Source organism: Stenotrophomonas sp. YJH_SMC_69 (genome assembly GCF_059370495.1).
The window spans coordinates 166,577-223,402 of sequence record NZ_JCAFTS010000007.1 but is presented as its reverse complement, the minus strand read 5'-3'; the positions used below and the strand labels follow the sequence as shown (position 1 = coordinate 223,402).

At 67.1% G+C, this 56,826-nt stretch carries 50 protein-coding genes (2 of these 50 only partly in view); 21 read left to right on the top strand and 29 right to left on the bottom strand.

The genetic code is table 11. The annotated features are described in order from the left end of the window. Window positions 1-1,285 carry the 5' portion of an EAL domain-containing protein gene (locus tag AC5P8F_RS14270; protein WP_014647070.1) on the bottom strand. The gene continues 488 nt to the left of window position 1, outside the view, so only the first 1,285 of its 1,773 coding nucleotides appear in the window; the start codon lies at window positions 1,283-1,285; the stop codon falls past the left edge of the window. A 4-nt stretch (window positions 1,286-1,289) separates the two neighbouring features. Beyond that, window positions 1,290-3,392, bottom strand: a complete 2,103-nt coding sequence (locus AC5P8F_RS14265; RefSeq protein WP_032961901.1) for a sensor histidine kinase — start codon at window positions 3,390-3,392, stop codon at window positions 1,290-1,292. Between the two features lie 130 nt (window positions 3,393-3,522). On the opposite strand from AC5P8F_RS14265, the gene AC5P8F_RS14260 reads away from it, so the two are divergent. Next, window positions 3,523-6,282, top strand: coding sequence for a bifunctional diguanylate cyclase/phosphodiesterase (locus tag AC5P8F_RS14260; protein ID WP_134808847.1), 2,760 nt, complete (start codon window positions 3,523-3,525; stop codon window positions 6,280-6,282). 124 nt (window positions 6,283-6,406) lie between these two features. Here the strand turns inward: AC5P8F_RS14260 and AC5P8F_RS14255 are convergent, their stop codons facing one another. The 7 genes from AC5P8F_RS14255 to AC5P8F_RS14225 all read right to left on the bottom strand — a co-directional run bounded on the left by AC5P8F_RS14255 (window position 6,407) and on the right by AC5P8F_RS14225 (window position 11,390). After that, window positions 6,407-6,913, bottom strand: coding sequence for a hypothetical protein (locus tag AC5P8F_RS14255; RefSeq protein WP_495228424.1), 507 nt, complete (start codon window positions 6,911-6,913; stop codon window positions 6,407-6,409). A gap of 67 nt (window positions 6,914-6,980) precedes the next feature. Beyond that, the gene (locus AC5P8F_RS14250) at window positions 6,981-7,196 is read right to left on the bottom strand and encodes a hypothetical protein (RefSeq protein WP_495228422.1); all 216 of its coding nucleotides are present in this window, start codon (window positions 7,194-7,196) and stop codon (window positions 6,981-6,983) included. Window positions 7,197-7,294: 98 nt separating this feature from the next. Beyond that, entirely contained in the window at window positions 7,295-8,485 is a 1,191-nt protein-coding gene (locus AC5P8F_RS14245) for a methyl-accepting chemotaxis protein (RefSeq protein WP_014647075.1), read from the bottom strand. A 218-nt stretch (window positions 8,486-8,703) separates the two neighbouring features. Then, window positions 8,704-9,318 (bottom strand): high frequency lysogenization protein HflD, encoded by a 615-nt coding sequence (gene hflD / locus AC5P8F_RS14240; protein ID WP_032961893.1) that lies wholly within the window; start codon window positions 9,316-9,318, stop codon window positions 8,704-8,706. Continuing rightward, a complete protein-coding gene (gene mnmA, locus AC5P8F_RS14235) occupies window positions 9,315-10,457 on the bottom strand; it encodes a tRNA 2-thiouridine(34) synthase MnmA (RefSeq protein WP_032961890.1) in 1,143 nt (380 codons plus the stop codon). Before mnmA ends, hflD begins: the two co-directional genes overlap by 4 nt. Beyond that, a complete protein-coding gene (locus tag AC5P8F_RS14230) occupies window positions 10,454-10,915 on the bottom strand; it encodes an NUDIX hydrolase (protein ID WP_495228421.1) in 462 nt (153 codons plus the stop codon). The genes mnmA and AC5P8F_RS14230 overlap by 4 nt, the downstream gene beginning before the upstream one ends. A 1-nt stretch (window position 10,916) precedes the next feature. Continuing rightward, the gene (locus AC5P8F_RS14225; protein ID WP_014647079.1) at window positions 10,917-11,390 is read right to left on the bottom strand and encodes a hypothetical protein; all 474 of its coding nucleotides are present in this window, start codon (window positions 11,388-11,390) and stop codon (window positions 10,917-10,919) included. 112 nt (window positions 11,391-11,502) lie between these two features. On the opposite strand from AC5P8F_RS14225, the gene clpS reads away from it, so the two are divergent. Next, window positions 11,503-11,829 carry an ATP-dependent Clp protease adapter ClpS gene (gene clpS / locus AC5P8F_RS14220; protein WP_006444529.1) on the top strand — a complete coding sequence of 109 codons (327 nt, stop codon included), beginning with the start codon at window positions 11,503-11,505 and terminating at the stop codon, window positions 11,827-11,829. Between the two features lie 160 nt (window positions 11,830-11,989). Here clpS and AC5P8F_RS14215 read toward each other — a convergent pair whose 3' ends face one another. Then, entirely contained in the window at window positions 11,990-12,802 is an 813-nt protein-coding gene (locus tag AC5P8F_RS14215) for an APH(6) family putative aminoglycoside O-phosphotransferase (protein WP_495228420.1), read from the bottom strand. Between the two features lie 138 nt (window positions 12,803-12,940). Between AC5P8F_RS14215 and clpA the strand changes: the two genes are divergently transcribed. Beyond that, window positions 12,941-15,226: an ATP-dependent Clp protease ATP-binding subunit ClpA gene (clpA, locus tag AC5P8F_RS14210; RefSeq protein WP_032961881.1), complete on the top strand. Its 2,286-nt coding sequence runs from the start codon at window positions 12,941-12,943 to the stop codon at window positions 15,224-15,226. A 72-nt stretch (window positions 15,227-15,298) separates the two neighbouring features. Here clpA and AC5P8F_RS14205 read toward each other — a convergent pair whose 3' ends face one another. From AC5P8F_RS14205 to AC5P8F_RS14190, 4 genes are all read right to left on the bottom strand, one after another. Continuing rightward, complete coding sequence (locus AC5P8F_RS14205) at window positions 15,299-15,673, bottom strand: hypothetical protein (RefSeq protein WP_495228430.1); 375 nt, start codon at window positions 15,671-15,673, stop codon at window positions 15,299-15,301. 209 nt (window positions 15,674-15,882) lie between these two features. Further along, window positions 15,883-16,101: a translation initiation factor IF-1 gene (gene infA / locus AC5P8F_RS14200; RefSeq protein WP_005409596.1), complete on the bottom strand. Its 219-nt coding sequence runs from the start codon at window positions 16,099-16,101 to the stop codon at window positions 15,883-15,885. Between the two features lie 86 nt (window positions 16,102-16,187). Continuing rightward, a complete protein-coding gene (aat, locus tag AC5P8F_RS14195; RefSeq protein WP_014647084.1) occupies window positions 16,188-16,928 on the bottom strand; it encodes a leucyl/phenylalanyl-tRNA--protein transferase in 741 nt (246 codons plus the stop codon). A gap of 65 nt (window positions 16,929-16,993) precedes the next feature. Then, entirely contained in the window at window positions 16,994-18,118 is a 1,125-nt protein-coding gene (locus AC5P8F_RS14190) for a GNAT family N-acetyltransferase (RefSeq protein WP_495228419.1), read from the bottom strand. Window positions 18,119-18,310: 192 nt separating this feature from the next. On the opposite strand from AC5P8F_RS14190, the gene AC5P8F_RS14185 reads away from it, so the two are divergent. Then, window positions 18,311-19,843, top strand: a complete 1,533-nt coding sequence (locus AC5P8F_RS14185) for an N-acetylmuramoyl-L-alanine amidase family protein (protein WP_495228417.1) — start codon at window positions 18,311-18,313, stop codon at window positions 19,841-19,843. Between the two features lie 78 nt (window positions 19,844-19,921). Here AC5P8F_RS14185 and trxB read toward each other — a convergent pair whose 3' ends face one another. Then, entirely contained in the window at window positions 19,922-20,893 is a 972-nt protein-coding gene (gene trxB / locus AC5P8F_RS14180) for a thioredoxin-disulfide reductase (RefSeq protein ID WP_014647087.1), read from the bottom strand. 233 nt (window positions 20,894-21,126) lie between these two features. Between trxB and AC5P8F_RS14175 the strand changes: the two genes are divergently transcribed. From AC5P8F_RS14175 to AC5P8F_RS14155, 5 genes are all read left to right on the top strand, one after another. Continuing rightward, a complete protein-coding gene (locus tag AC5P8F_RS14175) occupies window positions 21,127-23,487 on the top strand; it encodes a DNA translocase FtsK (protein WP_032961873.1) in 2,361 nt (786 codons plus the stop codon). A gap of 39 nt (window positions 23,488-23,526) precedes the next feature. After that, window positions 23,527-25,470 (top strand): DUF3857 domain-containing protein, encoded by a 1,944-nt coding sequence (locus AC5P8F_RS14170; protein ID WP_197574273.1) that lies wholly within the window; start codon window positions 23,527-23,529, stop codon window positions 25,468-25,470. 111 nt (window positions 25,471-25,581) lie between these two features. Further along, a complete protein-coding gene (lolA, locus tag AC5P8F_RS14165) occupies window positions 25,582-26,220 on the top strand; it encodes an outer membrane lipoprotein periplasmic chaperone LolA (protein ID WP_005413289.1) in 639 nt (212 codons plus the stop codon). Window positions 26,221-26,710: 490 nt separating this feature from the next. Next, window positions 26,711-27,988, top strand: coding sequence for a replication-associated recombination protein A (locus AC5P8F_RS14160; RefSeq protein WP_329767776.1), 1,278 nt, complete (start codon window positions 26,711-26,713; stop codon window positions 27,986-27,988). A 189-nt stretch (window positions 27,989-28,177) separates the two neighbouring features. Then, the gene (locus AC5P8F_RS14155) at window positions 28,178-28,549 is read left to right on the top strand and encodes a DUF805 domain-containing protein (RefSeq protein WP_014647091.1); all 372 of its coding nucleotides are present in this window, start codon (window positions 28,178-28,180) and stop codon (window positions 28,547-28,549) included. 74 nt (window positions 28,550-28,623) lie between these two features. Here the strand turns inward: AC5P8F_RS14155 and AC5P8F_RS14150 are convergent, their stop codons facing one another. Beyond that, entirely contained in the window at window positions 28,624-28,998 is a 375-nt protein-coding gene (locus AC5P8F_RS14150) for a hypothetical protein (protein ID WP_014647092.1), read from the bottom strand. 281 nt (window positions 28,999-29,279) lie between these two features. Between AC5P8F_RS14150 and AC5P8F_RS14145 the strand changes: the two genes are divergently transcribed. The 9 genes from AC5P8F_RS14145 to AC5P8F_RS14105 all read left to right on the top strand — a co-directional run bounded on the left by AC5P8F_RS14145 (window position 29,280) and on the right by AC5P8F_RS14105 (window position 39,385). Next, window positions 29,280-30,308 (top strand): alpha/beta hydrolase, encoded by a 1,029-nt coding sequence (locus tag AC5P8F_RS14145; protein WP_032961047.1) that lies wholly within the window; start codon window positions 29,280-29,282, stop codon window positions 30,306-30,308. A gap of 122 nt (window positions 30,309-30,430) precedes the next feature. Continuing rightward, window positions 30,431-31,807, top strand: a complete 1,377-nt coding sequence (locus tag AC5P8F_RS14140; protein WP_262225156.1) for a YncE family protein — start codon at window positions 30,431-30,433, stop codon at window positions 31,805-31,807. A gap of 51 nt (window positions 31,808-31,858) precedes the next feature. After that, window positions 31,859-32,905 carry a heme/hemin ABC transporter substrate-binding protein gene (locus AC5P8F_RS14135; protein WP_014647095.1) on the top strand — a complete coding sequence of 349 codons (1,047 nt, stop codon included), beginning with the start codon at window positions 31,859-31,861 and terminating at the stop codon, window positions 32,903-32,905. Further along, the gene (locus AC5P8F_RS14130) at window positions 32,902-33,945 is read left to right on the top strand and encodes a FecCD family ABC transporter permease (protein WP_329890262.1); all 1,044 of its coding nucleotides are present in this window, start codon (window positions 32,902-32,904) and stop codon (window positions 33,943-33,945) included. The genes AC5P8F_RS14135 and AC5P8F_RS14130 overlap by 4 nt, the downstream gene beginning before the upstream one ends. Then, a complete protein-coding gene (locus AC5P8F_RS14125; RefSeq protein ID WP_495228414.1) occupies window positions 33,942-34,703 on the top strand; it encodes a heme ABC transporter ATP-binding protein in 762 nt (253 codons plus the stop codon). The genes AC5P8F_RS14130 and AC5P8F_RS14125 overlap by 4 nt, the downstream gene beginning before the upstream one ends. Window positions 34,704-34,766: 63 nt before the next feature. Continuing rightward, window positions 34,767-35,516, top strand: coding sequence for a hypothetical protein (locus tag AC5P8F_RS14120; RefSeq protein ID WP_478409641.1), 750 nt, complete (start codon window positions 34,767-34,769; stop codon window positions 35,514-35,516). Window positions 35,517-35,957: 441 nt separating this feature from the next. Next, window positions 35,958-37,994, top strand: a complete 2,037-nt coding sequence (gene fusA, locus AC5P8F_RS14115; protein WP_049439864.1) for an elongation factor G — start codon at window positions 35,958-35,960, stop codon at window positions 37,992-37,994. Between the two features lie 252 nt (window positions 37,995-38,246). Continuing rightward, a complete protein-coding gene (locus tag AC5P8F_RS14110) occupies window positions 38,247-38,519 on the top strand; it encodes a hypothetical protein (protein WP_005409616.1) in 273 nt (90 codons plus the stop codon). A 110-nt stretch (window positions 38,520-38,629) separates the two neighbouring features. Next, window positions 38,630-39,385, top strand: coding sequence for a SapC family protein (locus tag AC5P8F_RS14105; protein ID WP_032961063.1), 756 nt, complete (start codon window positions 38,630-38,632; stop codon window positions 39,383-39,385). On the opposite strand, the gene AC5P8F_RS14100 is transcribed toward AC5P8F_RS14105, so the two are convergent. The 12 genes from AC5P8F_RS14100 to AC5P8F_RS14045 form a co-directional block, all read right to left on the bottom strand. Next, window positions 39,386-41,713, bottom strand: coding sequence for an ATP-binding protein (locus AC5P8F_RS14100; RefSeq protein WP_495228411.1), 2,328 nt, complete (start codon window positions 41,711-41,713; stop codon window positions 39,386-39,388). It lies immediately after the preceding gene. Next, the gene (locus tag AC5P8F_RS14095; RefSeq protein ID WP_046430494.1) at window positions 41,710-42,336 is read right to left on the bottom strand and encodes a response regulator transcription factor; all 627 of its coding nucleotides are present in this window, start codon (window positions 42,334-42,336) and stop codon (window positions 41,710-41,712) included. The genes AC5P8F_RS14100 and AC5P8F_RS14095 overlap by 4 nt, the downstream gene beginning before the upstream one ends. Window positions 42,337-42,602: 266 nt before the next feature. After that, complete coding sequence (locus tag AC5P8F_RS14090; RefSeq protein ID WP_197604993.1) at window positions 42,603-46,076, bottom strand: AAA domain-containing protein; 3,474 nt, start codon at window positions 46,074-46,076, stop codon at window positions 42,603-42,605. A 306-nt stretch (window positions 46,077-46,382) separates the two neighbouring features. Continuing rightward, a complete protein-coding gene (locus AC5P8F_RS14085; RefSeq protein ID WP_111206860.1) occupies window positions 46,383-46,916 on the bottom strand; it encodes a lipocalin family protein in 534 nt (177 codons plus the stop codon). A gap of 8 nt (window positions 46,917-46,924) precedes the next feature. Further along, window positions 46,925-47,998 carry an SAM-dependent methyltransferase gene (locus tag AC5P8F_RS14080; RefSeq protein WP_100450030.1) on the bottom strand — a complete coding sequence of 358 codons (1,074 nt, stop codon included), beginning with the start codon at window positions 47,996-47,998 and terminating at the stop codon, window positions 46,925-46,927. After that, window positions 47,995-48,780 carry a DUF1295 domain-containing protein gene (locus AC5P8F_RS14075; protein ID WP_046430504.1) on the bottom strand — a complete coding sequence of 262 codons (786 nt, stop codon included), beginning with the start codon at window positions 48,778-48,780 and terminating at the stop codon, window positions 47,995-47,997. Before AC5P8F_RS14075 ends, AC5P8F_RS14080 begins: the two co-directional genes overlap by 4 nt. Then, the gene (locus AC5P8F_RS14070; RefSeq protein WP_014647125.1) at window positions 48,777-49,322 is read right to left on the bottom strand and encodes a DUF2878 domain-containing protein; all 546 of its coding nucleotides are present in this window, start codon (window positions 49,320-49,322) and stop codon (window positions 48,777-48,779) included. Before AC5P8F_RS14070 ends, AC5P8F_RS14075 begins: the two co-directional genes overlap by 4 nt. A gap of 1 nt (window position 49,323) precedes the next feature. Next, window positions 49,324-50,583: an SAM-dependent methyltransferase gene (locus tag AC5P8F_RS14065; protein ID WP_180834686.1), complete on the bottom strand. Its 1,260-nt coding sequence runs from the start codon at window positions 50,581-50,583 to the stop codon at window positions 49,324-49,326. Beyond that, entirely contained in the window at window positions 50,580-51,347 is a 768-nt protein-coding gene (locus AC5P8F_RS14060; RefSeq protein ID WP_014647127.1) for a DUF1365 domain-containing protein, read from the bottom strand. Before AC5P8F_RS14060 ends, AC5P8F_RS14065 begins: the two co-directional genes overlap by 4 nt. Continuing rightward, complete coding sequence (locus AC5P8F_RS14055; protein WP_049439856.1) at window positions 51,344-52,621, bottom strand: NAD(P)/FAD-dependent oxidoreductase; 1,278 nt, start codon at window positions 52,619-52,621, stop codon at window positions 51,344-51,346. The genes AC5P8F_RS14060 and AC5P8F_RS14055 overlap by 4 nt, the downstream gene beginning before the upstream one ends. Window position 52,622: 1 nt before the next feature. Further along, on the bottom strand, window positions 52,623-53,573 hold the full coding sequence (locus tag AC5P8F_RS14050; protein WP_049439853.1) for an acyl-CoA desaturase: 951 nt from the start codon (window positions 53,571-53,573) through the stop codon (window positions 52,623-52,625). Window positions 53,574-53,654: 81 nt separating this feature from the next. Next, entirely contained in the window at window positions 53,655-54,422 is a 768-nt protein-coding gene (locus AC5P8F_RS14045; RefSeq protein ID WP_049439851.1) for a hypothetical protein, read from the bottom strand. 134 nt (window positions 54,423-54,556) lie between these two features. Here AC5P8F_RS14045 and AC5P8F_RS14040 point away from each other — a divergent pair, with 134 nt between their 5' ends. Genes AC5P8F_RS14040 through AC5P8F_RS14030 form a run of 3 tightly spaced genes read left to right on the top strand, consistent with a single transcriptional unit; the run spans window position 54,557 to window position 56,557 of the window. After that, window positions 54,557-55,180 carry a sigma-70 family RNA polymerase sigma factor gene (locus tag AC5P8F_RS14040; protein WP_014647131.1) on the top strand — a complete coding sequence of 208 codons (624 nt, stop codon included), beginning with the start codon at window positions 54,557-54,559 and terminating at the stop codon, window positions 55,178-55,180. Next, complete coding sequence (locus tag AC5P8F_RS14035) at window positions 55,177-55,851, top strand: ChrR family anti-sigma-E factor (protein WP_495228408.1); 675 nt, start codon at window positions 55,177-55,179, stop codon at window positions 55,849-55,851. The genes AC5P8F_RS14040 and AC5P8F_RS14035 overlap by 4 nt, the downstream gene beginning before the upstream one ends. Before the next feature lie 13 nt (window positions 55,852-55,864). Continuing rightward, a complete protein-coding gene (locus AC5P8F_RS14030) occupies window positions 55,865-56,557 on the top strand; it encodes a Rossmann-fold NAD(P)-binding domain-containing protein (protein WP_032961090.1) in 693 nt (230 codons plus the stop codon). A gap of 2 nt (window positions 56,558-56,559) precedes the next feature. Here AC5P8F_RS14030 and AC5P8F_RS14025 read toward each other — a convergent pair whose 3' ends face one another. Further along, window positions 56,560-56,826, bottom strand: the 3' end of a protein-coding gene (locus AC5P8F_RS14025) for a response regulator (protein ID WP_262087588.1). The gene runs 2,133 nt beyond the window's last position; only the last 267 of its 2,400 coding nucleotides appear in the window; the start codon falls outside the window, past its right edge; the stop codon is at window positions 56,560-56,562.

Below are 56,826 nucleotides of genomic sequence, written 5' to 3'. Positions count from 1 at the left end.
GGGTCATGCCGGCGGCATCGGCCGACATCGGCTCGCCGAACAGGTAGCCCTGGAACACATCGCAGTCGTTGCGGCGCAGGAAGCCCAGTTGGGCCTGCGATTCCACGCCGTTGGCAATCACGGTCATGCCCAGCTGGTGGCCCATGGCAATGATCGCGCGGGCAATGGCTGCTTCGCGATTGCCAGCCGGTGCGCTCTTGATGAAGCTGCGGTCGATCTTCAGCTTGTCCACCGGGTAGCGCACCAGCGCGCTGAGGCTGGAATCGCCGGTGCCGAAGTTGTCCAGGCTCAGGCTGATGCCTTCGTTGCGCAGGTTGGCCAGCGTTTCATGGACGAAATTGACGTTGTTGGTCAGCGCGCTCTCGTTGATCTCCAGCGTCAGCATGTGCGCCGGCACGCCCGCGGCCTGCAGCAGGGACATCACCTCGGCGAAGAAGTTCGGCCGCAGCAGCTGCAGGGTGGACACGTTCACCGCGATGGTGAAGTCATCAAAGCCCTGGTCGCGCCACAACCGCGCCTGCTTCAATGCGCCTTCCAGCACCCAGGTGCCGATCTGCACGATGATGCCCAGGCGCTCGGCGGTGCGCATGAAGCGCTCCGGCACCAGCATGCCCAGGGTCGGCGACTGCCAGCGCAGCAGCGCTTCCATGCCGACCACGTGGCCGTCGCGGGCGCTCACCAGCGGCTGGTAACGCAGCTTCAGCTCGCCATTGGGAATGGCATCGACGATCTGGCGCGCGATGATGCTCTCGCTGTGCGCGCTCGGCGGGGTATCCACGGCATGGATGCGCACGGCATTGCCGCCTTCGCGGGCGGCCTGGTACAGCGCATCTTCGGCATGGTCGAGCAGGCGCGAGGCGCTGCTGGCATGTTCCGGGCACAGGCTCACGCCCAGCTTGCCGGTCATGAACAGCGTGTATGGAAGCACCGACAGCGGCAGTTCCATCTGCTGGCGGATCTCTTCAGCGAAGTCCTCCGGCAGCGGCAGGTCCGCGGTGCGGGGCACCGCGATCAGGAACTCGTCGCTGCCATGCCGCCACAGCTTGCCACGCCCGCGCAGGTAGGACTGCAGGCGCTGCGCCACCAGTACCAGCGCCTGATCGCCCACTTCGGCACTCATGTTCTCGTTGACCGATGCGAAGTGGTCGATGTCCACGTGCATCAGCATCAGCGCAATGCCGCCGGAGGCCGCCTCGGCAACCATCGCCTGCAGCTCGGGGTTGCCGGCGCCAAGGCGGTCGGGGGCATCATCGATGCTGACCGGGGGCAGGTTGGGATTCCACATAGGCTCAGTATTCCGGTGAATCGACGGCGGCCATGCTGGTCGCCTGGTAGGGGAGGTGGACGTCGATCAGGGTGCCCTCGCCATGCGCGGATTCGATCCGCACGTGGCCACCGACGCTCTGCGCGCGCTCGCGCATCACGATCAGGCCGAGGCCGCGCGGGCCGTCCGGATCGAAGCCTTCACCATCATCGCGGATCTGCAGGTGCAGGCCACGCTGGCTGACGTCGCGCAGCTGCAGCAGGACCTGGCTGGCGCGCGCATGGCGCAGCGCATTGGTCAGGCTTTCCTGTGCGATGCGGAAGCAGGCCTGTTCGATGCTGTTGTCGGGGCGGTGCGGCAGCGGCTCGATCTCGGCCAGCAGCTCCACCGGCGAAGAGCGGAACAGCACCCGCGCCTGCCAGCTCAGCGCCGCCTCCAGGCCCAGTGCATCCAGCTGCGGCGGGCGCAGCAGGGTGGAGATGTCGCGCAGCTTGGCCACGGTGGTGTCGGCCAGGCTGACGATCTGCGCCAGGTCCTCGCCACGACGCTTCGGATCGTCCTCATCCTGCGCCGCATGCGCCGACAGCTTGATCGCGGTAATGGCCTGGCCGATGTCATCGTGCAGGTCGCGCGAGATCGCGCGACGCTCGTCCTCCTGCAGCGAGAACAGCCGCCCGGCCATCGCCTGCAGCTCGCGATTGCTGGTTTCCAGCGCCCTGCGGGTGCGTTCGGAATCGCTCAGGTCGCGTACGATCAGCAGCTTGCAGTCACGACCGCCGTAGCGCACTTCGCCCACCGCCAGGCCGGCATGGAAGCTGCGGCCGTCCGCACGCTGCATGGCCACCACGCTGCTGTGGCCCGGCCCCAGGTGTGGCTGGCCGGCGCGCAGCTGGCTGCGCACCCGTGGCAGGTCGGCGGCAGCGACCAGTGCCGACAGCGGCTCGCCCAGCAGGGTGTGGCTGCCGTAGCCGAACAGGCCGGCGGCCCAGGCGTTGGCGTACAGCACGTGCTCGTCGGAGAGGATCACCACGCCGTCGGGCAGTACCCGCACCAGCTCGCGGAACTGTTCCTCGCGCTCGCGCAGCAGGCGCCGCGACTGCTCGCGCTCGGTCACGTCCTGCAGCGTGCCCAGCACGCGGCTGCGGCCGGCTTCGTCGATACCGCTGGCCGCCCGCAGGTGCACCATCAATGCACGGCCGTCCATCGACAGCAGCGGCAGCAGCACGTCCACCTGTACCGGCTCGCCGGAGCACAGTTCGGCCAGCAGCTGTTCGGTCTGGGTGGCGGTGGCCGGGTCGGCCGGCACCAGCAGCTCATCGAAGCGGTGCCAGCGCCGGGCCTCGGGCGGGCGGCGGCCGAGCAGGCGATAGACCTGGTTGGAATAGCGGCCCAGCCCGGTGGACGGGTCCAGTTCCCAGGCGCCGATGCGCGCCAGCTCATGGGCTTCCTCCACCCGGGCCAATGCCTGGTCGCGGCGCAGCTGGGCCAGATCCTCGGCGGTGCGGTCGATGGCGATCAGCAGGCGGGCGTTGTGGCCGTCGTAGCTGATGGCGTTGGAGCGCAGCTCCATCTGCCGCAGCGCGCCATCGCGCAGCTGCAGCTGAGCGCGCAGGATGCACAGCTCCTCGGGCGCCTCGCGGATCGCCTCCAGCTTGGTCTGCAGGGCCTGGTCCTGGCCCGGCGGCCACAAGGCGTCGATGGTCTGTTCCAGCAGCTCGTCGCGGTCCCAGCCGAAGGCGCTGCAGGCGGCGGGGTTGGCATCGAGGATCGCCAGCGTGTCCAGGTCGTAGACGAGGATCGGCCCGGGGTTGCCCTCGAACATCTGCCGCAGGCGCAGCTCGGAGGCCTGCTGGCGCGCATGGGTATGCAGCACGTGTTCGGCCAGCGGGCGCAGCAGCAGATAGAGCAGGCCCGCGCTGGCCAGCGCGAAGAACGAGCCCTTCAGGCCCTGCCACAGGGCCGCCTGCTGCGGATCGGGCACCAGCGCCTGCACCACGCTGTCGGTGGAGATCATCCAGGCCAGCGCCATCACCAGGTAGCTCAGCACCACCCGGCGCCGGTCACGGCTCAGCGCCTGCGCCATCCGCGGGTCGGGAACTGGGGCGTTGCCGGTCGGTTCTGCGGGCATGGACGGGGCGGGTGACAGGGGCGCCGGTCATCTTACCCCGCAGCGTGCCGTGACCACTCAATTATCCGCCGCAGGCGCCGTTAACCACTGCGTGCCCCGCTGACGGGCGTGTCATCCGGAGCAAGATCGCGTGGACCAAGGGATCATCGCCAGCCTGCTGCAGCACCCGCTTGCGTCGGCGCTGGTCATCGTCGACCGTGCCGGGCGCCCGCTGGCGGCCAATCCGGCCGCGCGCGAGCATGGCCTGCCGGCCACCGTGGCGGCCTATGCGCCGATGCTGGAAGATCTGCGCCTGATGGCCGCCGATGGTGGCATCGTCGCCTGCACGCTGCCGGGCGGCCCGCGGGGGCACTACGACGGGCACCTGCGTGCGGTGCACGACGGTGCCGGCAACCTGCTGGCGTTCACCCTGAGCATTCCCGAGCCGGTGCCGGTCGATGCGGGCGGGCGCTGGGAGCTGGCACTGGACAGCGCCGGCCACAGCCTGTGGGACTGGGATATCCCCAGTGACCGGGTGGCGCGCACGCCGGCGCTGGGCGACGAGACCGCCACTGAATTGCTGTCTCGCGTGCACGGCGAGGACATCGCCCAGGTGCGCGCCGCGCTCGACGAGCACCTGCGCGGGCACAGCGAGCAGTACAGCGCACAGTTCCGTTTCCGCCAGGCCGATGGCCAGTGGCGTTGGGTGCTCGATCGCGGCCGCGTGGTCGCTCGCACCGCCGATGGCCAGCCCCTGCGCATGGTCGGCACGCATACCGATATCGAGCAGCAGAAGCAGCTCGAATCGCTGCTGCAGGAACAGCAGCTGCACCTGAGCGAGGCCCAGCGCATCGCCAGCATGGGCAGCTGGTCGTTTGATCCCAACAGCGGGCATTTCTGGTGGTCGCCGGAACTGCGTTCGCTTCTGGCACTGGAGCAGGGCGCCGTTCCGGGCCAGCGGCGCTGGCTGAAGCAGCTGCATCCACGCTCCCGCGGCGCGCTGCGCGCGGCATGGCGGCGGTTGTGGCGCGATGGCCGCGCTGCCAACCTCGAGCTGGAGCTGACCCGCGGCCATGAGCCTTCGCAGCACCTGCGGCTATGGATGCAGCCGCTGCTGGACATGGACGGGCAACCCAAGCGCCTGCTCGGCCAGGTACAGAACATCACCGAACAGCACCAGACCGATGCGTTGATCCGCTGGCGCACCGAACTGCTGAACCGGGTCTCCGCGCTGGGCCGCATCGGCGGCTGCGAGATCGAAGTGCAGACCCGCAGCATGCAATGGACCGAGGAGTGCTACCGCATCCATGGCCTGCGCAAGGAACCGATCACCCTCGACCAGGCGCTGGCGCTGTACACGGAGGACTCGCGCAACGCGTTCGAGGCGGCGCTCGCCCGTATCGCCAACGGCGGCCTGCCCGAGCAGCTGGACCTGTGCTTCTACCGCCAGTCCGGCCTGCGCGTCTGGGTGCAGGTGCTGATCGAACTGGACCGCCGTGACGGCCTGCCGCCGCGGTTCGTTGTCCTGTTCCGTGACATCACCCGCGAGCGCGAAGCCAACGAACGCATCGAACTGCTGGCCCACTACGACCTGCTGACCGGCCTGCCCAATCGCGTACTGCTCGGCGAACAGACCGCCGAAGCCATCGAGGAAGCACGCGACCGCGGAACCTCGCTGGCCATGCTGTTCATCGACCTGGACGGCTTCAAGACCATCAACGACAGCTTCGGCCACGCCACCGGCGATGCGCTGCTGAAGGCCGCAGCCACCCGCCTGCACCAGAACCTGCGCAACAACGACCTGTTCGGCCGCTTCAGTGGCGATGAGTTCATCGTGGTGCTGCGCGACCTGGCCGAGCCGGAAGATGCCGGTCATGTCGCCCGCAAGCTGATTGCCTCGCTGGCTGAGCCGCTGCGCCGTGGCGAGACCACGTTGAAAGTCGGCGCCAGCGTCGGCATCGCGATGCTGGGCGATGCGCAGACCGATTTCGACTCACTGCTGCGCGCGGCCGACGCCGCGATGTATGCGGCCAAGGAAGCCGGGCGCAACACCTACCAGTACTACAGCCAGGACGCCCTGGCCCGCATCCAGCGCCGGCTGGACGTCGAGCATGCCCTGCATGGGGCGATCGAGCGCGACGAGTTCAGCCTGGCCTACCAGCCGCTGCTGCACGCCCACCACGGCGAGCCACCGGCGATCGAGGCACTGTTGCGCTGGCACCGCCCCGGCATCGGCTACTGCAGCCCGGCCGAGTTCATTCCCATTGCCGAAAAGTGCGGCGAGATCGTGCGCATCGGCGACTGGGTGCTGAACGAGGCCTGCCGCCAGGCGACCGCCTGGGACCGTGCCGGACTGCACTTTGATCGCATCGCGGTCAACGTGTCGGCGGTGCAGCTGCGTGATCGCGGCTTCGCCGAGCGCGTGATCGAGATCTGCCATGCCCATGGCTGGCCGCCGCAACGGCTGGAACTGGAGCTGACCGAGTCGGCGCTGATCCGTGATACCGACATCCTGCGCCATTGCTTCGACGTGCTGGAACGGCACGGCGTGCCGCTGGCGGTGGATGACTTCGGCACCGGCTTCTCCAACCTCAATTACCTCAATCGCTTCCCGGTGGGGCGCCTGAAGATCGACCGCAGTTTCGTGCAGGGCATGCTGCATGATTCGGGCACGGCCGAAGTCACCCAGGCCATCGTCCACCTGGGCCACGCGCTGGGCATGAAGGTGGTGGCCGAAGGCGTGGAAACCCACCAGGAAGAAGACATGCTGCGCCGCCAGGGCTGCGACGAGATCCAGGGCTACCTGTACTCGCGCCCGCTCAGCCCGCGTGATCTGGCGCAGTGGCTGCGCCAGCAGCGCCCGGCGCCAATGCGCACCGACGCCAGCGGCGAAGCGGTGCTGGTGCGCTGAGGGTCTGCGCTGGCGGATGCCGGCGCGGTGTGGCCTGACTCTGGTGCGCCCAGCTCTGGTGGGTGCCGACCGTTGGTCGGCACGGATGCCCTGGCGCTCGCGATCATCCACGCATGGCGTGGAACTACCTGGGAAACTCCGCCTTCAGCTGCATGCGCAGGGCCTCGACGATGGCCGCATAGCGCCGCTTCTGGACCAGATAGCTGGCCAGGAACAGCGGCAGCACCAGCAGCATCGGTGCCACCATCGGGCGCATCGCCACCAGTGGCAACAGCAGCAGCGACAGGATTGCCACGAACCAGCTGCACAGGCCGATCACCCGCACCTCGTGCCGTCGCGCGTTGAGAACGATGCGTCCACGCATCACCGGGAAGTAGCGCAGGCCGAAGCTCGGTGCGAAGCTCTCGCGGAACGCCATGCTGCCATCGGGCAGCGCATGGAAGGCCAGTTGCAGCCATCTGTCCTGCAGCAGGTCACGTTCCAGGCTGCCCAGCGAGAGCCGGGCCTGCATGGCCGGTGACGCCGCGATGCGTTCGTTGAACAGGGTGATGCCCCAGCTGAAATAGCCGGCCACCCAGGCCATCAGAAGGACGGCTTCGATGAGGAGCACTGCGATCAGGGCGATGGCCATCGGTCTTCCATGAACGGGACCGGTGGATCATGCCATGCGGGACGGCCCATCCACGCAGGACGTGGATCTACTTCAGGGCTTCGCCATCCAGGCCCAGGTTCCATGCCATGCCCAGCAGTTCATCGTCGGCTCGGGAGGGGGCGGGGCGCGCATCGGCCAGCTGCTGCAGTTCGAGCAGTTCCTCGCGGGCCACGTCTTCCAGCCGCTGCAGCTGCTCACGCACGCTCGCGTTGCGCGGGCGCTCGGTGTCGGTGAGGGCGGGCAGGGCGCGGATCAGGGTCATGGTGCGCGTACAGGATGCATCCAATGGCAGGTTACAGGCAAAGGCCCCGGACGAACCGGGGCCTTGCGGGCTGCCGGCGAGGGCAGCGGACATCAGGATCAGAACAGCTCGACGGTGCCGGCGCCCATGCTCTGCTGGGCGACGGGCTTGTGCGGCGGGCGTTCCCATTCGCTGCGCAGCTCGCGCAGGCGATTGCCGGTGCGCTGCAGGGCGCTGGCGATCTCTTCGTCGAACACGCCGCCATTGCGGTGCAGCAGTTCCTGCAGGGCCACCGCTTCGCGGTTGATCGCGGTCAGGCGGTCCAGGTGGGTGTGCACACCGCCCAGCGCCTGGGTGGCGATGTCTTCGAACTGCAGGGCACGCACGGCTTCGGCCACGCTGCCATCGATCGCACGGGCGCACTCGGACACTTCGCGCATGCCGTCGCCCAGCGAGGCGTTGATCTGCGCGACGTTGTCGAGCATCGCTGCTGCTTCCTGGCGGGCTTCGCGGGAGCGGTCCATATCGCGCGAGGCCATGTGCGAAACCGTCTCGCGCACCTTGGCGATGGCGTCCTTGGAGCTGTGCGCCAGCTTGCGGATCTGCTCGTTGAAGGTGGTCGAGCGCTCGGACAGGTTGCGCACTTCGTCGGCGACCACGGCGAAGCCACGACCGGCTTCACCGGCGCGCGCCGCTTCGATGGCCGCGTTCAGCGCCAGAAGGTTGGTCTGGTCGGCGATCGACTTGACGTCTTCCAGCAGCGCGAAGATGCCATCCAGGTGCTGCGCCATCTGGTCGATGTGCTGCACGGTGGTGCTGCTCTGGCCGCTCACCTGTTCCAGCGCTTCCACCAGCTGTTCCATGCGATGGCTGGCGTGCTGGGCGAAACGGGCGACGTCGAGGCCGGCATTGCCTTCATCACCGGCGCGGTCGACGATGCGCGACAGGGCCTGGCTCTGCTGGCGCGACTTGCGGTTCATGGCATCGAAGCTGCCGCCCAGGCTGGAGACGGCCTGGCGGATCAGGTCACGGGCGCGTTCCACTTCGCCACGCGAACCGTCGATCTCGTTGCCGACGAAGTTGCGCAGCTCGGTCAGCAGCTGGTCCTGTTCGCGCAGGACACGGGCGTGCTCGGGGGAACGATGTGCCTGTGCGCGGGTGGTCCACCACGCAAAGCCGAGCCAGCTCAGCGTCATCGTGGTCAGGATCGCCCAGCGCAGGGCGGCCGGCCATTCGAAACCGATGGCGAAGGGGAGCAGCAGGGTCAGAGCCAGGGGGGCGGCCAGACGGATGAAAATGCGTGAGTACATGGACGTTCTCGGGAGGTGCACGGAGGATGTATCGGCCGTACCCCCTTTCTCTTTAACGTCGATGTGCCTCGAAGTGCATTCTGAATGCGCCGGTTTTCCGGCACCTTGGCGGCCTCGGGGTCAGAGCCCTTTCCGTGCCGGAAAGGGATCCGACCCCTTGGGCAGGCGCAACGGGGTCGGATCCCTTTTCCATGGAAAAGGGCTCTGACCCCACACCCTCAGGCCAGCAGGCGGTCCACGGCCTCGATCATCGCCTTGCGGCTGAACAGGAAGTCCCAGTAGCTGCCGCCCAGCTGGCGCCACAACACCGCCGAACGCACCGCGGCCAGCAGCAGGGCACGGATCTCCGCCACCACGCCGGCCTGGCCCAGGTAGTGCGGGTTGCCCTGCACCATCACCCGCGGTTTCAGGTGGCTGATGGTGTCGGCATACAGGCCGCCCAGGTTGGCCAGTACGTCCGGGTGGCCACTGTCGCCCAGTTCGGTGGCCTGGCGCTGGGCGCGCTCGATGCCCGAGGCGACCTTGTTCACGGTCGCCCCATCCTGCACGAAGCGGCGCTCCAGCTGCAGCACCGACAGGGCCAGCTTGGGCAGGATCGGGTCCTGGCCCTGGCTGCGGAAGTAGTTGTGCAGCAGGCGCAGGCCGGACTTCAGTGCATGACGGTCACCGAACACCGCCTGCGGCGAGGACGCATCGACGCGGAACACGCTGTCCACGGCGGTGCGCACGGCGGCGGCGTCGGAATGGCCGGTATCGGCGATGCGGCGCACCTGCTGCAGGGCCTGGGCAATGCCGGCCAAGGCCAGGACGCGGTCGTCGACAGTGAAACTCATGCAGCGATTACCTCAAAAGGGGAGGGGGTGGTGCGCAGGCGTTGTTCCAGCGGCGCATCGGTGGCGGCGATCACCGCGCCGCCCAGGCACACATCACCGTCATACAGCACCAGCGATTGACCGGGGGTAACGGCACGCTGCGGGCGCGCAAAGGTGACCAGCACGCTGCCATCGTCCAGCACCTGGACCGTACACGGCTCGTCGGGCTGGCGGTAGCGGGTCTGGGCGGTGCATTCGAAGCGCCGTGCCGGCGGTGAGCCGGCGATCCAGTGCGCGGTTTCCGAACGCAGGCGGTCGGACAGCATCCACTTGCTGTCGCGGTCCTGGTCCACGTACAGCACGTTGCTGGCCACATCCTTGCCAACCACGTACCACGGCGCGGCCGGGCGGCCACGCACGCCGCCGATGTTCAGACCCTCGCGCTGGCCCAGGGTGAAATAGAACACGCCCGGGTGTTCGGCAATCACGCTGCCGTCGGCCGGGTCGAGGATCTGGCCGGGCTTGGCCGGCAGGTAGCGGCCGAGGAATTCGCGGAAGTCGCGCTCGCCGATGAAACAGATGCCGGTGGAGTCCTTCTTGGCGTGGGTCGGCAGGCCGACGTCGCGCGCGATCCGGCGCAGGTCGCTCTTTTCCAGGTCGCCGATCGGGAACAGGGTGGCTGCCAGCTGTTCCTGGCCCAGTTGATGCAGGAAGTAGCTCTGGTCCTTGGATCGATCGGCGCCGCGCAGCAGCAGCCACTGGTGGCCGCGCTGGGCCACCCGTGCGTAATGGCCGGTGGCGATGCGCTCGGCGCCCAGCTCGCGGGCGGCGTCCAGGAAATGCTTGAACTTCACTTCACGGTTGCACAGCACGTCCGGGTTCGGGGTGCGGCCGGCCGCGTACTCGGCCAGGAAGTGCTCGAACACGCCCTGCCAGTACTCGCTGGAGAAGTCCCGGAAGTGGAACGGGATGCCCAGCAGGCCGCACACGGCCACCGCGTCGCGACGGTCATCCTCGGCACGGCAATCACCGCTGCCATCGTCGGCCCAGTTCTGCATGAACAGGCCGGCCACGGCCTCGCCCTGCTGTACCAGGCGCCAGGCGGCGACCGAGGAATCGACGCCGCCGGAGACGCCCACCATCACACGCGGAGTGCTCATGCGACCTCCCGGACCAGCGAAAGCGGGTGGCGCTGGCCACCCAGGTAATCCGCCACCACCTGCCACACCAGCGGGCTGCGCTGGCGCTCGCCGGCGGCCTGCAGCTCGGCCGGGGTCAGCCACAGCGCGCGGTCGACGCCGGTGTCCAGCGGCTGCGCCGGATCGTGCGAAACCGGGCGCGCCGCGTAGCAGAAGCGCAGGAAGGCCGTGCCGTCGCCGGCAGTCCACTGGTAGCAGCCAATGAAGTGGGTCAGCTGCACCGTCCAGCCGGTTTCCTCGCGGGTCTCGCGCAGGGCGGCCTCGGCCAGGCTTTCGCCCGGCTCGAGGTGGCCCGCCGGCTGGTTCAGCACCTGGCGGCCGTCAATGGTCTCCTCGACCAGCAGCACGCGGCCGCCGTCGATCACCACGGTGGCAACGGTGGCGTGCGGTGCCCAGCGCGGGTCCGGCGTGGCGTTCAACTCAGAACTCGTCCTTCTTGGTCAGTTCCAGCTCCATCGCGTCGGCGGTGCGGATGGCCGCATCGATGGCGTCGCTGAGCTGGTCGGCGGTGGCATCGGCGTCGATCTTCACCACGAACATGGCAGTGGTGTCCTGCTTTACCCAGCCGCCCATCTTGGCGTCCTGCGAATCTTCCAGCAGGCGGTTGGCCACGGCCACCGGGAACTGCTTGGTCTTGGCGCTGTAGGCCGGCGACCAGATCTCGCGGATGTTGTGGCTGCCGAAGTCTTCCACCGCCGAGCGCACGTAGACCATCTGGGTGCGGTCACCCTCGACGTCGAAGACCATGCGGTAGTCGCCATCCTCGTCGACCTCGTAGGTGTAACCCAGCTTGTCCAGGTGGCGGGCCACGGACTTGTCGGCCTGGGGCGCGGCGGTGGCAGCACCGGCAGCGGCCAGGGTGATCAGCAGGGCGGGCAGAAGGGTCCTTTTCATGAAGATCCTGTGAAGCAGTGTTGAAAGAAGCTGCAATTGTGACGTTGGGCGTGCGTGCCGTCCAATCTGCGGCGGGCCGACGCAGGCGCGGTGCAACCTCTATAATGGATGGATGCCCCATGAGTCCTCCCCCGATTCCCATCACGAGCACGGCGTTGCCGTGGAGCCCGCGCGCCCGGAAGTGGCGCCGCCGCCGTTCTACCAGGTGATGCTGCTCAACGACGACTACACCCCGATGGATTTCGTGGTGGATGTACTGCAGCAGTTCTTCAGCATGGACCTGGACAAGGCCACGCAGGTGATGCTGCACGTCCATACCCGCGGCCGCGGGGTCTGCGGCGTGTTCACCCGCGAGGTCGCCGAGACCAAGGTTGCCCAGGTCAACGAGTATTCGCGGATGAACCAGCACCCGCTGCTGTGCACGATGGAAAAGGCCTGACCGGCTGCCGATCCTCGTCCGGGTACATCGACTCCGGACACGGCGTGCCCACCAAGGTGGGCACCTACCAAGGCAGAAACCTGTAGAGCCGAGCCCATGCTCGGCTGCTTTTCGTCCCGGCGCAATGTCCCGGATGGAGTGCGCCCACCACGCGCGGAGGTCACGCCTCCGCCAACGCCTCCAGCGCCATGCGTGCCACTGCCTCGTCGACCTCGGCGGGGTCGCCGTCGCCCCGGAACCACACCGCTGACAGCCCCGCGCTGGCCGCGATCCAGCGCAGCAGGCGCGCCCGTTCCAGCCCAGCCAGCGCGCTGACCTGTTCCAGCCGGGCGGCAAACCGCTCGGGCCGGGTGGCCACATGGATGCCCGGGCCACAGAGGTCCGGGTTGCTGAACATTGTCGTGTAGTCGAACGCGCGGTCGCCCAGCAGCCGCTTCGGGTCGATCGCCAGCCAGCCACGCGCGCCGAAATCCAGCACGTTGTCGTGGTGCAGGTCGCCGTGCAGCGGCCGGATCTCGTGTTCTTCCCGCAACACCCGCTCCGCCAGTGATCTGCACTGTTCCAGCAGTGGCGGCAGCGCGGCCCTTGGCTGCAGCAGGTCGGCGAACCATGTACGCAGGCAGACCAGTTCCGCTGGCGGCGCGCTCCGTGGCCGGTGCAGCTGCCGCAGGACCTGGCACAGGATCGTGGTACAGGCATCATCGTCGCCCTCGATCGAACGTTGCCGCAGCGAATCGCCGTCTGCACGCTCGATCAGGATCGCCGGCCCCTCGTGGGCCAGCAGGCGGGCGGCACCATCGCCGTCCCACCAGCGCAGCAGGCGATGGCCGTTCTGCTCCTCGGTTTCGCTGCTGACCTTCAGCATCGCCGGTTCGCCGTCGGCGGTCAGCACCGGCCAGAGCTGGGCGTGGGGCGTCTCGATGGCCGCGCCATCACGCCGCAATCGCCAGCGGCTCAGGTAGGGTTCGATCATGCTGGGTGGGCTGTCCTGGAGTGAATGAAGATCAAGCGATCTGCACTGCTAACGCCATCTGAACGCAGCAATCCGCTAGGGTGATGGAAATCGCGTAGTCAGGCCGCATATTGTCCCCATCTGCCGCCGGAGTAATCCATGTTCAGCAAAGACCTCGAACACACCATCGGCCAGTGCTACAAGCGCGCCCGTGAGGCCCGGCATGAATTCATGACGGTCGAACACCTGCTGTTGGCACTGCTCGACAACCCGTCCGCCCAGGCCGTACTGAAGGCCTGTGGTGCCGACGCCGAACGCCTGCGCCAGGAGCTGGAGCAGGCCATCGAGGCTTCCGTGTCCCGCCTGGCCGAAGATGACGGCCGTGATACCCAGCCGACCCTGGGCTTCCAGCGCGTGCTGCAGCGGGCCGTGTACCACGTGCAGTCCTCGGGCAAGAAGGAGGTCACCGGCGCCAACGTGCTGGTCGCCATCTTCGGCGAAAAGGACTCCCATGCCGTCTATTACCTCAACCAGCAGGACGTGACCCGGCTGGACGTGGTCAATTACCTGTCCCACGGCATCGCCAAGCTGGGCGAGGAAGGAGAGCAGCCGTCCTCCTCCTCCGAGGGCGAAGGCCGCATCGAAGGCGGGGAGGGCGAGCCGAAGGGTGATGCCCTGACCGAGTTCGCCAGCAACCTCAACGAACAGGCGCGGTCCGGCCGCATCGATCCGCTGGTCGGCCGTGCCGACGAGATCGAGCGCACCATCCAGGTCCTGTGTCGCCGCCGCAAGAACAACCCGCTGTACGTGGGCGAGGCCGGCGTGGGCAAGACCGCGATTGCCGAGGGCCTGGCCCGCCGCATCGTCGAGGGCTCGGTGCCCGACGTGCTGGCCGACGCGGTGATCTACTCGCTCGACCTGGGCGCGCTGGTGGCCGGCACCAAGTACCGCGGCGACTTCGAGAAGCGCCTGAAGAGCGTGCTGACCGCACTGAAGAAGGTCCCCAATGCGGTGCTGTTCATCGACGAGATCCATACCATCATCGGTGCCGGTTCGGCCTCGGGTGGCACCATGGATGCGTCCAACCTGATCAAGCCGGCGCTGGCCTCCGGCGAGCTGCGCTGCATCGGCTCGACCACCTTCCAGGAGTACCGCGGCATCTTCGAGAAGGACCGGGCGCTGGCCCGCCGCTTCCAGAAGATCGACATCGTCGAGCCGACCGTGGGCGAGACCTACGAGATCCTGCAGGGCCTGAAGTCCAAGTACGAGCTGCACCACGGCGTGACCTATTCGGACGAAGCGCTGCAGGCGGCGGTGGATCTGTCGGTGAAGCACATCGGCGACCGCCTGCTTCCGGACAAGGCCATCGACGTGATCGACGAGGCCGGTGCCCGCCAGCGGCTGCTGCCGGAAGGCCAGCGCAAGGAGCTGATCGACGTCGAGGAAGTGGAGGCGATCGTGGCCAAGATGGCGCGCATCCCGACCAAGCAGGTCAGTGCCACCGACAAGGATGTGCTGCAGCACCTGGAGCGCAACCTGAAGATGGTGATCTTCGGTCAGGACCCGGCCATCGAGACGCTGTCCTCGGCGATCAAGCTGGCCCGCTCGGGCCTGGGCAATCCGGAAAAGCCGATCGGCAACTTCCTGTTCGCCGGCCCGACCGGTGTCGGCAAGACCGAGGTGACCAAGCAGCTGGCGCTGCAGCTGGGCATCGAGCTGGTCCGCTTCGACATGTCCGAGTACATGGAGCCGCATTCGATCAGCCGCCTGATCGGTGCCCCTCCGGGCTATGTCGGCTTCGACCAGGGCGGCCTGCTGACCGAAAAGATCGTCAAGACGCCGCACTGCGTGCTGCTGCTGGACGAAATCGAAAAGGCGCACCCGGATATCTTCAACATCCTGTTGCAGGTGATGGACCGCGGCGTGCTGACCGATACCAACGGGCGTGAGGCCAACTTCAAGAACGTGGTGCTGGTGATGACCACCAATGCCGGCGCGGCGCAGGCCTCGCGGCGCTCGATCGGCTTCACCAAGCAGGACCATGCCACCGACGCGATGGAGACCATCCGCCGCAGCTTCACCCCGGAATTCCGCAACCGCCTCGATGCGGTGGTGCAGTTCCAGGCGCTGGGCTTCGAGCACATCCTGCGCGTGGTCGACAAGTTCCTGATCGAGCTGGAGATGCTGCTGCAGGACAAGCACGTCAGCCTGTCGGCCACGCCGACCGCGCGCGACTGGCTGGCCCACCACGGCTTCGACCCGCTGATGGGTGCGCGCCCGATGGCCCGCGTGATCCAGGACAAGATCAAGCGTCCTCTGGCCGACGAGCTGCTGTTCGGCAAGCTGGTCAACGGCGGCAAGGTGAACATCGATGTCCGCGACGACGAGCTGGTCGTAGAGACCCAGGCCGAGCCGGAGCGCCTGCTGCCGGTCACGGTGGAGTGAGCTGACGCCGGGCCTGGCCCGGCGGACCTGAAATGACAAGGGCGGCTTCGGCCGCCCTTGTCATATGCGCCATCAACGGCCGCGCTGGCGGGCCTTCTTCTGGAAGGTGGCTTCGTCGATCGGTTCGATCTGCGCCACCCGGCAGTGGTCGGCATCGGTGCGCAGCTGGCTGCGGCCGGCGCTGCACAGCAGGCTCTGCTGGCCTTCGGTGATGAAGCTCAGTTTCCGCGAGTAGCCGGCAGTGGAGCAGTCGTTCTGGAAGTGCACGACATAGTGGTCCTGGCCATTGCGCAGCAGGATGTTTCGCGAAACGCCGGCGCGCACGATCTGCTGGTCGCTGCCCAGCTGGATGCAGTCACTGGCCGTGGAAGGGGGCTCGGCGGCGCGCACAGGCGATGCGCTGGCGGACGCGGCAACGGCGACGAGCAGGGCGGTCAACGTGAGCATGTTCATGGCGGGGCAGGGGAGTGGCGATCCGGACTGGATCGGGTCCCACGATGCCGCCACGGATGAAGATGCGAATCTGCCGCAAGCAGGGCTGACCGACGCCACGGTGCGTTCGGTCACGATGACCTCCGGCAGGGCCGGATTGCACCCATGACAAAAGGCCAGCAACCAGGGCTGGCCTTGTCGAAGTGGCGCAACGCGCCGACCGCTTACTTCATGCGGTAGGTGATACGACCCTTGGTCAGGTCGTACGGGGTCATTTCAACCTTGACCCGGTCACCGGTGAGGATGCGGATGTAGTTCTTGCGCATGCGGCCGGAAATGTGGGCGATGATTTCGTGCCCATTTTCCAGGCGAACGCGGAAAGTGGTGTTCGGCAGCGTCTCGCTGACGGTGCCCTCGAACTCGATGGAATCGTCTTTCGACATGTAGTCCTGTGCGGTTCAGAAAACGGCCACGCTGGGCCTAAGGCGCAGTATTTTACGCGTGACCGGCCCAGCTTGCAAAGTTTGTGTTAACCCCCGGCCAAACGCTGTGCCGGCAAGCGTCCGACCGCCTGCGTCCACGGGCCTTCACGGCCGTCATGGCGCACCGCGTGGCGGACGTGCTGCAGGAACGCCGCGCGCGGCAGGTGCTCGGCGCCCATCCGCAGCAGGTGCGGATTCTCCACCTGGGCATCGATCAGCGCCCAGCCCCAGCCGTGAAGCGTGGATGCCAGCGCGGCCAGGGCGATCTTGGAGCCGCCGCTGGCGCCACTGAACATGCTCTCGCCGAAGAACATCGTCCCGATCGCCACCCCGTAGATGCCGCCGACCAGCGTCTGCCGGTCCCAGACCTCGAAGGAGTGGGCAAAGCCGAGGTCATGCAGCTGGCTGTAGGCCTCGACCATGTCGGGGCTGATCCAGGTGCCGTCCTGGCCGGGCCGCGGTGCCGCCGCACAGGCGCGCATCACCCGGCTGAAGGCGGTGTCGGCGGTGACCTCCCATGTGCTGCCGCGCAACTGGCGCCGGAAGCGGCTGGACAGATGCACGCCATCGGTACGGAACACCATGCGCGGGTCGGGCGACCACCACAGGATCGGCTCGCCCTCGCTGAACCATGGAAAGATGCCGCCCGCATACGCGTTGAGCAGGCGCGCCGGGTGCAGGTCGCCGCCCACGGCGAGCAGGCCGTCGGGCTGGCGCAGGGCGGTCTCGGCCGGCGGGAAGGGGGCGTCCGGCGCGTCGGCCAGGCGCCAGGGCAGCTGGCGGGTCATGCCGGCATTGTATTCGTCGCGGCCCCGCGCGAATGCCGCGGTAGATGCCAACCTTGGTTGGCGGGTCACCCGTCCGCGCGAAATGGGCTGTGCCCCAGCAGCTCCTGTTGGTAGCGCCGCACATCCCGCCGCTCCTGCCGGCACCACTCCTGCAACGCCTCGGCGAACTCCGCATCAGCCACCCAGTGCCGGCTGCGCACCAGTGTAGGCAGGAAGCCGCGCGCCAGCTTGTGCTCGCCCTGTGCGCCGGGTTCGAAACGGCTCAGGCCTTCGCGCAGGCAGTACTCGATGCCCTGGTAGTAACAGGCTTCGAAGTGCAGGCCGGGCAGGGTGGCGCCGCCCCAGTAGCGGCCGTACAGCGTGTCACCGCCGCGCAGGCAGAGCGCGCCGGCAATCGGCTGGCCTTCCTGCTCGGCCAGGAACAGTACCAGCCCGCGTCCCAATGAAATGGCCAGATGGCGCAGGAAGGGCTCCGTCAGCGCCGGGGCATTGCCGTACTCAAGGAAGGTCTGCAGGTAGAAGCGGTACATCGCCTGCAGGTCGGCGCGACTGGCCTCGTCGCCGTGCACCACGCGGAAGGTGATGCCCTGGCGGGTGACCTTGGCCCGTTCCTGGCGGATGTTCTTGCGGTGCTTGTGGTCCATCGCGGCGAGGAACTGCTCGAACGTTGCCCACTCGCCGGGGTTCTGCCACTGGAACTGCACATCCTCACGCAGCAGCCAGTCCTCGCCGAACAGCGCTTCGTCTGCTGGGGTGTGGAAGTTGATATGGGCCGATGACACCTCCAGTGCCGGCAGCGCATCACGCAACACCGACAGCAACGTGGCGCGATCTGAATCGTGACGGGCCAGCAGGCGCGGCCCGGTGACCGGCGAGTACGGTACCGCGCCCAGCCACTTCGGGTAGTAGTCGCGGCCATGGCGGGCATAGGCGTTGGCCCAGGCATGGTCAAACACGAATTCACCGTGGGAGTTGGTCTTCAGGTAGCCCGGAATTGCGCCGATCAGGCGCTCGCCCTCCCACAGCGTGAAGTGCCGGGGCTGCCAGCCCCAGTCCTCGCGCAGGCAGCCGTGCTGTTCCAGGCCTGAGAGGAAGGCGTGGCTGACGAACGGATTCTGGCCGTCGTGCAGGGTGTCCCAGTCGGTGGCGGGAATGGACTGCAGGGAGTCGAGGAAGCGGGTGGAGAGCATGGTTGGCAAGGATAGGCCAGGTGGATCGCGAACGGTGCTGGCGGAGCTGGGTTGGTTTGTTCCGGTTGGGGGTGAGGAAAGTTTGAATTGTCCATCCGTGTGCGCTTGGTGCGGAATCACCGGCGCACGGCTCGGCAGGGTGGCGGGGCGCTGCACGAGCGGCGCGCATCCCACCACATGGAGAAATCAACGATGAAGGGATTGAAGCTTGCAACTGCCGCGGTCGCGTGCGGCCTGATCTTTGTGCCACCCGTGTTGGCTTCTGGAGATCAGCCGGCAAAAGTGCTTGAGGATCCAGGTGCCTACGCGGAGGTGGTTGCGCTGTTGGAGCGTGAAGCTGCGAACCAGCTGACGCGTCATTTGCAGGAGAGGGGTGAGGTGCGACAAATCAGCGTCAGCATCCGTCTGGATGTGAAGGCAAGATCGATGGTGATCAGCTTTGGGCCTGGATACCTTCCCGGCCCGGATCGCGGTTACGACGAGCTCTTCCTGATTCCGATGGCGTCTACGTTGAGGTACTACGCCGAGAAGTCGGGACTGGATGTGAATGATATTGACTTCCTGTTTGACGGAAAAACCCTTGAGGAATACTACCCCGAGGATCTGGCCGTTCCGCCGAAGACGAAAGAGAAGTCGACGCATACATCAGCTTTGGTGTCAGCAAGCCATGGCTACATCAGCTTGCATCCCAGCGGAGAATGGAAGTTCCAGCGCCCAGCGCCTCTCGGCATCCAGGAAGACACGCTGAGTCCACTGTTTGGTGACGAACTGCAAGGATTGATCGAACAACGTAGCGGTTTGACAGTGCACCGGGCACGCAGCCGCTCCACGGAACTCCATCCGGAGTCCGGGAAGCCATGGGAGCACATGTCATCCCGCTACCACCTCAAGGCGCTTTTCCCCGAACGCACCGACATGTGGAATGAGTTTCCGAACAGCCCAGAGTCTGCTCGCGAAAAGGAAGAGGACATACGGGCTCGCCCCAACTACGCAAACCATCTGGGTGTGGATGTGATGCTGAGCCTGCACACCAATGGCAGCGATTCAGCCAGCCTGCGTGGAACCGAGGTCTACTATCATCAGGACAAACCGCAGGACAAGGCGCTGGCGGATAGCATTCTCTGTGGGATGCGTGAAATCATCCGAGCGCAACCGGGCTATCGGGATTTCCCGATTCGCGAGAGTTCGACCTCGGCCAGGCACGGCGAGAACCGCATCGGGAAGATGCCCTCGGTGATCATCGAAACCGCCTACCACTCCAATCCTGACGATGTGGCCGCCTTGCAGGACCCCGTCTTCCGCTCGGCGTCGATGAAAGGGGGGGAGAAGGGCTATCGCCTGTGGGCAACAGGAAAGACGTGTGAGCCGCTGTCCGGGCAGCCGATCGCAGATGTCGACGTTCCATCCGGCGACTCGCGCGAGGTGGACGTGGCGTTTGCGGGCCATCCGCAATTCCCGATCAGCCTGATCACCCGCAATACGCTGTGCCCATCAGGGTGGAACTGCAGCGGACGGACGGTGGTCATCGATTCGCCTGACCAGCCCAGCAGGATGCAACTCAGCTGCGGTCGCGACAGCGTGGGGACGCTCGGCTGGGAGACGCATGTGTTGGATGCGGATGGGGTCAAGTCGCAGCCCGTGCCTCACACCGTTCGTTGTGTTCCCGATGCGGCCGGCCCTGATCGAAATGGCTTGCCTGAGAATACGGCTGCCGCAGGGATGTAACGAGAAAGGCCGACGCTTTCGCGTCGGCCTTTCTCCTGAGTCGAGCATGGCTCGACTCTACAGAGCATAATCAGCGCTTCAGCTGGCCTTGCCCTGCGCGTCCAGATAGCGCTCGGCGTCCAGAGCGGCCATGCAGCCGAAGCCGGCCGAGGTGATCGCCTGGCGGTAGTGCTGGTCGGCCACGTCGCCGGCGGCGAACACGCCTTCCACCGAGGTCTGGGTAGCGTTGCCGCCCAGGCCCGAACGGATTTCCAGGTAGCCGTTGTTCATCGCCAGCTGGCCGTCGAACAGGGTGGTGTTCGGGTGGTGGCCGATGGCCACGAAGAAGCCGTGGGCATCGATGTCGCGGGTGCCGCCGTCCAGGGTGGACTTCACGCGCACGCCGGTCACGCCGGCGTCGTTGCCCAGCACTTCCTCCACCTGGTGGTGCCAGACGGTCTCGATCTTGCCTTCGGCCACCTTCCTGAACAGCTTGTCCTGCATGATCTTCTCCGCCTTCAGGGTGTCGCGGCGGTGGACCAGGTAGACCTTGCGGGCGATGTTGGACAGGTACAGGGCCTCTTCCACGGCGGTGTTGCCGCCGCCGACCACGACCACGTCCTGGTCGCGGTAGAAGAAGCCGTCACAGGTGGCACAGGCGGACACGCCGCGGCCCTTGAACTCGTCTTCGGTCGGGATGCCCAGGTACTTGGCGGTGGCGCCGGTGGCGATGATCAGCGCGTCGCAGGTGTACTCGTGGCTGTCGCCGATCAGCTTGAACGGGCGCTGCGACAGGTCGGCGGTGTGGATGTGGTCGAAGATGACCTCGGTCTCGAAGCGCTCGGCGTGGGCCTGCATGCGCGCCATCAGGTCCGGGCCCATCAGGCCGTGGGCGTCACCCGGCCAGTTGTCCACCTCGGTGGTGGTCATCAGCTGGCCGCCCTGCTGCAGGCCAGTGATGACGACCGGCTTCAGGTTGGCACGGGCGGCGTAGACGGCGGCGGTCCAGCCGGCCGGTCCGGAACCGAGGATGACGAGGCGCTGGTGGCGGGAGGGCAGGCTGGTGCTCATGTAGACTCGCGAAAAGGTAGATGGGACAAGGCGCTGGCGATGTTTGCGCAGCATCCGTGGCTGGTCATAGAGTGGCGGCTGGGGCAGGGCGATTCAAGCCGATGAACAGAACGCCGTCATCCAGCGGTGGTTTCACCCCTGTCCGGGCCCGGTCAGAAGTCGCATAACTGAAAACTGACGCCGTCTCATTTATTATCAATCACTAACAGCGCATTCCAAAGGTATGGTCTAAGGTGGCGAAGCAGGTCCCTGAACGCTCCAAGTCGGACGACAGCAAGGCGTCACGTCGCACGGCCGCGGCGGCGACGACCGACAATCCACGCCGCCAGCGCCTCTGGCGCGACCTGGGCCTGATCGCGATCGCGCCGGCCCTGCTCTATCTGGCGGCGAGTCTTTTCACCTATTCAGCGACGGATCCGGGCTGGTCACACACCGGCAGCGTGGTCGCGCCGGTGCACAACCTCGGTGGTCGCGCGGGCGCCTGGATCGCCGACGTGCTGCTGCAGTTGTTCGGCTACATCGCCTTCCTGCTGCCGGTGGTGCTCGGTGCGCTGTCGTGGATTGCCATGTTCGGCCTCAAGCGCGAGAGCAAGGGCGAGAACGACCTGGACCCGGCGCTGCGCCTGGTCGGCCTGGTCGGATTCCTTATCGCCGGCACCGGCTTCCTGCATGTACGCCTGTTCAGCGGCGATGTCTCCAGCGCCGGCGGCATTCTCGGCAAGCTGGTTGGCAATTCGCTCACGGTGGGCTTCGGTGCGCTGGGCGCGAACCTGTTCGTGCTGGTGTTGCTGCTGGCCTCGATCACCCTGGCCACCGGGCTGTCCTGGTTCACGGTGATGGAAAAGATCGGCCGCGGCGTGATGTCGCTGGCACCGTTGCTGGCGCGCAAGAAGGAAGAAGTCACCGAGTGGCAGCAGACCCGGGTGATGCGCGAGGAGCGCCAGGAGGTGCGCAAGGCCGATGCCGAGGTCCGCGCCAAGCGCGAGCCGGTGAAGATCGAGCCGCGCCCGGAACCGGTGATCGAGAAGAGTGATCGGGCCAAGCGCGACACGCAGATCCCGATGTTCCGTGGCGTCAACGGCGACGGCTCGGACCTGCCGCCGTTGGCCCTGCTGGACGACCCCAAGCCGCAGCCGGTGGGCTACGACAAGGAAACCCTGGACGCGCTGTCACGGCAGATCGAGTTCAAGCTGAAGGATTTCCGCATCGACGCCCAGGTGGTCGGCGCCAACCCCGGCCCGGTTATCACCCGCTTCGAGATCGAGCCCGCGCCGGGCATCAAGGTCAGCCAGATCAGTTCGCTGGACAAGGACATCGCGCGCGGCCTGTCGGTGAAGTCGGTGCGCGTGGTCGACGTGATTCCGGGCAAGTCGGTGATCGGCCTGGAAATTCCCAACGTCACCCGCGAGATGATCTACCTGTCCGAGCTGTTGCGCTCGAAGGAATACGACAAGTCGGCCAGCGTGCTGACCCTGGCGCTGGGCAAGGACATTGCCGGGCGCTCGACCGTGGCCGATCTGGCGCGCATGCCGCACCTGCTGGTGGCCGGTACCACCGGTTCGGGCAAGTCGGTGGCGGTCAACGCGATGGTGCTGAGCCTGCTGTTCAAGGCCTCGCCGAAAGACCTGCGGATGCTGATGATCGACCCGAAGATGCTCGAGCTGAGCGTCTACCAGGGCATCCCGCACCTGCTGGCGCCGGTGGTCACCGACATGAAGGAGGCTGCCAACGGCCTGCGCTGGTGCGTGGCCGAGATGGAGCGCCGCTACAAGCTGATGAGCGCGGTGGGCGTGCGCAACCTGGCCGGCTTCAACAAGAAGGTGAAGGAAGCGCAGGATGCCGGCCAGCCGCTGATGGACCCGCTGTTCAAGCCGAACCCGGAGCTGGGCGAGGCGCCGCGTCCATTGGAGACGCTGCCGTTCATCGTCATCTTCATCGACGAATTCGCCGACATGATGATGATCGTCGGCAAGAAGGTGGAAGAGCTGATCGCGCGCCTGGCACAGAAGGCGCGTGCGGCCGGCATCCACCTGATCCTGGCCACGCAGCGCCCGTCGGTGGACGTGATCACGGGCCTGATCAAGGCCAACATCCCGACCCGTATCGCCTTCCAGGTCAGCTCCAAGATCGACTCGCGCACCATCCTCGACCAGTCCGGCGCGGAAACCCTGCTGGGCCACGGCGACATGCTGTACCTGCCGCCGGGCACCGCGCTGCCCGAGCGCGTGCATGGTGCGTTCGTGTCCGATGACGAAGTGCATCGCGTGGTCGAGCACCTCAAGGCGATGGGCCCGGCCGACTATGTCGACGGGGTGTTGGACGAGGTGCAGACGATGGGCGACGGCGTGGTCGTCGGTGCCACCGGCCTGCCCGAGACCAGTGCGGCCGGCGACGAGTCCGACCCGCTGTATGACGAAGCGCTGCGGGTGGTCACCGAGACCCGCCGCGCCTCGATTTCCGGCGTGCAGCGCCGGCTGAAGATCGGCTACAACCGTGCAGCGCGACTGATCGAGGCCATGGAAGCGGCCGGCGTGGTCAGCCCGCCCGAGCACAACGGCGACCGCACGGTGCTGGCACCGCCGCCGCCGAAGTAAGGCCCGACGTATCCCCCACGACGTCCAAGGAACCGACGCATGCTTCACCCCGTACCAAGCGCGCTGGCGCTGGCGCTGGCAGCCTTCCTGGCTGCCGGCCCGGCACTGGCAGAAACCGCCACCTCCGCGCCCGCCACGGCGCCGCCTTCCACCAGCGGCGATACCGAAGCCAGCAATAATTTCAGCATTGTCCGTTACCGCGCCGACTACCAGGTGCGGCCGGATGCGGGCAATGTGCAGACCGAAACCTACGAAGTCCTGCTCAAGACCAAGGCTTCCGTCGAGCAGTTCAGCCAGGTGCGGCTGAGCTACAGCGAAAAGATGGAGACGCTGGAAGTGCTCGGTGCCTACACCATCACCGCCGATGGCCAGCGGCGCGACGTGCCGGCCGATCGCATCTACACCCAGGAGAGTTACTCCAGCGCCTCGGCGGCGATGTATGCCGACCGCAAGGTGCGGGTGATCGTGTTCCCGAACCTGGCCCCGGGCACGCGCCTGTACTACCAGGTGCGCCGCACCCAGGCCACGCCGTACTTCCCGGGCTATTTCGGCCTGTGGGAGACCTTCAACGTCTTCACCGAGTACGAAGACGCCGAGGTCACCCTGACTGCGCCGGCCAACCTGCCGATGTTCGTCGACAGCCGCGGCGTGCAGGGCAGCGATCGCCCGACGGTGAAGAACGGCCAGGCGCAGTGGCGCTGGCGCTACCAGCGGCGCGAAGCCATGCCGGCACAGAACTGGTCGGCGGCGGGCTGGGAGTTCGGCCCGAACATCATGGCCAGCACCTATCGTGACTGGTCGCAGATGGGACGCGCCTACCAACTCAAGGCCGGCCCGGCGGCCGACGTGACCCCGGCGCTGCAGGCGCTGGCTGATGAAATCACCGCTGGCATCAGCGACCGGCGCGAGCAGGCCGATGCGCTGTACCGCTGGGTGGCGCAGAACATCCGCTATGTGGCGGTGTACCTGGGCAATGGCGGCCTGGAGCCGAACAGCGCGCAGAGCATCCTCGACAACCACTATGGTGACTGCAAGGACCATGTGACGATCCTTGAGGCACTGCTGGCAGCCAAGGGCATCGCCAGCTCGCCGGTGCTGATCGGTGCCGGCGGTGGCCCGACGCTGCCGAAGATTCCGGTGCTGGGCCGCTTCAACCACGCCATCACCTACATCCCGGAATTCGATCTGTACCTTGATTCGACCACCGCGTGGGCCCGCTTCGGGCAGCTGCCGGAAGGCGACCTCGGCGCACCGGTGATGCGTACCCGCGACGCCTCGTTGGCGCGCACCCCGGCCAACACGCCAGAGCGCAACGCCACCTCGATGGAGGTGCGTTTCACCTTCGACTCCAACGGCAACCTGCGCGGCGAGACCATTCCGAAGCTTGGCGAGAACGCCGAGATCGGCATGCGCGCCCAGTTCTCCCAGCTCAACGCGCAGAACCGTGCGCGCGCCGAGGAGCAGATCATGGCCGCGTCCGGTTTCGACGGGCGAGGGCAGCTGCAGATCCAGGGCGTGCCGGTCGACCTGACCCGGCCGTTCGGCTATCGCATGGCCTTCCAGGCCGAGGACTACGCCGACTTCAGCGTGGCCGGCGGCATGGCCGTGCCGGATCCGCCGGGCGGCGAGTCGGTGCGTGGCCTGTACGCCACCGCTTCTGCGCCGGCCAACGAGACGCCGTTCTACTGCAATGCCAGCCTGCGCGAGGAAACCTATCGCCTGCAGTTCCCGGCCAATGCGCCGATCATCGCCATCCCGGCCAACCAGCGTTTCACCAACGCCGCTGGCGAGTACCGCGTGGACTGGAGCCGCGAGGGGCAGGACGTGATCGTGCGCCATCGCTTGCAGCAGAACGCGGTGCGTGGCCCGGAGGCGCTGTGCCAGCCGCAGGACTACACCGCGTTCCGCGCGTTGTATCGCGAAGTGCGGCGTGGCTTCCGTGGCCAGGTGCTGTACGGCAAGCTGCCGGGCTCGGGCGGCTGAATCGCCGATGGACGTTCAGGGCGGCATAATGTCGCCCTGATCGCCCATTCATCTTTCCCCGGGCACACTGGCAACCACCTTTCCTGGCGCCCGCGCCCACAGGATTCCCGCATGAACTTCCGCTTCCGTCGTTTCCTTGCCACCACCACCCTGGCCGTGGCCTGCGCCGCCGCCGGCAGCGCCTGGGCAGGCGCCCGCGATGACCTGAAGACCTTCACCAGTGGCCTGAAGGGCCTGGATGGCCAGTTCAGCCAGCAGGTGTTCGACAGCCGCGGCAAGGTGAAGGAATCGACCAGTGGCCGCGTGGCCCTGTCGGCGCCGCGCCTGTTCCGCTGGGAATACGTGCGCCCGCACGAGCAGTTGATCGTGGCCGACGGCAAGAAGGTCTGGATGTATGAGCCGGACCTGGAACAGGCCACCGTGCGCGAGCAGGGCAAGGAAGAGCAGAACAGCCCGCTGACCGCGCTGATCAACCCGGCGCTGCTGGAGCAGCAGTACGACGTCAGCGAAGAGGCCGCGCAGCGCGATGGCCTGCAGTGGCTGTCGCTGTCGCCGAAGCGCGAGACCGAAGCCAGCTTCCAGTATGCCGCGCTGGGCTTCAATGCCCAAGGCCTGGCCAAGATGGAAATCACCGACGCCGTCGGCCAGCGCACCGTGATCAGCTTCAGCGGCTGGAAGCGCAACCCGGGCTTTGCCGCCGGTACCTTCAGCTTCACCCCGCCGAAGGGCACCGACGTCATCGGTAATTGACCTGTGGGCGGAGGCGCCTTGGTGGGTGTCAACCTTGGTTGACATGCCTTTGATCTGCCGGCCAGCGGCCGGCACTACCGATCCTGTGGCCTGATCTGCCGGGCAGGGTTCGGTGCTGTCTGCTCTGGCGGGTGTCAACCGGCACCGTCATGGTGGGTGTCAACCTTGGTTGACACGCTCTTGATCTGCCGGCCAGCGGCCGGCACTACCACCCGTGCGGCCTGATCGCCGGCATGGCCCGGCGCTTTCTGCTCTGGTGGGTTTCAACCGGGACCGCCTTGGTGGGTGTCAACCGTTGGTTGGCACGCTTGGGATCTGCCGGCCAGCGGCCGGCACTACCAGACATCGCGTCCCGCCGCCGGGCACGGCCCGGCGCTACCGTTGGGCGGCGCGGTACAATGACCGGGTGGCAAGACATCGTTCAACTTCCTTCCCTGGTCCCGATCTGCTGAGCGTCGATCGGGAACACCTGCGCCCGCTGGCCGAGCGCATGCGGCCGCGCACTCTCGACGAAATGGTTGGGCAGAAGCGCCTGCTGGCGCCGGACAGCGCGCTGCGTCGCGCGGTTGAATCCGGTCGCGTGCATTCAATGATCCTGTGGGGGCCGCCGGGCTGCGGCAAGACCACGCTGGCGCTGCTGCTGGCCGAGTACGCCGATGCGGAATTCCGTGCCATCTCTGCCGTGCTGTCCGGGCTGCCGGAGGTGCGCCAGGTGCTGGCCGAAGCCGCGCAACGCTTCGCGGAGGGCCGGCGCACCGTGCTGTTCGTGGATGAGGTGCATCGCTTCAACAAGGCGCAGCAGGACGCCTTCCTGCCGCACATCGAGCGCGGCACGATCCTGTTCGTCGGTGCCACCACCGAGAATCCGTCGTTCGAGTTGAATTCCGCATTGCTGTCGCGTTGCCGCGTGCATGTCCTGGAAGGCGTTTCGCCCACCGACATCGTCGAGGCGCTGGAACGTGCGCTGGGTGATCGCGAGCGCGGCCTGGGCGAAGAGGGTATCGAGGTCGCCCCCGAACTGCTGCTGGAAATCGCCACCGCCGCCGATGGCGACGTGCGCCGTGCGCTGACCCTGTTGGAGATCGCCGCGGAACTGGCGGGCGGGGAGGGGGGACGCATCACCCCGCAGACCCTGGCCCAGGTGCTGGCCGACCGTACCCGTCGCTTCGACAAGGGTGGCGAGCAGTTCTACGACCAGATCTCGGCGCTGCACAAGTCGGTACGCAGCTCCAACCCGGATGCCGCGCTGTACTGGCTGACCCGCATGCTCGATGGTGGCTGCGACCCGTCCTACCTGGCGCGCCGGTTGACCCGCATGGCCATCGAGGATATCGGCCTGGCCGATCCGCGCGCGCAGAGCATGGCGCTGGAAGCCTGGGACATCTACGAGCGGCTGGGCAGCCCGGAAGGCGAGCTGGCGTTCGCCCAGCTGGTGCTCTACCTGGCCAGCACCGCCAAGTCGAACGCCGGCTATGCCGCCTTCAACCAGGCCAAGGCCGACGTGCGCGAGAGTGGTACCGAAGAAGTGCCGCTGCACCTGCGCAATGCACCGACCAAGCTGATGAAGGAGCTCGGCTACGGCGCCGAGTACCAGTACGACCATGACGCCGAGGGTGGCATCGCGCTGGACCAGACGGGTTTCCCGGATGCGATGGGCGAACGGGTGTACTACAACCCGGTGCCGCGCGGCCTGGAAATCAAGCTGAAGGAAAAGCTGGACCGGCTGCGTGCCGAGCGCGAAGCGGCGAGGGCGGCAAAGGGTCGCTGACCCGATTTATGTAGCGTCGAGCCGCGCTCGACTCCGCTCTGGACCGGGCCAGCAGCGCCTGCGGCAACGGCAGCCGAGCATGGGCTCGGCTCTACAGGGCCAATGGCAGCCGAGCATGGCTCGGCTCCACAGTGTTCCCGGCGGCGGTCTTTGGCACACTGCGCGGCCACTTTTTCAAGGATTGATGCCGTGCAGGAAATGATTCTGCCGTTGAAGCGCTACGCCCAGTTCGAGGGGCGTGCCAACCGTCGTGAGTACTGGATGTTCCAGCTGTTCATGCTGATCGTCTCCGCCGTCCTGATGGTGCCGCTCGTTGCCGGGCTGGTGATGCAGTCCGACGTCCTGGGCATCGCGTCGATCATCCTGTTTGTCGTGTTCTGGCTGGCCACGTTCGTGCCGGTCATCGCCGTCACCGTGCGCCGCCTGCACGACTGCAACCAGTCGGGCTGGATGTACCTGCTGGCCTTCGTTCCGTTCGGCGGCCTGGTGATCTTCGTATTCGCGCTGCTGCCGGGCACGCCGCAGGAAAATGCTTATGGTCCGGTGCCTTCGGGGCCGTGACATTTCGCGAGTCGGGCATGGCTCGACTCCACAAGAGGCAAAGAAAAGAAGCCGGCATTTCGCCGGCTTCGTCTTTACTTGATGGTGCAGTCGCCGAAGGACAGGTAGTCCGTGCCGGAACTGAACTGCAGCGTGCAGCTGGCGGTGAACGTCGCGCCTTCTTCCAGTGCGCCCAGCTTGGCCGCCTGCTGTTCGTCGTCGCTGGTCAGCCGGGCCAGGACATTGCCCTGGTCGTCGCCGGCCTCGATCAGCGGCTCGCCCGCCAGGTTGCTGGAAACGCTCAGGGCTACGGCAGTGAATGTCACCGTCTGGTTGAGTTGGTCCATGCCCAGTGACGAATTGCCGGCTTCTTCAAAGGCCTGGTAGAGCGTTGGCAGGTCCTGTGCGGCATGGGCGGCCAGCGGCGCAAGCAGGCCGAGGGAGAGGGCGATCAGGGTGGTGTGCTTCAAGGGAGTCTCACAATCATGGGATCCAATCCCATGGCGGTTGTGTGCAGATGAACGCGACCCGGATGGCGGCAAGTGCCCGCCATCCATGGCTGCGCTGGAAGCGGGGCGATCCAATGCCCCGATGGGCGGCAAAATAGGGGAATTGCTGCCCCTTGCGCAACCCGGGCATGCGCGCGCGTGATACACAGCGTGACGTTTGATCGATGTGATAATCATTCGCGTTTAAGGTAGACTGCGGTCCCTTGTGAACCGGCGGCCCTGGGCCGCTTCTGCCGCCGCTGATGAAGCACTTTGTTCCGCCTTCGCGCCGTGGTCCGCTGGCCCGCGGCTTGGCCGCCTTGATGATGGGTCTGCTCCTGGTCACCCCATATGCCCATGCACAGCAGCGCAACCCGCTGCAGAAGATCGGCCGCACCGTGCTCGACGAGCCGGCGGCCAGCTATCGCTTCGAGCATTTCGTGGTGGACAGCCCGGACCAGCAGCGCCGTTGGCGGGTGAACCTGGCGATCCCGGCCAAGGCCGGCAAGGTGCCCTCTCCGGTGCTGTACGCGCTGGACGGCAACGCCGTCGCCATGGTCCTGGATCAGCCGTTACTGGCCGAGCTGGCCGCGCGCAAGGCGCCACCGGTGCTGGTGCTGATCGGCTACGACAACGACCTGCGCATCGATTCCAAGGCGCGCACCCGCGACTACACCGCATGGATCGACCGTGCCGACGATGAGAGCGGTACGACCCAGGCGGTCGGCGGTGGTGCTGCGGCATTCCTGGATGTGATCGAACGCCGCATCAAGCCGGAAGTCGAGCGTCGCGCACGCATCGACACGCAGCAGCAAGCGCTGTGGGGCCACTCACTGGGTGGATTGTTCGTGCTCAATGCGCTGTACACGCGTCCGGCCGCCTTCCAGTCCTATCTGGCCGCCAGCCCGTCGCTGTGGTGGAGCCAGGGTGCGGCGCTGGGGGATCCGGAACAACAGTTCGTGCAGAACGTGCACGGCCAACCGGCAAGGCTCTGGCTGATGCTGGGCGGTGCCGAGCGTGTCGGTGATCGCGGCAAGCGCGACATGAACAATCCGCGCGTGGTCGCGCACCTGCGCCGCATCGGTGGCGCCACCCCGGATGCGGCGATGCAGCTGTCCGAGCGCTTGGGCAAGGTGCCGGGCCTGAGCGTGCAGTACCGCGAGTTCCCCGGCCTTGGCCACGGCCCGATGCTGCCGGCGTCCTTCCATGCGGCGCTGCATGAGCTGTACGGCGTGACCGATCGCAGCGCCGGCGATGGCGCGCCCAATGGCGGTGACAACGCCGCCGAATGAATCCCTTCGCACGCGCTGCCGTGCGACCCCACTACCCAGGCGAGGCTGCCGACGTGCAGCGGCCCAGGCAACCGATGACCCCCGCGCCACGTGGCGCGGCCTACGTGTGCAAGGAGCCTGCCATGTCGTTCCGTCCGTCTCTCCGTCTTACCTCTCTCGCTGCCGGCCTGCTGCTGGCAGTGACCGCCACCGCGCAGCCGGTGTTCGACCAGCCGGCCAACGCCACCTTCAAGGGTGAGGTCGTCTCACGCGGTGAGAACGTGGTTCCCGGCAGCACCGCCGACGTGGTCGGCCGTGGTTTCGTGCCGGGCCAGAAGGTCAGCCTGCTGCGTGGCGACAGCGTGCTCAACGCACAGCCGGTGGTGGTCGATGCCGATGGCAACTTCAAGACCCAGCTGAGCATTCCGGCCAACGCGGTGCCGGGCACCCACCCGGTGGTGGTGCGCGCCAGCCAGCCGGCTGCGGCCACGGTGCTGAAGCTGCGCGTGTCGCCGCAGTTGCCGCTGTCCGGCCAGGCGCAGTTCGCCACCCGGTCCAGCAAGCTGGTGCCGGGCCTGTACCAGTCCGCCTACAGTGCCGCCAGCAACGCAGTGTTCGTGACCTCGGCGGTGGGTCGCCCGCCGGTGACCCAGTCGCAGCTGCTGAAGCTGGACCCGACGTCGCTGAAGGTGACCAGGGCGATCACCCCGGCGCAGGTGCCGGGCAGCACCAATGGTGCGGTGTACGCGGTCTACGGCGTGGGCGTGGATGACACCAACGGCAATGTCTGGGTGACCAACACCCGCCAGAACTCGATCGCGGTCTACCGGCAGAAGGACCTGTCGCTGGTCCACCAGTTCCCGGCCGACACTGTGCCGCACGCGCGCGACGTGGTGGTCGATGGCACCCGCGGCAAGGTGTTCGCCTCGGCCACGGGCGAGGACCACCTGTCGGTGTTCGACGCCAGGACCTTCAAGGAGCTGCCGGCAGTGACGCTGGAATCCGGCGTGGACGACGGCACGTTCACCCCGATGAGCCTGGTACTGGACGAGAAGGGCGGCAAGCTGTTCACCGTCAGCATCGGCACCCCGGAAGCGGCGGTGATCGATGTGGCCAGCGGCAAGGTCGAGAAGGTCATCGATCTGGGCAATTCGATCAGTGCCTCGGGCGTGGCCTTCGATGCGGCACGCAACCGCCTTTACGTCGCCTCGCAGGGCACCGACAACCTGCTGATCGTCGACGTGGCTGCCGGCAAGGTGCTGCATGACGTGCCGGTCGGCGCCGGTGCGCTGAACGTCGCCTTCGATGATGCCTCCGGCCTGGCCTATGTCAGCAACCGTGGCGCTGGCACGGTCACCGTGGTGAATGGTGACGGCAAGGTGGTCGCCAATCTTGATGGCGGCACGCTGCCGAACCACGTCCGCGCCGATGGCAAGGGCAACGTGTTCGCGGTGAACAAGTCGCGCGGCGCTGAGGACCCGAAGGGTGACCGCATCACCCGCATCACCCCGAAGCAGTAAGTCACACGGTGGGGCGGCGTGCGCGCCGCCCTGCCAGCAAGGAGAACGAGCATGAACATCGCGTCCCGTCTGCGCCTGTGTGCGCTTCCGTTGGCTGTTTCGCTGGTACTGGCCGCCTGTGGCGGCGCGTCGACACCGCCTGATGGCCAGAAGGCCGCCGAGCCGCCCGCCGCACCGGCCGCTGCCGAAACCGCGTTGCCGGCAGGCTGGCAGCGCGTGGCCGGTGCCGAGCTGCCGGCCGTGCATGACCAGAAGGCGGTGCTGCCGGCCAAGGTGCATTCCGATGACGGCGCCGATATCGAGGTGACCGATACCAGCCGGATCATTGCCGGTGGCGACGACGTCATCGCGGTGATCGAAGCACTGGGGCTGGGCACGCAGGTATTCGCCGCGCCGACCAACACCACCACCCAGGCCGGCCTGGCCGCGCCGCACCAGTTCCTGTTCAACCGCACCACCGGCGTGGAGGGCGTGCTGAGCCTGCAGGGCTCGCTGTTCCTCGGCAACAGCCTGCGCCGCCACACCGAGCTGGCCAAAAAGCTGCGCGAAGTCGGTGAGCCGGCGGTGGTCATCGATGATCTGCAGCCGGCCCCGGACAAGGTGCGCAAGGTCGCCGCCGCACTAGGGCTGGCCGAAGCGGGGCAAACATTGGCCACGCAGGTGCAGCGCCAGCTCGACGAGGCTGCAGCGATTGGCAAGGGCCTGGGCCATGCGCCACGACTGATCCACGTATCGGCCACCGGCGCTGGCGGCTCGCCCACTGTTGCCGGTGCCGACAGCGCGTCAGCGCAGCTGATCGCGCTGGCCGGCGGCATCAACATCGGCACCGAGGCCGGGGTGAAGAACTACTCGCAGCTGAGCAACGAGGGGGTGGTCGCCGCGGCACCGGAGGTGATCCTGGTGACCGAGCATGACCTGCGGCTGTTCGGCGGTGCCGAAGGCCTGTGGAAGGCGTACCCGACGCTGAAGCAGACGCCGGCCGGGCAGGCCAATCGGGTCTGGGTGATGCCGGATGTGCAGCTGAAGTACACCAGCGTGGGTTCTGGTGCGGGCGCGCTGGCGCTGGCCAAGGCCCTGGCAGCCTTGCCGAAGGCATGAGTCCGGCGGATCGGCGCCGCCGTCGCGGGCGGACGATGTTGATGGTGGCGTTGCTGGCGCTGCTGGGGGCAGTGCTGGCGTCGTTCGCCGTGGGTCCGTTGCGGTTGCCGCCGCTGGAGGTGATGCAGGCGCTTGCGGTGAAGCTGGGCCTGCTTGACCCAGGGGCAGTCAGCAGCCGTGATCTGGCCGTGGTCTGGCAGCTGCGCATTCCGCGCGCCCTGTTGGGCGCGATGGTCGGTGCGTCGCTGGCGATGGCCGGTGCCAGCCTGCAGGGCCTGTTTGGCAATCCGCTGGCCGACCCCGGCATCGTCGGTGTCAGCCAGGGTGCTGCGCTGGGTGCGGTGGCTGCCATTGTTCTCGGCGCTGCCGGTGCGGCCGGCTGGCTGGTGCCGGTGGCAGCCTTCGTCGGCGGCGCGCTGGCGATCGGCCTGACCTATGCGCTGGCCCGGCCCGGCAAAGGCAGTGGGAATGCCACGCTGCTGCTGGTCGGCATCGCGATGGCCGCGTTCTGCTCGGCGCTGATTGGTTTCCTTACTTACATCGCCAGCGAAAGCGAGCTGCAGTCGCTGGTGTTCTGGCAGATGGGCTCGCTGGCGCGCGCCAACTGGGCCGACGTGGTCGCGGTGGTGCCGCTGTTTGCGCTCGGCGTGTTTGCGCTGCAGCGACTGGCCACGCCGCTGGACATGCTGGCGCTGGGTGAGCGCCAGGCGCAGCACCTGGGGCTGGACGTGACCCGTACGCGGCGTCGCCTGGTCGCGTTCAGTGCGCTGCTGGTGGGCGCAGCGGTGGCGTTCGCGGGCTCGATCAGCTTCGTCGGCCTGGTGGTGCCGCACGTGGCGCGACTGCTGGTCGGCCCGGGTCATCGCTGGCTGCTGCCGTTGTCCGGGCTGCTCGGTGCGCTGCTGATCGTGGTGGCCGACACCGCCGCACGCACGCTCGATCCACCTGCGGAGATTCCGCTGGGCCTGTTCTCGGCCGCGCTGGGTGCGCCGTTCTTCCTCTGGCTGGTGCTGCAGCAGCGCCGCAAGGCGGCGCCATGAACGTGCTGCTGAAGCTGCACGAGGTGGTGGTGCGCCGCCAGCAGCGCGAGATCCTGCATGGCATCTCGCTGGCGTTCGAGCCGGGCACGGTGACCGCGCTGGTTGGCCCGAACGGCGCGGGCAAGTCTACGTTGCTGGCGGTGGCGGCCGGTGACCTGCGCGCCGATGCGGGCGAGGTGAGCCTGCTGGGCAAGCCGTTGGCCAGCTACAAGGCCGGGCCGCTGGCACGCGAGCGCGCGGTGATGCCGCAGGAGCATGGCGTGCGCTTCGCCTTCAGCGTGGAGGAAGTGGTGGCGATGGGACGGTTGCCGCATCCGCCGGATCCGCGTGTGGACGATGCACAGGTGGAAGCTGCCATCGATGCCGCCGAACTGCAGGCGCTACGCCTGCGCGAAGTGCAGCAGCTGTCCGGTGGCGAGTCCGCCCGGACCACGTTCGCGCGCGTGCTGGCGCAGGACACGCCGCTGCTGTTGCTTGATGAACCGACCGCGGCGCTGGATCTGCGCCACCAGGAGCGTACGTTGCGCAGTGTGCGTGCCTGTGCCGAAGCCGGTGCGTGCGTGATCGTGGTGCTGCACGATCTGAACCTGGCCGCCGGCTATGCCGACCGCATCGTGTTGCTGGAACAGGGCAGGGTGGCCGCCGATGGCACGCCGCTGCAGGTGCTCACCGAAGACAACCTGCAGCGGGTCTATCAGCAGGATGTGGTGGTGCTGGAGCATCCGCGGCGCGGGGTGCCGTTGGTGGTGGTGACGTAGTCCGGATCTGCTGCCGTCGCCGCGTATCATGTCTGACCGGTATTCCCTCAATGGACTGATGCAATGATCTGTAGCATTTCGCGCGGCACGCTGCTGGCCGTGTTGGTTGGCTTCGCAGGCGCTGCGACTGCGGCTTCAACCTCTCCGGTTTCGCTGACCGATGCGGCGGAGAATGCCTCGCTGATCGAGATACGGCATTCCGCTGGCGCGGGTTCTCCTGTTGCGTCCATCCGGACGCAGTACTTCGCCAGCGAGGAAATGTCCGTGAGTTGGGATGACCAGCAGGTGCTGGTGCTTTGCAAGGAGGCGGCATACCTGCAGATTCCCCCTGCCAAGCTCAAGGCCGGTGCGTTGAGCACCGAGCAGCGGCAGATGATCGTCTACCAGGCGCTGATGTCCGGCCTGGGTGCTGTCGCGGGCGTGGTCGGGCCGGCGGGCGAGATGGTGGCTGTGGCGGATGACGGAAGCGAGACCCGCAGCATTGGTGAAAGCCATTGGGCGTACGGTATCGAGCGCTACGACGTCACCACCCAGCGCATGCCGGGCGGCGCGCTGCGTGTGCATTCCCGCAAGACCGAGACCGTGAACACGACGCCCCCGGCGAGCCCGGACGACACGTTCAGCACCGAGGATGACCAGGCGGCACGCCTGTCCGAACTGGCGCCGGTGGGGAGCTGGACCGAGGTGCTGATCCATGGTGGCCCGCAGCTGCCGCACATTGACCCGGCGACGTCGCTGAAGGGGTGGATTTCGATGGGGGATGACCAGGCGGCGACCGTGGCCGAGGCGCGCACGCTGCACGGCTGCAAGTAAGGGCTGAGAGGAGGCAGATCCCTTTGCCCAGGGTCAAAGGGATCTGACCCCGATCATTGTCGGCCTCATCGTTCCATTTATGTTTGCAATATTCACTTGCGCGCCAGATTGGCAGGTCTAGAATGCGCCCCATGAACCGGATGCCGCTCCTGAAGTTTTTCACCCTGACCCGCGCCAACGCGGAACGGGCGTGTCTGCCTGGAGCCCCACGAGGCCGTTGAAGCGGCCATCGCTGGACCTTCGACAGAGCGCCCCCCGGGCGCTCTTTTCGTTTCTGTTTCTTGTGAGTCGACTGACAGTCGACGCTACCCAGCCGACGCTACCCAGTACCGCAAAGGAGAACGTGCCATGCACCAGATCGCCGAGACCGAACGCTAGCCGCGCACCCTGCCGCCAACCGGGGGGCGCGGCCCCTGAAGTTGGCTTTGCAGGAATCTCTATATGAACACCCAAGTCCTTTCCCGTCGTCGCAACCTTGGCATCATTGCCCACATCGACGCCGGCAAGACCACGCTGACCGAACGCCTGCTGTGGAAAAGCGGCGAGATCCACCGCGTCGGTGAAGTGCACGACGGCAACGCGACCACCGATTTCTCGGCGATCGAACGCGAACGCGGCATCACCATCGGCGCTGCCGCCGTGCAGGCGCAGTGGGCGCCGCGCGACCTGCCGCCGCATCGGCTGACCCTGATCGACACCCCTGGCCACATCGACTTCGCCATCGAGGTCGAGCGTTCACTGCGCGTGCTCGACGGCGCCGTGGCCGTGTTCTCGGCCGTGGATGGCGTGCAGCCGCAGTCCGAAACCGTGTGGCGCCAGGCGCGTCGCCACCGCGTGCCGCTGATCGCTTTCGTCAACAAGATGGACCGCGTCGGCGCTTCGTTCGAGCGCGTACTGGAGCAGCTGCGGGACAAGCTGCGGGCGCGGCCGTGGGCGCTGGGCGTGCCGTTGGGCAGCGAAAGTGGCTTCAACGGCTGGGTCGATCTGGTCGATGAGCGCGTGCTGCAGTGGCAGGATGGTGCCGCAACCACGGTGACCCCGTGGGAGCAAGCGACGCGGGCCCAGTGGCAAGCCCAGCGCGATGCGCTGGTCGAGGCCGTGGCCGATCACGATGAGCAACTGGCCGATGCCTGGCTGGAAGGTCGCGTGATCGACGCCGGGCAGCTGCGCGCGGCGATCCGCCGGGCGACGCTGGCGGGTGCGGGCGTGCCCGTGCTGGCCGGTGCTGCGTTCAAGGACAAGGGTATCGAGACGCTGCTGGACGCCGTGGTCGATTACCTGCCGTCGCCGCTGGATCGCCCTGCCGTCAGCGCCGAAAGCGATGAGGGCGAGGTCGTGCTGCCGCCGGACCCGGACGGTCCGCTGGCCGGCCTGCTGTTCAAGATCACCCACCAGCAGCACGGCGCGTTGAGCTTCGTGCGGCTGTACTCGGGCACCTTGAAGGTGGGTGATGCGGTGGCCAGTTCGCAGCATCCGCAGGGGCGGCGTGTCAGTCGCCTGGTGCGGGTGCAGGCCGACCAGACCCACGACATCGAACAGGCCGTGGCCGGTGACATCGTTGCAGTGCTGGGCTGGAAGGATGCGGTCAGTGGTGAAACGCTGAGCGGTCGTGCGCAGCCGCTGCGCCTGGAGAACATCCAGGCACAGGCACCGGTGCTGGCGTGGCGGTTGGAGCCGGCGCGTGCGGCCGACCTGATCCGGATGGCACAGGGTTTGGCCAGCCTGGCCCAGGAAGATCCCTCGTTCCGCGTCGAAACCGATCGCGACACGGCGGAGACCCTGGTCTGGGGCATGGGCGAACTGCACCTGGAGGTGATGGTCGAGCGCCTGCGCAGCGAATGGAAGGTCGACGTAGGCGTAGGTGCGCCGCGCGTGGCCTACCAGGAGACGCCGATGCGTGCGATGACCGGCGTCGTCGGGCGGCTGGTCAAGCAGACCGGCGGCCAGGGCCAGTTCGCGCACGTGGTGCTGGATGTATCGCCGCGCGAGGACGACCAGGTCGTATTCAACGACCGCATCGTCGGTGGCGTGGTGCCGCGCAGCTTCATCGCGGCGGTGGAGAAAGGTGTGCGTGCTGCGCTGTCGGAAGGCCCCCAGGGCCATCCGGTGGTCGGCATCGAGGTCAGTCTTGTCGATGGCCAGACCCATGCCAAGGACTCCTCGGAGATGGCGTTCCATCGCGCAGGCGCCGAGGCGATCAAGGCGGCGCTGGCCGAAGGCGGCACGCAGCTGCTGGAGCCGGTGATGGCGGTGACGGTGCATTCGCCGTCAGCGTCGGTGGGTGATGTGGTCGGCGACCTCAACCGCCGCCATGGTCGCATTGCCCGCATCGACGATCAGGATGGTCGCGCCGAGGTCAGTGGCTTCGCACCGCTGGCGCAGCTGGTGGGCTATACCACCTCGCTGCGTTCGCTCAGCCAGGGGCGGGCCAGCAGCGAGGCGCACCTGCATGGCTACGAGCCGGTGCGCGCTGCATGAAGAAGGTGAGGGGAGCCCGTTCGCGGGCTCCCTTTTTTGTGGGTTCGGGTTTCCGCATCCATGCATGGCGTGGATCTACCGGGTGATCGGGTCGCGAGCTCTGCACTAGATCCACGCCATGCGTGGATGGGGCCCTCGCGATGCGTTTTTTTGCATTGCGATGCAACAAAACTGCAGAAAAAGCTGGATTAAAGTGATGCCTCACGATAAATTGCGCACCCCCCGTTGCTCGCCGCCGCCCGCACCCCTCTCATGCGTGATGACAAAGACCCCGGAACCCTGGAGCTGACCCTGCCGCGCAAGCGCGGTCGTCCGCCCAAGTTCGGGTATGCGATGAGCGATGCGCAGCGGGCCGCACGCTATCGTGCGCGCCGGGCAGGGCAGGCCAACCACGCCGATGTGCGCTCCTGCAGCGACATGGTGCTGCTGGACAAGATCCGTGCAGCGGTGAGCGCGCGCGACACCGAACTGGCCGGGTTCCTGGTCCACGTGCTCTGGCAGCGCTACCCCCTGCAGCTGAAATAGTTCGCTGGCGGGGTGGCCGTTGTCATCGAGCTTGTTGATAATGCGGGATTCAGGTTGTTCCCGCTGGCGTGCCCGGGATGGCAGGCGCGCATGATCGAACGGTTCCCAAGATGACCACCACCAGCGACACCACCACCGAAGCGGCGCCGAGCGGCGCTCCCCTGTTCTATACCCGTCCGGTGCCGCTGCAGGCCGATGTGCACGCCGATCTGCGCATCCTGCCGGGCAAGCTCGAGTTCGCCGCCGGCAACAACGCCATTCCGCTGGTGCTGGGCGAGTTCTCGCTGGCGCTGCATCATTTCCCGATCCTGTTCGCCGGCCCCGGTGCGGTTCCGATGGCTGCCGTCGGCGTGTCCGACCAGAACCTGTTCATCAAGGACGGCCTGTGGGAAGACGAGGCCTATATTCCGGCCTACCTGCGCCGCCACCCCTTCATCTTCATCGACACCGGCGCGGAGAATGACTTCCTGCTGGGCATCGACGAAGAAAGCCCGCGCGTGGTCAAGGGCGGCGAGGAAGGCCAGCCGCTGTTCGTTGACGGCAAGGCCACCGAAATGGTGCAGCAGGCGCTGGAGTTCTGCGGCCAGTACACCCGCGAGCACGAACAGACCCTGGCCTTCTCCAAGGCCCTGACCGACAACGGCCTGCTGGTCGAGCGCAACGCCACCGTGCGTACCCCGGATGGCCGCGAGTTCAACCTCAATGGCTTCCTGGTGGTGGACGTCGAGAAGTTCGTTGCGCTGCCGGAAGCCACCGTGGTCGAGTGGCACCGCAGCGGCTGGCTGGCACTGATCCACCAGCACCTGATGTCGCTGGGTCGCTTCAATGACCTGACCCGTCGCCAGGTCGAGCGCCTGGCCGCCTGATCAAGGCATTGGCAGGGTTCCCGCTGGGCGGGAGCCCTGTCCGGCCTTCAGCACGTCCAGCAGGCGCCGCGCATCGGCCCAGTCCGGCGCGGCGTCATGCGCCAGGTCGACCAGCTCCGCCGCGATGGCCGCATGCTCGCATTGGCCCAGCATCTGCAGCGTGCCCTGCAATCGGTGCGCGTGATGGCCCAGTGCCGATGCATCCGCTCGATCAATAACCCGCTCCATGTTGCCGAGCTCATCGTGGATGTCGGCGATGTAGGCCGCGTCCATGTCAATCGTCTGCGCGGCTGCGCCCAGGCCCTCTGGTCGCGCAATGTCGAGCGCAGGCAGCAGCTGGGCGGCGCGCAGCGGCTTGGCCAGCACCGCGTCGAAGCCCGAGCGGTGGCAGCGTGCGCGATGACGCCGTCCGGTGCGGGCAGACAATGCGATCAGGCGAACGGTGCGCCCGGCAGACCCGCGTAGCTCGCGCGCCAGCACGTGACCATCGGCGCCAGGCAACCCAATGTCGATCAGAGCAACGGAGCGGGGCTGTCGTGCCTGTTCGGCCAGGGCACTGGCCGCATCTTTCACGGCGCACACCTCTGCGCCCCAGCGCCGCAGCTGTTCGGCGATCACGTGGCGATTGAGCTCGTGGTCCTCGACCAGCAGCAGGTGCAGTCCGGCCAGTGGCGTATCGCCCACGGGCATGTCCTGGGCATCCACGCCGGTGCCAGCCGGGCACACCGGCAGGCGCAGGATGAAGCGACTGCCACGGCCCAGCACGCTGTGCACGGTGAGGTCGCCGCCCATTGCGCGGGCCAGCTCGCGCGCGATGGAAAGCCCCAGCCCACTTCCGCCACGCCGCTGTCCGCTGCTGCCTTGCTGGAAAGGCTGGAACAGGGTGGCTACCTGCGCCGGCGCGATGCCGATGCCGCTGTCGATCACCTCCAGCAGCAGCGCCCGAGGACGCGCCGCCGGCATCAGTTGCAGGCGCAGCTCGATGCGGCCGGAATCGCTGAACTTCACTGCGTTCGCCAACAGATTGCTGGCAATCTGGCGTAGCGCATCGGCGTCCACCAGGATGTTCGACGGGGATGCGCCCTGGGCATCGAGATGCAGCTGCAGGCCTTTCCGCTGGGCCTGTGGCCGGATCGCCTCCAGAGCCTGCCGGCACAGCTGGGTTGCATCGCAGGGTTGCGCATGCGGCTTGAAAGCGCCGCTCGCAAGGCGCGAAAAATCCAGTGCGCGATTCAACAGGCTGCGCAGGGATTGGCTGGCGCTGCTGGCAGCGGCGAGCAGGTCACGCTCGCCCTTGGGCAATGTCGATTGCCCCAGCAGCTCGATCGAGGTCAGCACGACCTGCGCCGAGTTGCGCATCTCGTGGCTGATCACGCCGATGGCATGCGCGCTGCTTCGGTCACCGCGCGCCCGCAGGTGGCGCATTGCGAGCCACAGCAGCGGCAGGGCAATCAGCAGTGGGGCCAGCAGCAGCCACCCGCGCGGGGGCGACGCCTGCATCCAGTCCAGTGCATTCCCGGCCGCGGCAGGCAGGGTCTGGCCTGCCCATAGGTGGAGCAGGCCTGCGTGCTCTTCCAGTGTGATCTCCCGCAATGCCTGTTCGATGCGCCCAAGCAGTTGCTGGTCTTCCCGGCGAACCAGCAGGTAAAGGTCGGTGGAGAAGCCGCTATCGAACGGCTGCAAGCGCAGGCTGCCATTGAAATGGCGTCGAACCAGGGGGCGCAGCGTGGGCTCCAGGCCAATCGCCACGTCCGCCAGCCCGCTTTCGACTGCCGCCAGTGCTGCATGCCGGTCTGGCAGCTGCCGCAGCCGGACCTGCGGGTGATGCGCGTGCAGCCAGCTGGCGTAGGGCCCGCCTTCAACGACGGCGATGACCCGGCCGTCGAGTTCGCGCATCTCCCGTGGCAGCCACTCGCCGGCGCGTCCGGCCAACAGGGTGGCGCCGCCACGGAATGCGGTGGACGCGGCAAGGCCGGGGCAGGGCAGCGGCTGGTGCCTTGCGTCGCCAAACACCATGACCAGGTCAGCCTCGTGATGGCATACAGCGAGGATTGATGCGGCGGTTGTCGGGTAGGGGTGTTCCAGGAAACGGAATTGGGCGTGCCGCGCCACCAGGTTGGCATAGCCATGGGCGAGCGTTGGCGGTGATGACGGATCGGCCAGGGCCGCGGGCAGGGGGCGCAGGGAGGGAGTCGTGGCGACCCGTACAGTGCTGCCCGGCAGCCAGCGTGGCGAGCGGATATCTTCGGCCGAGGCAGCCGGCAGGAGAAGGAGCGCCAGCAGCCCCGTGGAGAGGAAGCGGCGGCGCAACGGCGGCTGGCGCCTCACGGTGTCTCCAGTCGTTCGCGCAGTGCGTAGATTTCCACGTCGCTGCGCAATCCCAGCTTGCGCAGCACAGCAACCTTCTGCGTGCTGACAGTCTTGATGCTGCGGTGCCGCCGCAATGCGATCTCGGAGACCGTCAAGCCTTCCAGCAGCAGGCCCAGCACTTCGCGCTCGTTGCGGCTGAGCTCGCCGCGGTCGCCGGCCAGCCTGACGTCCGGTGGAACCCGGGTCAGGCCCTGGGAAACACGTACGATGGCGTCGGACAATGCAGCAAGCGGTTCGGCCTTGCTGACGAATCCGTGGAGTCCGGCATCGATCAGGCTGTTGAGGTTGGTGGTGGGGCAGAGCGTGGCGAAGGCCAGCAATGGCGTGCGCGGGAATTCCCGGCGCAGCAGCGCAACCAGCTCAAGGCTACCCAGGTCGTCACGGGCAAGCGTGAGATCGATGATGGCCACATCCACTGGTGTGCGTTGCAGGCTGCAGAGCAGTTCGTTGCTGCAACCGTGGCTGGCGACGATGTCGAAGCGGAGATCGCCTGACAGGTGCAGGGCGGTGCCGCGACGGACGACTTCGTGATCGTCCAGGAGCGCCAGGCGAAGCCGACGCGGTGCAGGAAATCCATTCATGCGCGGGAGGTGGTCGGCGCCCATGGGCGTGGCCGCCATTCTGGCGCCGCTGTCGCGTCGAACATCGAATTCGTTGCGTTTTTACGACTATTCCTAAAGATCGATGGACGCAGTTGATCGGCCGGGGCTTACGCATTCGTGACGTAAATGGATGGGGTGCTGCAGGCGTCCCGTCGTGGCTGCCGGAACCATTAATGTGACGCGTCACGCTGGCGTGACCCTGCGCCCGTGACCTGACTGGTTGACGCCGTCAGGGCAGGGCAGGGCTATCGAGTCTGCACGCGGGGGATCGACATGCGACCCAGGAACTGCGCCGGGGTGATGCGGGGCAACTGTTTGGCATGGGCGTCTGAGAAGTGGCGCAGGCCGCCCCAGAGTGCGGTGTCTCCGATCAGGAAGCAGCGGTGCTGGGCACGGGTGACGGCGACGTTGAGCAGATTGGGCTTGCTGGAGGCCCAGTGCGCCGCGCCCACCGTGTCCGTGTCGCAGCCCAGGACCATCCAGACAATGCTTTCCTCCTTGCCCTGGAAGGTGTGCACGGTGCCGACGCGCTCCCTGCACCACGTGCGCAGTTCGGTGGTGCGTGGCGCCTGCGTGCCGGGTGGGGCGTCCGGGCCAAGCCAGGCGTCCTGGCTCCGCAGTCGCTCGAGCAGGGCATTCTTGATGCGCTTGAAGGGCGAAATGATGTAGACCGGGGGAAGGCTTCCGGTGCTGTGATAGAGCGCGGCCAACGCCTGCTGCACCAGGTCGATCTGGCACGGCACGACCTGCTTGTCGCTGGTGCGGCCGGGGGCGTGTACCCAGGCGCTGCTGCCGATGTCCAGGCTGTCGGCGGGTGGCCGCGCCGCACTGGGTTCCCAGGGGTTGGAGAAGATCATCTTCCCCTCGTAGGCAATCGTGTTGGCAATGGAGAACATCGGTTCGACGCAGCGACGATGCACGCGCAGCGGACTGCCGATCCAGAGCGGCGAGCCGCCGGACTCCATGCGGGCACCGAGCGGGTTGGCCTCGTCGGCCAGTACCTGTACGGAGGTCTTGTCGGGCGAGACGTTCACGCCTGCGGGCAGTGCGCTGGTTCGGCCCAGCGCCTGCAGCAGCTTGACCGGCACGGTGAACACCGGCTCGATCTGTAGCGGATCACCCACCACGACCGCGCGCCTGGAGCGCAGCAGTGCACCGACTGCCGCCTGCGGCACGGCCTGGCCAGCTTCATCGATGAACAGCCAGCCGATCGAGTCCGGCCCCAGATGTCGGAACTGGCGTGCGACCGAGGCGAACGTGCTGGAGACAACCGGCACGATCATGAACAGGCTCTGCCAGATGGCCAGCGCATCGCGTGGCTCCTGCAGCCGCTTGCCACTCAGCAGGTGGCACAGTGCAATGACGTTCTGGGCGAAGCCGCCGCCCTTCTGCACCACTTCGTGCAGCCAGGCCTGGTGAAGCTGCAGTGCCGCCACGAAGAGATTGGCGCGCTGCTCGTTGAGCTGCTCGCTGTTCCAGACTCCCTTGATCTGCCAGTCCTGACCTTCCAGTTCGGCCGCGTTGGCGGGATGGGACGCGGTGCCGAATTCGGCTTTCAGTTGTTCGAGCTGTTGCGTCATTCCAGCCCATTGCTGCGCCCGTGCCTGCGCGGCGGCCGATGCCTCGGCCAGGGTGCTCGCGGTTTGGCCCAGGTGCTGTTGCGCCGTATCACATTGCGTCCCGAGTTCGAGCTCGCGCTGGGTCCATCGGTGCTGATGATCTGCGTTCTGCACCATTGCGGCCGCATGGCTGTGCGCGCGCTGCCGGTCAAAGATGCGGGCCCACCAGCCAGGCTTCTCTTCCCTGAGCAGGATGCGTTGCGCCTTGAGCAGGGCGAGCTGTTCATCGGATCTGCTGCGCTGGCTCTCGAGTGCACGGCACTGCTGTGCAGCTTCCTCATGCGCGCGCTGTGCATCGCGAAGCTGAGAAGTCGTTTGCCGGCAGAAGCTCTCCTCATCGTTGCCGCTGATTTCACGGCTGAGCGAGGCAAGCCGATCCAGCTTTTCGACCAGGCCATTGACGATCGCATCGGCCTTGCCGAACGCCTGCCTGGCCTGCTGGAAGCTCATGGCTGCTGGGTTGTCCCGCCACTCCCAGAGCGACTGGTGGCGGGCGCGGTCGTAGCCCTTCGGGGTTTTGCCATCTTTTGGGGCGCTCCTGCTGATGGCCCGCACAAGTGCCTCGCGGTTGGCCTTCCTGCCCAGCGCGCAGCTGATCAACCCCCAGGCATCGCTGTCTGCCGCCGGTCGTTCATAGGCGCCCCTGCCGTTCCATTCGAGCAGGTTGCGGGCCAGTGGCCGCAGGTAGTCGAAGGTCACGTCCCCTGTGCTGTTGCGCCAGCGCGACCCTCCGGGCTTGCCCAGTGACCGGCTCTTCGGCAGGTCACGCGAAATATTCTCCACGGCGGCATTGTTCGACGATGCGACCACCATCTCGAAGCCGGTCAGGTCGGCCTTCAGTGGCGAGACCCTGCACGGCTTCTCACCTTCGAAGTTCACTTCGCGGGCTGGGCCGAGCGCAGCGGCTGGCGTCGCGTACTGTGACAATGCACGTGCACGCCGCACGATGTTCTCAGCGAAGACCTCACGCAACAGCGTGGTCTTCCCGGTTCCGGGCGGGCCATTGACCGAGAAGATGCCTGAATCGCGCACCTGCTCGAAGATGCTGTTCACAGCGAACTGCTGCATCAGGCTCATCGTGTGTGCAGGATCGCCGGGCCAGTGGCCCCGATTGATGTGGCGCGGGCGCAGCCGGTCGGCAATCAGCGCATGGCCTTCTGGGGTGTAAAGGTCTTCGCGTCGGCTTTCAGGCAATGGGCTCAGATAGGCGCGTAGCGGCGCACTGGCCTTGCCCTGGTCGAGTGCGCCGATGGCCCGCGCGATATCCTCGACGAAGAAACTGTTGAGGATGCTGATCTCCGCGTCCTCTTCGGGCTGGGCCTCGTCGTCCTCGACGTCGTCCGCTTCCGCCGTTGGCTCGTTGTCCGGCCCTGGGGGTGTGGCTTTTGCTGCCCGTTCCGGCTTCGGCTTGTCTTCAACGCTTTTCGCCCGGATGACCAGCAGCGGAGCGGACGCGTCGCCCGCGGAAGGGTCATGACCCGACCAGTTGCACAGGATGTCGAGCAGGCGCAACAGGTCGTCGGGGCTGCAGGGCGTTGGGCCCTCACCCTGTCCGGCGGGGGTGGCAGCGGCGCTGCGGAACGTTGCTACGTCGCGCTTGAGTGCTTCAAGGCTTGCCTGGAAGGCATCGAAGTCCAGGCCCTGCAAGCCACGCCTGGAGATCGTGCCCAGTGCCCACGGAACGGTCGATACCGAGATTTCACCCAGCTGCAGCACGCCCTCGGCGCTTGCCCGCAGGCTGGCCGCGCAGGTCAGGCCTTCCAGTTCGGCCCGTTCGTCCTGTTCCAGCGACTCGTCTCCGCTTGGCGTCTCAGCCAGTACCCGCTGGGTGATATCGGCCAGCTGGGCTTTGTCGAATATGCCGAGGTAGACATCGAATCCGCTCAGCCCGCGACCGAATGGCAGGGGTGGGGACCACAGATCCTTCGGGTCCAATCGCTCGAGCTGATCCCTGGACAGCTGCCGTACGCTCCAGTCCGCGTCCTTCGACTCAAGGACCTGGCCCTGCAGATCGTAGGGTATGAAGAACTCAACCCTGTGCCAGAAGCTGAGGATCGCGCGATGACTGGCCTGCAACGTGTTGCGTCGTTCTTCCTTCAACTGCCTGTTCCTTCCATTGTGAAATCGGCCACGACCGGAATGCACCCTTCGTCGGCCATTGTGGCCGGCGCGCACAGCCCTGCATTGGCCATTAGCGGCCGCCGCGGTCGAGTCTTGAGTGTTCGCGACCCCAGCGCCAGCTACTGCAGGCAGGGCAGGTGCGGCGTTGCTGTACGCACGGGTCCGGCAGCGGCTGCGCGCGTGCCGGATGAACAATGCGGCAGCGGTGATGAATGCGACATCCGGCGCAAGCAGATGTCGACACGCCCTGCCGTCAGCAGGTGCTGCGTGGGGATGACCGATGGCTCAGCGCACCGACTGCGGCACGCGCCTCAGCTTTGCGGTGTCGTAACCCATGGCCGCGATGCGCTGCACGGCCTGCTGGTAGTCGCTCTCGGACACCTGTGGCGTGCGTGCCATGTACCACACGTAGTCGCGCTTGCTGCGCGCGACGATGGTCTGGCCGTAGTCATCGCGCAGCCAGGCAATCACATACTCGGCCTGGATCGGCCAGATGAACTGCATGCCCCAGATGGCGCCGTTGCCGTCCTTCTCGACCCGTCCAACAGGGTGCATCGACTTCTGGGGGGCGTCGAAGCTGCCCTTGCGATAGGTGAAGGTGGTCTGGATGCGCCCGTCGGGCTTCAATGCGTAGCTCTCCACCGCGTCGAAAGCTTTGCGCTCCGGCCATGAGGGGATGTGGGCGATCACATACCAGTCGCCCATGAAGCGTGGCACGTCCACTGAGGGCGGGCGGGGCAGGGGACGGGTATCGGTGGAACTGCAGCCGGAACCAAACAGGCTCAATGCCAGCAGGGGAAGCAGCGAGCGCATGCGCATGTCACACCTCAACGGGGGCGGAACAGATAGTGGGCGACCAGCCACTGCTGGCCGTCGTCGTAGCCGAACAGCTCGGCGCATGCCATCCAGAACATGCGCCAGCGCTGCCACCAGATCTTCGCGGCGGCCTGGCCGTAGGTCGCGACCAGCACCGGCATCACCGCCTCGCGTGCTGCATCCTGGTTGGCCAGCCAGTGGTCGGCCGTGCGCTGGTAGTGGGTGCCGTCCAGCAACCAGCGCTGGTCAAGCCGCAGGTCGCGCTGGAAATGCAGCAGCGTGTCGGCCGCCGGCATCAGGCCACCAGTGAAGAAATGGCGGCCCATCCAGTTGTCGCCGCCCTCGGTCTCGAACGGGTACATCAGCGTGCGGTGGGCGAAGATGTGCACGAACAGCGCGCCGTCGGGCTTCAGCCACTGGCTGATGCGCGCCAGCAGGCGCTCGTAGTTGCGCACATGCTCGAACATTTCCACCGAGACGCAGCGGTCGAAGCGTGCGGTTGGCAGCTCGAGCTGGTTGACGTCGCGGGTGATCACCTCGACGTTGTGCAGCCCCCGGGCCTGGCACTGCGCCATGATGTGCTGGCGCTGGCTGTGCGAATTGGACACGGCGGTGATCGCGGCGGTGGGATAGCGCTCGGCCATCCACAGGGTCAGCGAACCCCAGCCGCAGCCCAGTTCGAGGATCTGCTGGCCATCGGCCAGTCCGGCGCGCTGGCCGTACAGCTCCAGCATGGCGTCCTCCGCCTGGTCCAGCGTTTCGCGCCCGGTGGGGTAGTAGCAGCTGCTGTACTTCAGGCGCCTGCCCAGGCAGGCCTGGAAGAAGGCCGCCGGAACCTCATAGTGCTGGCGGTTGGCCGCGTCGGTATGCAGCGCGAGCGGGCTGTCGGCCAGCTCGGCGATGCGACGGCCGAAGCGTGCGGACTGTGCTTCGATACCGCCCAGCATTTCCTCGTGCAGGCGTTGCGCGCACAGGCGACGGATGCCGGCGCGCAGCGCGGCATCGGGAACCAGGCCGCGTTCGGCCCAGGCGATCAGCCCGGTTTCCGCGTCGTCGGCCGGGGTCAGTGACGGAATCGCGCTCATGCGGAATGCTCCTTGGAAGGACGAGGGAACCAGGGGAAGAACATCGGCGTGCTGCGCTGGTAGGCGCGGTAATCGTCGCCGCGGCTGCGCAGCGCCTGCTTTTCGGTGAACGGAATGCCGCTCAGGTAGCGCAGGAACACATACATCAGCAGCGGGCCGGACCACGCCAGCCACCACAGCGGCGAGCCGACCGCGAGCAGGACATAGCTGAACCAGTGCAGCCACTCGAAGAAGTAGTTGGGGTGGCGGGAGTAACGCCAGAGCCCGGCGCGGCAGGTGCGACCCTGGTTTGCCGGATTCGCGCGGAACCGGGCCAGCTGATGGTCGGCCAGGCTCTCGCCGCCGACGCTCAGCAGCCAGACGAGTGCGGCGGCCACGACCCACAACGTCATGCTGGTCTGTGGATTGGCAGCCACCGCGACGAAGGGCAGGGCGAACAGCACGACCAGCAGTGCCTGGGCCATGAAAAAGCCGAAGATCTTGGCTTGATGCCCTTGCCAGTACTCGCGCAGATAACGGTAGCGACCGTCTTCCTGTTCATGGCGGACCCGATGCCACAGGTGCAGTGCCAGTCGGCTGCCCCACAGGCCACCGAGCACGCCCAGTGCAATCCGTGGCGCCGCCGCACCATCGCCGAGCCACGCCAGCAACAGGGCCGAAGCACCCACGCCCTTGGCCCAGAGCACATCGACCACGCCGATGTTGCGGTGGCGCCGCTGCCAGGCCCAGCCCCAGCTCATCACAAGCACGGCATACAGCAGTACCCACACCAGATTGATCATGACGGCGCTCCGGCCAAGGGCGGCGGGATGGTGCGGGAGCCGCGACGAGCGGCCATGCACAGCAGCGAAAGCGCGATGCTCCAGCCCACCCCCAGTACCAGCAGGCCTTGCCACAGCGGCGTAGTGAATCGAACCGCATCGAAACCGCGCGCTGCGGAGAGATAGGCCAGCGGGGCCAGCAGCAGGCCGAACGCGGCTGGCAGGGCAGGGTGGCGAAGCAGGAAGCGCATCGAAGTGGTCAGCGTCATCGCAAACGCGGCCCACAACGCCATGATCCAAAGGGGTGGCGTCCAGCCCAGCGGGGCCGCGGCGTAGCGTACGGTGCCGCTGGCGGCGGCACTGGCGTCGACCAGCCACGCGCAGGCCAGCGCCAACAGCATCAGCCGAAGATCCAGCCGAGGTTGCGGCGAGGTCAGCAGCTGGCTGCCGATGTAGAGCGACGCTGCCAGCAGCGCCGGCCATTGCCAGCCGCGCCCGGCGCCGGCCACGGCGCACAGCCAGACCAGCTGGTTGCCAAGCAGATTGGCCCAGAACCGGCGCACCTCAGCCGCCTTGACCCGATGCGCCAGCGGGACGATGCCCGGGGCGCGCCAGCAGCAGATGCGAAACGCCGATCGAACGCTCCAGGAAGCCGCCCTCGCAATAGGCCAGGTAGAACTCCCACATCCGGCAGAAGCGCGTATCAAAGCCCTGTGCCTGCACAGCGGGCAGCTGGGCAAGGAAGCGTTGGCGCCAGGCGCGCAGGGTCAGTGCGTAGGAGTGGCCGAAATCCTGCTGGGCGACCAGCTGCAGGTCACTGGATCGGGTCTTGGCCGCCATGATCGCGTTGATCGACGGAATGAAGCTGCCCGGAAACACATAGCGCTTGATGTAGTCGACGCTGCGCCGTGCCTGCTCGTAGCGGTGATCTTCGATGGTGATGGCCTGCAGCAGGGCGACACCATCGGGCTTGAGCAGGCGCTGCAGCGTTGCCATGTAGGTGTCCAGGTATTCGGCGCCGATGGCTTCGATCATCTCGATCGATACCAGCTTGTCGAACTGGCCCTGCAGGTCGCGGTAGTCCTGCATCAACAGCGTGACCTTGTCCTGCAGCCCGGCGACGCGGACGCGCTCGCTGGCCAGTGCATGCTGCTCGGCGGAGATCGTGGTTGTGGTGACGTGGCAGCCGTAGTGCTGCGCCGCGTGCAGCGCAAAACCACCCCAGCCGGTACCGATCTCCACCACGCGGTCGCCCGGCTTGAGCTGCAGCTGCTGGCAGATGCGGTTCAGCTTGCGCCGCGAGGCGGATTCCAGCGACTCGCCTTCTTCGGCGAACAGGGCCGAGGAGTACATCAGGTCCGGTGACAGGAACAGGGCGAAGAAGTCGTTGCCGAGGTCGTAGTGCGCGGCGATGTTGCGGCGGCTGCCTTCACGGCTGTTGCGGCGCAGGCGGTTCCAGCCGCGCAGCAGCCAGCCTCCCACGCGCGCCGGGCCGTGTTCCATGCTGTCGAGCAGATCGCGGTTGCGCACGAGCAGCCGGATCAGGGCGACCAGGTCGTCACAGCGCCATTCGCCATGTATGTAGCTTTCGCCGGCGCCGACGCTGCCCTGGGCCGCCACCTTGCGATAGAACGCCGGGTCCTCGATGGTGACGGTGACATGCAGCTCACCGCGGGCATCGCCCAACCAGACTTCGCCCAGCGCGTCGCGCACGCACAGGCGGCCGTCGCGCATCGGGGCGAGCTGGGCCAGCAGGCGGCGGCGCAGGAAGGCATCCAATGCGCCGGGGCGCGGCAGCGCGACCGAAGGAATCATCGAATTCATCGCGGTTTCTCGGCAAGGGTAGGGTGGTCGTGTACGGGATTGCGTTTCAGCCACAGCCGCAACGCATGCCAGTGGATGGCGGCCACCACCTGGGTGGTCATCAGTGGATAGCAGGCCAGGACGCGGGCCAGCCCGCGGCCATCCAGGGGGTGTCGTTGCATGACCTGGGTGGCATCAAACTGGCGCGCGCCGTCGCGCCAGACCTGCATGTGCACGCGCAGGTCCTCATCAGGGCAGTTGAACCGCCAGTCGTAATGACAATCCATCGGCATGAAGGGCGAGACATGGAAGCATTTGTCGAACCGCCAGCGCAGCGAGGTGCCTTCCTGCGTGGCCGTTGCGACCGGCAGCACGTAGGCGTGACGTTCCTTCCAGGGTGTGTTGGTGATCTCGGCGACGATGCAGTCCAGCGTGCTGCCATCGGCCCGGTAGCAGTAGTAGAAGCTGACCGGGTTGAACACGTGACCGGCGAAGCGCAGATGGGTGAGCAGGCGGACCGGGCCGGTGGGCCGGTAGCCCAGGGTTGATGCAGCGTGGTCGCGCACTGCATCGGCCAAGGGCCGCGCGGGATCGCCGAAGTAGTCGCTGCGACGGAACTCGGCCAGATTGCGGCGATTGATCGACCACAGCCAGCGCCCGGCGAACACGCTGTCGAGTTCATCCAGGTCGAGCAGCAGCTGTGCGATCGGATAGCGGAACGCATGCGGGTGTGGCAGGTGCCTGCGGTGCGCCACCTGCCCGAAGTAGAGCGCACTGGCGCTCATGCGGCCACCTCGCCGGGAGCCGCCATGACGTGGTGCGGTTCACAGGTGCGCAGTGCATCGACCACGCGGCGGGCGCTGCGGATGCCGTCCTCATGGAAGCCCCAGCCCCAATAGGCGCCTGCGAACCAGGTGTGGCGGCGGCCCTGCAGCTCGGCCCAGCGCTGTTGCGCGCGCACTGCGGCATGGTCGTGCACCGGGTGCGCATAATGCAGGGTGCGCAGCACCTTGCCGGGGTCGATTGCTTCGCTGCGGTTGAGCGTGACCACCAGGGGCGTGCTGCCGGGCAGGCCCTGCAGCTGGTTCATGCAGTAGCTGACCGTGCAGGGCGCAGCAGGGTCGCGGGGCACATGGGCATTCCATGCCGCCCACGCCTTGCGGTTGCGCGGCAGCAATGACGCGTCGGTGTGCAGCACCGCTTCGTTGGCCTGGTAGCGGATGGCGCCGAGCACGTCGCGTTCGATGGGGTCGGCGTCACGCAGCAGCGCCAGGGCCTGGTCGCTGTGGCAGGCCAGGATGACCTCATCGAAGCCTTCCACGCCGGCCGCGCTGTGCACGCGAGCGCCCCACGGCATGCGCTCGACCGACTGTACCGGGCACTCCAGCCGCTCATGCACCCGCCAGCGGGCGCGCAGGGCGTCGACATAGCGGGCCGATCCACCGCTCACCACCCGCCACGGTGCACGCCCGGTCATCTGCAGCATCTGGTGGTTGGCCATGAACTGGGCCAGATAGCGCGCCGGGAAGTCCATCACCGTGGCCGTCGGGGACGACCACAGCGCGGAGGCCATCGGCAGCAGGTGCTCGTCGATGAAGGCATCGCCGTAGCGCTGGCTGCGCAGGTACTGCCCCAACGTTGGGCCCTCGTCTTCTGCCAGCAACAGGGGGGCATCGCGGTAGAACCGGCGCAGGTCGGCCAGCATGCCCCAGAACCGCGGCGACACCAGGTTGCGGCGCTGGCAGAACAGGCCATCCAGCGAGGTGGCGTTGTACTCCACGCCGCTGCGCTCGCTGTGCATCGAGAAGCTCATCGTGGTCGGCTGCGAGGCGACGCCCAGCTCGTCGAACAGTGCGGTCAGCAGCGGGTAGTGCTGGGGATTGAACACGATGAAGCCGGTGTCCACCGCCATGCGGACGCCATCCACCTGCACGTCGTGGGTGTGGGTATGGCCGCCCAGATAGTCGTTGGCCTCGAACAGCGTGACGTCGTGTTCGCCGTCCAGCCACCAGGCGCTGGCCAGTCCGGCAATGCCCGAACCGATGATCGCGATGCGCATGTCAGTACCTCGCCTTGGCCAGCACCCACTCGGGAATCGGCTTGAGCCCTTTGACCAGCCCAAGCGCCGCCATCGCACGCAGTCCATACCAGGTCAGGTCCACTTCCCACCAGCGGAAGCCCTGGCGGACGGTGCCCGGGAAGAAGTGGTGGTTGTTGTGCCAGCCTTCGCCGAAGGTGAGCAGCGCCAGCCAGAGATTGTTGCGGCTGTCATCGCGGGTCTCGAAGCGGCGGCGACCGAAGCGATGGGCCAGCGAATTGATGGTGACCGTGGCGTGGAACAGCACGATGGTGGAGATGAAGAAGCCCCACACCAGCAATTGCGAGCCGGAGGTATGCAAGCCTGGCGCCCAGCGCTCCAACCCGGCGCCCAGTGCATACAGCGCTGCGGCCAGCAGTACCGGCACAGCCGTATCGAAGCGATCCAGCCAGCGCAGCTCCGGGTAGCGCGCTAGGTCGGGCACCCGCGACAGGTCGGTGGCAAAGGCCTCGCGGGTCAGGAACCAGCCCATGTGGCTGCGCCAGAAGCCGCCCTCACGGGGGGAGTGCGGGTCCAGCGGCTGGTCGGCGTGACGGTGGTGGTGGCGATGGTGGGCGGCCCACCACAGCGGCCCGCGCTGTACGCTGGAGGCGCCTATCACCGCGAACACGAACTGCACCGGCCGCGATGCCTGGAAGGTGCGATGCGAGAAGTAGCGGTGGTAGAACGCCGTGATGGCGAACATGCGCACCGCATAGAGTGCTGCAGCCACGATCACCGCTGTCCACGAGATGCCCACCCAGATCACCGCGATGCAGGCCAGGTGCATCAGCGCGAAGGGCACGGCGCGCACCCAGTCGATCCGCCCCGGCCGCTCGTCGGTGGCCTCTGCGGCGTTGCCGGTATCGAACCAGCGCTGCAGCGTGCGCAGCAGGCGCCAGCGTTGACGGGGGAGGGGCGCTACAGAGGCCATGGCGGATCTCGGCGGGTTTCGTGTCTTCCTCTACGCGGCAGAAGGCCCACTGGATGCGGAGCGCGGCAGGAAATTTAGATTTCACCTGGCCGTAACGGTGCAGCGATCTGTCAGCGGCTGCGCCCAGGCCTGCTGCCATTCGCTGGCGGGGCGACCAGCCGCTGCGGCGATGAAGCGCACCGTCACCTGTGGATAGGCACCGCGTTGATCGCGCAGGTTGCTGGTGCCACGGAACTCCAGCAGGCGCTGGTCAGCGCTGGCGTATACCAGCGCAAGGCGTGGCGCGATGCCGCCGTACCAGGTGTCCAGGCTGACCTCGATCGACTGCGCATCGATCCCCTGCCAGCGCTGCGGGCCGATGCGCCTTACCTGCACCGGGAAGTAGCGCTGCCGCGCTGGGACCAGGAAGGGCAGGGTCACACGCTCGCCGCGCATGAGCGCCTGCCAATGCAGGCGCACCGCCGCGTCGAACCCTGCGTCGATGACCGCGCCGGTCGGCAGGTCGAGCTCGCGCTGCACCGGTGGGCTGCCGGCATCCTCCTTCCACGCGATCGAGACCCTGCCGCTGGCGGCCTCGACCTCGGCCTTCTGGCCGCTGCGCCGGTCCTCCAGGGTATAGCCGCGCGCCTGTGGGGCCGCGCTGGCCGGCAGGTGCTTGCGGGCGAAAGGCCGCCCGTCCGCGCATTGGTACAGCACCCAGCGCTCGGCACCCTCGGCCGCATCGCGTCGCCAGTGCACCTCGCGGTAGAGCAGGTCGCCGCGCGACGACGTTGCTACCCCCTCGCTTCGCAGCCAGGGCGCGGCCAGCGCAACATGGGGCAGGCACAGCAGCAGCCAAGCGGTACGCATCGCGTTCATCCGGGAAAGGAGGGCTGAGGTCATACGGCGGGGATGGGCGGTTGGATGCGCCTGCAGCGGCTGCATCCAATCACGGCCCCTGCGCGTAAAGAGGACAGACCTTCACCCGCCCGCCGCGAACGCCGATGTACCCTGACGCCGCCAGCAACCCCCTCAACTTCGATACCGCACGCATCGTGTCCAGTTCCCAGCAGCCGAGCAGCGAGCCGACGAACTGGGCCGGTGACATGGACGGCGTGGCACGGCTTCGTGACCGCGACTGTTTCATGCGGATCTATGATTACTTCATGCCGCGGCTGTGCGTATACCTGCGGGGCCTGGGCGTGCCTGACGCGGTGGCCGAGGAACTGGCGCAGGAGAGCCTGCTGCGGCTATGGCTGCGCGCGGCCGACTTCGATCCCGCGCAGGGTGCGCTGAGCACGTGGCTGTATCGCATCGCCCGTAACCTGCACATTGACCGCATCCGCCGCGAGCGCAGCTGGATGCAGGTGCAGGCAGCCGTCGAGGACGCAGCAACCCTGGATGTGATCGAACGCAGCAGCGCCGAACAGTTTGCCGACCAGGCCCGGCTGCGCCAGCGCATCAACGAACTGCCCGCCGTGCAGGCGCGCTTGGTGCGCATGTCCTATTTCGAGGCCAAGAGCCACAGCGAGATCGCCGAGGCGATCGGCATGCCCTTGGGCACGGTCAAGTCTCATCTGCGGCGCGCGTTCCTGCAGCTGCAGGCCAAAGTGGGAGGTGCGCTGTGAACCCGCGCCACCACCTGCACGAATCGACGTTGATGAGCTATGCCGCAGGCGCGCTGCCCACGCCACTGAGCGTGGTCGTTGGTACGCATCTGGAGCAGTGCCCGCACTGCCGCCAGCGCCTGCGCGAGGCCGAGGCGATCGGCTCGGTGCTGCTCGAGCAGACCCAGCCGCCCGCGCCTGATCCACGCCGCGAACAGCTGCGCGAGGCCATGCTTATGCAGCTGGCTGCGGAAATGCCGATTGCCATGGACCAGGCCGCGCGTCCCGTGCCGAAGGAGCGGCCCGAGGCCGACCCGGACCATCTGCCTGCCTCGCTGCACCCCTACTTCGGGGCATCGCTCAGTGGGTTGCGTTGGCGCTGGATGGCACCCGGCGTGCACTGCATCCGTGCCGAGCAGATGCCTTCGCTGATCATGCTGAGGATCGCCCCGGGCAAATGCCTGCCCATGCACAGCCATGGCCGCAGCGAGCTGACCCAGATCCTGCGCGGTTCCTACAACGATGCGCTGGGGCTGTTCGCACCCGGCGACGTGGCGGACCTGGATGAAGACGTGGAGCATCAGCCGGTGACCGCGCCGGGGGTGCCGTGCATCTGCGTGTCGGCGCTGGATGCACCGCTGGTGTTCAGCGGGTGGCTGGCGCGCAAGATCCAGCGGTTCGTGAAACTCTAGTGCGGCCCTGGCCATGGCTCAGGCACGGACATTGCGGATTCTCCTGACCGGCGCTGCAGGCTTGGTGGGGCAGGGCGTTGCCCTGGCCTGCCAGCGTTCGCCGCAGGTTGCCGGCTTGACCGCGCTGGTGCGGCGCCCGGGCAGCCTGCGCGGACCCGGCAGCGAACGGGTGGTCCCGGACTTCCTGCACATCGACGCGCAGCGTGATGAACTGGCCGGGTACGACGCATGCTTCTATTGTGCCGGTGCGCCACCGGTTGGCACTGCCGAGGCCGAGTACCGGCGCGTGACCCTGGACACCACACTGGCAGTGGCCCGCGCCTGGGCTGCGGTGAATCCGCAGGGGTCCTTCCTGTATGTCTCCGGCGCAGGCGCGGACCCGCAAAGCCGGCTGATGCCGCTGCGGGTGAAGGGCGAGACCGAGCGGGCGTTGCAGGCGCTGCCGCTGCGCGCGGTGATGCTGCGTCCGGGCGGGGTCCGGCCGGTGCCGGGGACAGGTACCCGGCATGCCCTGTTGAAACCCCTGTACTGGGGCGGCGCACCGTTGATGAAACTGGCCGGTGCGCTCGCGCCCTCGCTGATGACCAGCAACCTGGCGCTGGGCATGGCCATGATCGCCCTGGCCGGAAGAGAAAACCCGCCGGCCACGATCGAGTGCGCGGATATCAACCGGATCGCGGCAGGCATGCGCGATGCGTCCGCCTGACCTCAGCGCGGCGCAGCCTCCAGCGCGGTGCGCACTGCCAGCGCAAGGTCACTGCGGGTAAATGGCTTTGGCAGCAGGGCGGCTGCACGCCCCAGCGCGCCAACCGCATCGTGGTCGCGTGGATAGCCTGACGTGAACAGGACCGCGATTGCCGGCCAGCGTTCACGCACCTCACGCACCAGCTCCCAGCCGGACATGCCCGGCATCACCACGTCCGAGAACAGCAGGTCGACCTTGGTGTCCGGCCGTTCCAGCAGCCGCAACGCCGA

Bases quoted from the DNA above. Each gene is read 5' to 3' on its own strand.
- AC5P8F_RS14265 (WP_032961901.1), bottom strand. From the start codon at position 3,392: ATGCCCGCAGAACCGACCGGCAACGCCCCAGTTCCCGACCCGCGGATG.
- AC5P8F_RS14255 (WP_495228424.1), bottom strand. From the start codon at position 6,913: ATGGCCATCGCCCTGATCGCAGTGCTCCTCATCGAAGCCGTCCTTCTG.
- AC5P8F_RS14250 (WP_495228422.1), bottom strand. From the start codon at position 7,196: ATGACCCTGATCCGCGCCCTGCCCGCCCTCACCGACACCGAGCGCCCG.
- AC5P8F_RS14245 (WP_014647075.1), bottom strand. From the start codon at position 8,485: ATGTACTCACGCATTTTCATCCGTCTGGCCGCCCCCCTGGCTCTGACC.
- hflD (WP_032961893.1), bottom strand. From the start codon at position 9,318: ATGAGTTTCACTGTCGACGACCGCGTCCTGGCCTTGGCCGGCATTGCC.
- mnmA (WP_032961890.1), bottom strand. From the start codon at position 10,457: ATGAGCACTCCGCGTGTGATGGTGGGCGTCTCCGGCGGCGTCGATTCC.
- AC5P8F_RS14225 (WP_014647079.1), bottom strand. From the start codon at position 11,390: ATGAAAAGGACCCTTCTGCCCGCCCTGCTGATCACCCTGGCCGCTGCC.
- clpS (WP_006444529.1), top strand. From the start codon at position 11,503: ATGCCCCATGAGTCCTCCCCCGATTCCCATCACGAGCACGGCGTTGCC.
- AC5P8F_RS14215 (WP_495228420.1), bottom strand. From the start codon at position 12,802: ATGATCGAACCCTACCTGAGCCGCTGGCGATTGCGGCGTGATGGCGCG.
- clpA (WP_032961881.1), top strand. From the start codon at position 12,941: ATGTTCAGCAAAGACCTCGAACACACCATCGGCCAGTGCTACAAGCGC.
- AC5P8F_RS14205 (WP_495228430.1), bottom strand. From the start codon at position 15,673: ATGCTCACGTTGACCGCCCTGCTCGTCGCCGTTGCCGCGTCCGCCAGC.
- infA (WP_005409596.1), bottom strand. From the start codon at position 16,101: ATGTCGAAAGACGATTCCATCGAGTTCGAGGGCACCGTCAGCGAGACG.
- aat (WP_014647084.1), bottom strand. From the start codon at position 16,928: ATGACCCGCCAGCTGCCCTGGCGCCTGGCCGACGCGCCGGACGCCCCC.
- AC5P8F_RS14190 (WP_495228419.1), bottom strand. From the start codon at position 18,118: ATGCTCTCCACCCGCTTCCTCGACTCCCTGCAGTCCATTCCCGCCACC.
- AC5P8F_RS14185 (WP_495228417.1), top strand. From the start codon at position 18,311: ATGAAGGGATTGAAGCTTGCAACTGCCGCGGTCGCGTGCGGCCTGATC.
- trxB (WP_014647087.1), bottom strand. From the start codon at position 20,893: ATGAGCACCAGCCTGCCCTCCCGCCACCAGCGCCTCGTCATCCTCGGT.
- AC5P8F_RS14170 (WP_197574273.1), top strand. From the start codon at position 23,527: ATGCTTCACCCCGTACCAAGCGCGCTGGCGCTGGCGCTGGCAGCCTTC.
- lolA (WP_005413289.1), top strand. From the start codon at position 25,582: ATGAACTTCCGCTTCCGTCGTTTCCTTGCCACCACCACCCTGGCCGTG.
- AC5P8F_RS14160 (WP_329767776.1), top strand. From the start codon at position 26,711: ATGCGGCCGCGCACTCTCGACGAAATGGTTGGGCAGAAGCGCCTGCTG.
- AC5P8F_RS14145 (WP_032961047.1), top strand. From the start codon at position 29,280: ATGAAGCACTTTGTTCCGCCTTCGCGCCGTGGTCCGCTGGCCCGCGGC.
- AC5P8F_RS14140 (WP_262225156.1), top strand. From the start codon at position 30,431: ATGTCGTTCCGTCCGTCTCTCCGTCTTACCTCTCTCGCTGCCGGCCTG.
- AC5P8F_RS14135 (WP_014647095.1), top strand. From the start codon at position 31,859: ATGAACATCGCGTCCCGTCTGCGCCTGTGTGCGCTTCCGTTGGCTGTT.
- AC5P8F_RS14130 (WP_329890262.1), top strand. From the start codon at position 32,902: ATGAGTCCGGCGGATCGGCGCCGCCGTCGCGGGCGGACGATGTTGATG.
- AC5P8F_RS14125 (WP_495228414.1), top strand. From the start codon at position 33,942: ATGAACGTGCTGCTGAAGCTGCACGAGGTGGTGGTGCGCCGCCAGCAG.
- AC5P8F_RS14120 (WP_478409641.1), top strand. From the start codon at position 34,767: ATGATCTGTAGCATTTCGCGCGGCACGCTGCTGGCCGTGTTGGTTGGC.
- fusA (WP_049439864.1), top strand. From the start codon at position 35,958: ATGAACACCCAAGTCCTTTCCCGTCGTCGCAACCTTGGCATCATTGCC.
- AC5P8F_RS14110 (WP_005409616.1), top strand. From the start codon at position 38,247: ATGCGTGATGACAAAGACCCCGGAACCCTGGAGCTGACCCTGCCGCGC.
- AC5P8F_RS14105 (WP_032961063.1), top strand. From the start codon at position 38,630: ATGACCACCACCAGCGACACCACCACCGAAGCGGCGCCGAGCGGCGCT.
- AC5P8F_RS14095 (WP_046430494.1), bottom strand. From the start codon at position 42,336: ATGAATGGATTTCCTGCACCGCGTCGGCTTCGCCTGGCGCTCCTGGAC.
- AC5P8F_RS14085 (WP_111206860.1), bottom strand. From the start codon at position 46,916: ATGCGCATGCGCTCGCTGCTTCCCCTGCTGGCATTGAGCCTGTTTGGT.
- AC5P8F_RS14080 (WP_100450030.1), bottom strand. From the start codon at position 47,998: ATGAGCGCGATTCCGTCACTGACCCCGGCCGACGACGCGGAAACCGGG.
- AC5P8F_RS14075 (WP_046430504.1), bottom strand. From the start codon at position 48,780: ATGATCAATCTGGTGTGGGTACTGCTGTATGCCGTGCTTGTGATGAGC.
- AC5P8F_RS14065 (WP_180834686.1), bottom strand. From the start codon at position 50,583: ATGAATTCGATGATTCCTTCGGTCGCGCTGCCGCGCCCCGGCGCATTG.
- AC5P8F_RS14060 (WP_014647127.1), bottom strand. From the start codon at position 51,347: ATGAGCGCCAGTGCGCTCTACTTCGGGCAGGTGGCGCACCGCAGGCAC.
- AC5P8F_RS14055 (WP_049439856.1), bottom strand. From the start codon at position 52,621: ATGCGCATCGCGATCATCGGTTCGGGCATTGCCGGACTGGCCAGCGCC.
- AC5P8F_RS14050 (WP_049439853.1), bottom strand. From the start codon at position 53,573: ATGGCCTCTGTAGCGCCCCTCCCCCGTCAACGCTGGCGCCTGCTGCGC.
- AC5P8F_RS14045 (WP_049439851.1), bottom strand. From the start codon at position 54,422: ATGCGTACCGCTTGGCTGCTGCTGTGCCTGCCCCATGTTGCGCTGGCC.
- AC5P8F_RS14040 (WP_014647131.1), top strand. From the start codon at position 54,557: ATGTACCCTGACGCCGCCAGCAACCCCCTCAACTTCGATACCGCACGC.
- AC5P8F_RS14030 (WP_032961090.1), top strand. From the start codon at position 55,865: ATGGCTCAGGCACGGACATTGCGGATTCTCCTGACCGGCGCTGCAGGC.